This is a genomic window from Nostoc sp. KVJ20 (genome assembly GCF_001712795.1).
GTDB lineage: Bacteria > Cyanobacteriota > Cyanobacteriia > Cyanobacteriales > Nostocaceae > Nostoc.
In genome coordinates this window covers 1,477-54,033 of sequence record NZ_KV757625.1, presented here as the reverse complement: position 1 = coordinate 54,033, position 52,557 = coordinate 1,477, and the positions used below count along the sequence as shown (strand labels likewise).

45 protein-coding genes, 1 tRNA gene and 2 pseudogenes are annotated in these 52,557 nt (G+C 43.1%); 25 read left to right on the top strand and 23 right to left on the bottom strand.

Annotated elements, in window-relative coordinates; all coding sequences use genetic code 11:
• The first annotated feature begins 105 nt into the window (after positions 1 to 105).
• Entirely contained in the window at positions 106 to 714 is a 609-nt protein-coding gene (locus tag A4S05_RS17480; protein WP_069071073.1) for a DUF4129 domain-containing protein, read from the top strand.
• 52 nt (positions 715 to 766) lie between these two features.
• On the opposite strand, the gene A4S05_RS17475 is transcribed toward A4S05_RS17480, so the two are convergent.
• Complete coding sequence (locus tag A4S05_RS17475; RefSeq protein WP_069071072.1) at positions 767 to 2,044, bottom strand: aspartate aminotransferase family protein; 1,278 nt, start codon at positions 2,042 to 2,044, stop codon at positions 767 to 769.
• A 222-nt stretch (positions 2,045 to 2,266) separates the two neighbouring features.
• Positions 2,267 to 4,054: an ABC transporter substrate-binding protein gene (locus A4S05_RS17470; RefSeq protein WP_069071071.1), complete on the bottom strand. Its 1,788-nt coding sequence runs from the start codon at positions 4,052 to 4,054 to the stop codon at positions 2,267 to 2,269.
• Between the two features lie 553 nt (positions 4,055 to 4,607).
• Here A4S05_RS17470 and A4S05_RS17465 point away from each other — a divergent pair.
• The gene (locus A4S05_RS17465) at positions 4,608 to 5,624 is read left to right on the top strand and encodes a potassium channel family protein (RefSeq protein ID WP_069071070.1); all 1,017 of its coding nucleotides are present in this window, start codon (positions 4,608 to 4,610) and stop codon (positions 5,622 to 5,624) included.
• Between the two features lie 57 nt (positions 5,625 to 5,681).
• Here the strand turns inward: A4S05_RS17465 and A4S05_RS17460 are convergent, their stop codons facing one another.
• The 4 genes and pseudogenes from A4S05_RS17460 to A4S05_RS43385 all read right to left on the bottom strand — a co-directional run.
• Positions 5,682 to 6,629 carry a heme-dependent oxidative N-demethylase family protein gene (locus A4S05_RS17460; RefSeq protein WP_084227144.1) on the bottom strand — a complete coding sequence of 316 codons (948 nt, stop codon included), beginning with the start codon at positions 6,627 to 6,629 and terminating at the stop codon, positions 5,682 to 5,684.
• Positions 6,630 to 6,802: 173 nt separating this feature from the next.
• The gene (locus tag A4S05_RS17455) at positions 6,803 to 7,357 is read right to left on the bottom strand and encodes a methylmalonic aciduria and homocystinuria type D protein (protein WP_069071068.1); all 555 of its coding nucleotides are present in this window, start codon (positions 7,355 to 7,357) and stop codon (positions 6,803 to 6,805) included.
• A gap of 455 nt (positions 7,358 to 7,812) precedes the next feature.
• Positions 7,813 to 8,019, bottom strand: coding sequence for a glycogen debranching protein (locus A4S05_RS17450; RefSeq protein ID WP_069071067.1), 207 nt, complete (start codon positions 8,017 to 8,019; stop codon positions 7,813 to 7,815).
• Between the two features lie 266 nt (positions 8,020 to 8,285).
• Positions 8,286 to 8,393: pseudogene (locus A4S05_RS43385) on the bottom strand (MotA/TolQ/ExbB proton channel family protein); the annotation flags it as partial.
• Positions 8,394 to 8,692: 299 nt separating this feature from the next.
• Between A4S05_RS43385 and A4S05_RS38985 the strand changes: the two are divergent.
• The 3 genes from A4S05_RS38985 to A4S05_RS17435 all read left to right on the top strand — a co-directional run bounded on the left by A4S05_RS38985 (position 8,693) and on the right by A4S05_RS17435 (position 9,804).
• Positions 8,693 to 9,046, top strand: a complete 354-nt coding sequence (locus tag A4S05_RS38985; protein ID WP_084227143.1) for a PadR family transcriptional regulator — start codon at positions 8,693 to 8,695, stop codon at positions 9,044 to 9,046.
• Entirely contained in the window at positions 8,931 to 9,518 is a 588-nt protein-coding gene (locus A4S05_RS38980) for a hypothetical protein (RefSeq protein ID WP_176727028.1), read from the top strand. Before A4S05_RS38985 ends, A4S05_RS38980 begins: the two co-directional genes overlap by 116 nt.
• Before the next feature lie 97 nt (positions 9,519 to 9,615).
• Positions 9,616 to 9,804, top strand: a complete 189-nt coding sequence (locus tag A4S05_RS17435) for a DUF6887 family protein (protein WP_069071064.1) — start codon at positions 9,616 to 9,618, stop codon at positions 9,802 to 9,804.
• Positions 9,805 to 9,817: 13 nt separating this feature from the next.
• Here the strand turns inward: A4S05_RS17435 and rsmH are convergent, their stop codons facing one another.
• Positions 9,818 to 10,714 carry a 16S rRNA (cytosine(1402)-N(4))-methyltransferase RsmH gene (rsmH, locus tag A4S05_RS17430; protein ID WP_069071063.1) on the bottom strand — a complete coding sequence of 299 codons (897 nt, stop codon included), beginning with the start codon at positions 10,712 to 10,714 and terminating at the stop codon, positions 9,818 to 9,820.
• Positions 10,715 to 11,328: 614 nt separating this feature from the next.
• On the opposite strand from rsmH, the gene A4S05_RS17425 reads away from it, so the two are divergent.
• The 4 genes from A4S05_RS17425 (at position 11,329) to A4S05_RS17415 (ending at position 15,376) form a co-directional block, all read left to right on the top strand.
• On the top strand, positions 11,329 to 12,513 hold the full coding sequence (locus A4S05_RS17425) for an NAD(P)H-quinone oxidoreductase subunit H (protein WP_069071062.1): 1,185 nt from the start codon (positions 11,329 to 11,331) through the stop codon (positions 12,511 to 12,513).
• A 612-nt stretch (positions 12,514 to 13,125) separates the two neighbouring features.
• Positions 13,126 to 13,257, top strand: coding sequence for a hypothetical protein (locus tag A4S05_RS43380; protein ID WP_256091017.1), 132 nt, complete (start codon positions 13,126 to 13,128; stop codon positions 13,255 to 13,257).
• A 757-nt stretch (positions 13,258 to 14,014) separates the two neighbouring features.
• Positions 14,015 to 14,551, top strand: a complete 537-nt coding sequence (locus tag A4S05_RS17420) for a GAF domain-containing protein (RefSeq protein ID WP_069071061.1) — start codon at positions 14,015 to 14,017, stop codon at positions 14,549 to 14,551.
• A gap of 435 nt (positions 14,552 to 14,986) precedes the next feature.
• Positions 14,987 to 15,376 carry a VOC family protein gene (locus tag A4S05_RS17415; protein ID WP_069071060.1) on the top strand — a complete coding sequence of 130 codons (390 nt, stop codon included), beginning with the start codon at positions 14,987 to 14,989 and terminating at the stop codon, positions 15,374 to 15,376.
• 218 nt (positions 15,377 to 15,594) lie between these two features.
• Here the strand turns inward: A4S05_RS17415 and A4S05_RS17410 are convergent, their stop codons facing one another.
• Positions 15,595 to 16,362 carry a Uma2 family endonuclease gene (locus A4S05_RS17410; protein ID WP_069071059.1) on the bottom strand — a complete coding sequence of 256 codons (768 nt, stop codon included), beginning with the start codon at positions 16,360 to 16,362 and terminating at the stop codon, positions 15,595 to 15,597.
• A 182-nt stretch (positions 16,363 to 16,544) separates the two neighbouring features.
• On the opposite strand from A4S05_RS17410, the gene uvrA reads away from it, so the two are divergent.
• The gene (gene uvrA, locus A4S05_RS17405; RefSeq protein ID WP_069071058.1) at positions 16,545 to 19,436 is read left to right on the top strand and encodes an excinuclease ABC subunit UvrA; all 2,892 of its coding nucleotides are present in this window, start codon (positions 16,545 to 16,547) and stop codon (positions 19,434 to 19,436) included.
• A gap of 305 nt (positions 19,437 to 19,741) precedes the next feature.
• Here the strand turns inward: uvrA and A4S05_RS17400 are convergent.
• From A4S05_RS17400 to hisF, 3 genes are all read right to left on the bottom strand, one after another.
• Positions 19,742 to 19,814, bottom strand: a tRNA-Ala gene (locus A4S05_RS17400).
• Positions 19,815 to 19,911: 97 nt separating this feature from the next.
• On the bottom strand, positions 19,912 to 20,103 hold the full coding sequence (locus A4S05_RS17395) for a hypothetical protein (protein WP_069071057.1): 192 nt from the start codon (positions 20,101 to 20,103) through the stop codon (positions 19,912 to 19,914).
• Between the two features lie 99 nt (positions 20,104 to 20,202).
• Positions 20,203 to 20,976 carry an imidazole glycerol phosphate synthase subunit HisF gene (hisF, locus tag A4S05_RS17390; RefSeq protein WP_069071056.1) on the bottom strand — a complete coding sequence of 258 codons (774 nt, stop codon included), beginning with the start codon at positions 20,974 to 20,976 and terminating at the stop codon, positions 20,203 to 20,205.
• A gap of 281 nt (positions 20,977 to 21,257) precedes the next feature.
• Between hisF and ruvB the strand changes: the two genes are divergently transcribed.
• From ruvB to A4S05_RS17370, 4 genes are all read left to right on the top strand, one after another.
• A complete protein-coding gene (gene ruvB, locus A4S05_RS17385) occupies positions 21,258 to 22,358 on the top strand; it encodes a Holliday junction branch migration DNA helicase RuvB (RefSeq protein ID WP_069071055.1) in 1,101 nt (366 codons plus the stop codon).
• A gap of 137 nt (positions 22,359 to 22,495) precedes the next feature.
• Positions 22,496 to 23,302 (top strand): tetratricopeptide repeat protein, encoded by an 807-nt coding sequence (locus tag A4S05_RS17380; RefSeq protein WP_069071054.1) that lies wholly within the window; start codon positions 22,496 to 22,498, stop codon positions 23,300 to 23,302.
• An 87-nt stretch (positions 23,303 to 23,389) separates the two neighbouring features.
• Positions 23,390 to 24,667 (top strand): glycosyltransferase, encoded by a 1,278-nt coding sequence (locus tag A4S05_RS17375; RefSeq protein WP_069071053.1) that lies wholly within the window; start codon positions 23,390 to 23,392, stop codon positions 24,665 to 24,667.
• A 79-nt stretch (positions 24,668 to 24,746) separates the two neighbouring features.
• Entirely contained in the window at positions 24,747 to 26,072 is a 1,326-nt protein-coding gene (locus A4S05_RS17370; protein WP_069071052.1) for a glycosyltransferase, read from the top strand.
• 283 nt (positions 26,073 to 26,355) lie between these two features.
• Here A4S05_RS17370 and A4S05_RS17365 read toward each other — a convergent pair whose 3' ends face one another.
• From A4S05_RS17365 to A4S05_RS17355, 3 genes are all read right to left on the bottom strand, one after another.
• Complete coding sequence (locus A4S05_RS17365) at positions 26,356 to 27,771, bottom strand: cytochrome P450 (RefSeq protein WP_069071051.1); 1,416 nt, start codon at positions 27,769 to 27,771, stop codon at positions 26,356 to 26,358.
• A 717-nt stretch (positions 27,772 to 28,488) separates the two neighbouring features.
• Positions 28,489 to 29,283 (bottom strand): TIGR01548 family HAD-type hydrolase, encoded by a 795-nt coding sequence (locus tag A4S05_RS17360; RefSeq protein ID WP_069071050.1) that lies wholly within the window; start codon positions 29,281 to 29,283, stop codon positions 28,489 to 28,491.
• A 40-nt stretch (positions 29,284 to 29,323) separates the two neighbouring features.
• A complete protein-coding gene (locus tag A4S05_RS17355; RefSeq protein WP_069071049.1) occupies positions 29,324 to 29,794 on the bottom strand; it encodes a DUF29 domain-containing protein in 471 nt (156 codons plus the stop codon).
• 137 nt (positions 29,795 to 29,931) lie between these two features.
• On the opposite strand from A4S05_RS17355, the gene A4S05_RS17350 reads away from it, so the two are divergent.
• A complete protein-coding gene (locus tag A4S05_RS17350; protein WP_069071048.1) occupies positions 29,932 to 30,231 on the top strand; it encodes a 30S ribosomal protein PSRP-3 in 300 nt (99 codons plus the stop codon).
• A gap of 8 nt (positions 30,232 to 30,239) precedes the next feature.
• Here A4S05_RS17350 and A4S05_RS17345 read toward each other — a convergent pair whose 3' ends face one another.
• The 5 genes from A4S05_RS17345 to A4S05_RS17325 all read right to left on the bottom strand — a co-directional run bounded on the left by A4S05_RS17345 (position 30,240) and on the right by A4S05_RS17325 (position 38,495).
• Positions 30,240 to 32,123 carry a serine/threonine-protein kinase gene (locus A4S05_RS17345; protein WP_069071047.1) on the bottom strand — a complete coding sequence of 628 codons (1,884 nt, stop codon included), beginning with the start codon at positions 32,121 to 32,123 and terminating at the stop codon, positions 30,240 to 30,242.
• A gap of 453 nt (positions 32,124 to 32,576) precedes the next feature.
• Positions 32,577 to 34,733: an SPFH domain-containing protein gene (locus A4S05_RS17340; protein ID WP_069071046.1), complete on the bottom strand. Its 2,157-nt coding sequence runs from the start codon at positions 34,731 to 34,733 to the stop codon at positions 32,577 to 32,579.
• Positions 34,734 to 35,272: 539 nt separating this feature from the next.
• On the bottom strand, positions 35,273 to 35,686 hold the full coding sequence (atpC, locus tag A4S05_RS17335) for an ATP synthase F1 subunit epsilon (protein WP_069071045.1): 414 nt from the start codon (positions 35,684 to 35,686) through the stop codon (positions 35,273 to 35,275).
• A 143-nt stretch (positions 35,687 to 35,829) separates the two neighbouring features.
• Positions 35,830 to 37,278: a F0F1 ATP synthase subunit beta gene (gene atpD / locus A4S05_RS17330; RefSeq protein ID WP_069071044.1), complete on the bottom strand. Its 1,449-nt coding sequence runs from the start codon at positions 37,276 to 37,278 to the stop codon at positions 35,830 to 35,832.
• A gap of 563 nt (positions 37,279 to 37,841) precedes the next feature.
• Complete coding sequence (locus A4S05_RS17325; protein WP_084227140.1) at positions 37,842 to 38,495, bottom strand: PEP-CTERM sorting domain-containing protein; 654 nt, start codon at positions 38,493 to 38,495, stop codon at positions 37,842 to 37,844.
• A 631-nt stretch (positions 38,496 to 39,126) separates the two neighbouring features.
• Here A4S05_RS17325 and A4S05_RS17320 point away from each other — a divergent pair.
• Positions 39,127 to 39,951 carry a SirB1 family protein gene (locus tag A4S05_RS17320; protein WP_069071042.1) on the top strand — a complete coding sequence of 275 codons (825 nt, stop codon included), beginning with the start codon at positions 39,127 to 39,129 and terminating at the stop codon, positions 39,949 to 39,951.
• A 72-nt stretch (positions 39,952 to 40,023) separates the two neighbouring features.
• On the opposite strand, the gene A4S05_RS17315 is transcribed toward A4S05_RS17320, so the two are convergent.
• Positions 40,024 to 40,464 carry an SRPBCC family protein gene (locus A4S05_RS17315; protein WP_069071041.1) on the bottom strand — a complete coding sequence of 147 codons (441 nt, stop codon included), beginning with the start codon at positions 40,462 to 40,464 and terminating at the stop codon, positions 40,024 to 40,026.
• 252 nt (positions 40,465 to 40,716) lie between these two features.
• Here A4S05_RS17315 and A4S05_RS17310 point away from each other — a divergent pair, with 252 nt between their 5' ends.
• A complete protein-coding gene (locus A4S05_RS17310) occupies positions 40,717 to 42,390 on the top strand; it encodes a mechanosensitive ion channel (protein ID WP_069071040.1) in 1,674 nt (557 codons plus the stop codon).
• Positions 42,391 to 42,886: 496 nt separating this feature from the next.
• Positions 42,887 to 43,384, top strand: a complete 498-nt coding sequence (locus A4S05_RS17305; RefSeq protein WP_069071039.1) for a GNAT family N-acetyltransferase — start codon at positions 42,887 to 42,889, stop codon at positions 43,382 to 43,384.
• A gap of 108 nt (positions 43,385 to 43,492) precedes the next feature.
• On the opposite strand, the gene A4S05_RS17300 is transcribed toward A4S05_RS17305, so the two are convergent.
• The gene (locus tag A4S05_RS17300; protein WP_069071075.1) at positions 43,493 to 44,110 is read right to left on the bottom strand and encodes a class I SAM-dependent methyltransferase; all 618 of its coding nucleotides are present in this window, start codon (positions 44,108 to 44,110) and stop codon (positions 43,493 to 43,495) included.
• Between the two features lie 509 nt (positions 44,111 to 44,619).
• Between A4S05_RS17300 and A4S05_RS17295 the strand changes: the two genes are divergently transcribed.
• The gene (locus tag A4S05_RS17295; protein WP_069071038.1) at positions 44,620 to 44,907 is read left to right on the top strand and encodes a Mo-dependent nitrogenase C-terminal domain-containing protein; all 288 of its coding nucleotides are present in this window, start codon (positions 44,620 to 44,622) and stop codon (positions 44,905 to 44,907) included.
• Between the two features lie 190 nt (positions 44,908 to 45,097).
• Positions 45,098 to 45,775 (top strand): response regulator transcription factor, encoded by a 678-nt coding sequence (locus A4S05_RS17290; RefSeq protein WP_069071037.1) that lies wholly within the window; start codon positions 45,098 to 45,100, stop codon positions 45,773 to 45,775.
• On the opposite strand, the gene A4S05_RS17285 is transcribed toward A4S05_RS17290, so the two are convergent.
• A complete protein-coding gene (locus tag A4S05_RS17285) occupies positions 45,764 to 46,012 on the bottom strand; it encodes a hypothetical protein (protein ID WP_069071036.1) in 249 nt (82 codons plus the stop codon). The genes A4S05_RS17290 and A4S05_RS17285 overlap by 12 nt on opposite strands.
• Between A4S05_RS17285 and arsM the strand changes: the two genes are divergently transcribed.
• From arsM to arsS, 3 genes are all read left to right on the top strand, one after another.
• The gene (gene arsM / locus A4S05_RS17280) at positions 46,011 to 46,979 is read left to right on the top strand and encodes an arsenosugar biosynthesis arsenite methyltransferase ArsM (protein WP_069071035.1); all 969 of its coding nucleotides are present in this window, start codon (positions 46,011 to 46,013) and stop codon (positions 46,977 to 46,979) included. The genes A4S05_RS17285 and arsM overlap by 2 nt on opposite strands.
• A gap of 107 nt (positions 46,980 to 47,086) precedes the next feature.
• Entirely contained in the window at positions 47,087 to 48,046 is a 960-nt protein-coding gene (locus A4S05_RS17275) for an inorganic phosphate transporter (protein ID WP_069071034.1), read from the top strand.
• Between the two features lie 168 nt (positions 48,047 to 48,214).
• On the top strand, positions 48,215 to 49,222 hold the full coding sequence (gene arsS, locus A4S05_RS17270) for an arsenosugar biosynthesis radical SAM (seleno)protein ArsS (RefSeq protein ID WP_069071033.1): 1,008 nt from the start codon (positions 48,215 to 48,217) through the stop codon (positions 49,220 to 49,222).
• Between the two features lie 112 nt (positions 49,223 to 49,334).
• On the opposite strand, the gene A4S05_RS17265 is transcribed toward arsS, so the two are convergent.
• The gene (locus A4S05_RS17265; protein WP_176727027.1) at positions 49,335 to 50,255 is read right to left on the bottom strand and encodes an alpha/beta hydrolase; all 921 of its coding nucleotides are present in this window, start codon (positions 50,253 to 50,255) and stop codon (positions 49,335 to 49,337) included.
• 546 nt (positions 50,256 to 50,801) lie between these two features.
• On the opposite strand from A4S05_RS17265, the gene A4S05_RS17260 reads away from it, so the two are divergent.
• Together A4S05_RS17260 and A4S05_RS43375 are read left to right on the top strand one after the other, a co-directional pair.
• Positions 50,802 to 51,863 (top strand): TIGR03032 family protein, encoded by a 1,062-nt coding sequence (locus A4S05_RS17260; RefSeq protein ID WP_069071032.1) that lies wholly within the window; start codon positions 50,802 to 50,804, stop codon positions 51,861 to 51,863.
• Between the two features lie 61 nt (positions 51,864 to 51,924).
• Positions 51,925 to 52,557, top strand: a pseudogene (locus tag A4S05_RS43375) (integrin alpha); the annotation flags it as partial.

The window sequence follows — 52,557 nt, the reverse complement described above, 5'->3', positions numbered from 1 at the left end:
AATAGTTCTTCTTCCCCTGCTTCCCCTGCCTCCCCTGCTCCCCCTGCCTCCCCACTCCCCCCTCCCCACTCCCCACTCCCCACTCCCCACTCCCCACTCCCCACTATGCCTACAGATACTTTTGAAAAAACTAGCTGGAGTTGGCAGTTGTCTCAATTCCAACAACAAGCAGGAGAATGGTGGGAATACCAGTTTTACCGCTTTGGACAGGCTTTGCCAGAATTACCTACTGAATGGTCGATTAGCCCTTGGCTTGGTGAGTTGCTGAAATTCCTGTTTTGGTTGGTACTAGGCTTATTTGTAGCTTGGGTGGGCTGGCGATTGTGGCGAGAATTCAGTCCTTATGTATATTCTTGGCTGAATAGAACTGGCAATTTCACTGATTTTCGCGTAAAAACTCACTCTAATGAGTCATCCATAGCCCTGTTGTTGGAGCGATCGCAACAATTTTACCGTCAAGGTAACTACCGTGAGGCTTGCCGTTGTATTTATTTAGCGATGTTACAGCAGTTAGATCAAAATGCGATCGCACCTCACAAACTCAGCCGCACTGATGGAGAATATCTGCAATTGCTGCGATCGGCTGTGACTCCTATACAGCCTTATGAAACTTTAATTACCACTCACGAGCAATTATGTTTTGGTAATGCTGAGGTTTTGCCAGACAATTATGAGCAGTGTCGGCAAGCTTATCGAGAAATTTCCCCAGAATAAAAAAGAGACGTTGCAATGCAACGTCTCTACACAAAACAAACAAAACAATATTCTAGGTGAGAGTAGCGATCGCCTTTTCCACAGCTTGCAAGGCAGTATTGACTTCCGCTTCTGTGACAATTAGCGGTGGTACAAACCGGACAACTTTTGGGCCAGCTGGTACCAGCAATACACCCTCTTTGATAGCAGCATTGACGACATCGGCTGCGGTTATCTCGATATCGGCTCGCAACTCCAAACCGTTGATTAAACCCCAACCCCGAACTTCGCTAATGTGCTGAGGATATTTAGCTGCGATCGCTCTCAATCCAGATCGCAATTGTTCACCCCTATCTTGCACATTCTGCAAAATATTTTCCCGTTCCAATGTCTGGCAAACACTGAGTGCTACACCACACACAAAAGGATTGCCGCCAAAGGTGCTGGCGTGTTCCCCTGGTTGAAAAACATCGCAGAATTTCTTGCTCATCATTGCGCCTATGGGGATACCACCACCTAAGCCTTTAGCACTGGTGAAAATATCCGGTTCAACGCCGAGATGTTCGTAAGCCCATAATTTGCCACTGCGCCCCATACCAACTTGCACTTCATCGAAAATCAATAAAATGCCAGTTTCATCGCAAATCTGCCGGAGCTTTTTGAAATAGGCAACATCTCCTGGACGCACACCGCCTTCTCCCTGCAATGGCTCGATCAGAATCGCTGCTACTCGATAATCGCCTTCATCCAACTCGCTAATTGCCACTTCCACAGCGTTAATATCGTTGTAATTTACGTAGTGGAAACCAGGAACCAAAGGATCAAAATATTTTTGATACTTCGGTTGTCCCGTAGCGGTAATCGTCGCTAAAGTCCGCCCGTGGAAACTGGCATTGGCGGTTAAAATAATTGGTTTTTCAATGTCTAATACTGTGTGGGCATATTTCCGCGCCAGTTTAATTGCGGCTTCGTTAGCTTCAGCTCCAGAGTTGCAGAAAAATACGCGATCGGCACAGGAATGATCAACGAGCCATTTTGCCAATTCACCTTGCTCAGGAATATAGTACAAATTAGATACATGATGCAGCTTTTGGATTTGGCGTGTCACCGCTTCTACCATCACTGGGTGGGCATGTCCTAAAGTACAAGTGGCAATTCCCGCTACAAAGTCCAGATATTCTTGTCCCTCTGTATCCCAAACCCGGCATCCAGCACCGCGTTCTAGAGCTAAGGGAAACCGGCCGTAGGTAGACATGACAGCTTGATTAAAGCTATCTGCATCAAAGGGACTAGATGCTGACCCTGAATCTGGGGGGATGGTGGCTTGGTCAACGAGAGTTTGTAGGCTCACTACCGCTCCTCCTGAAAGTTTTTCATTATATAGTTATTTACTAGTTTCCTAGAAATCCCTAAAAAATACTTTTTATTTAGCACAACTTGTACTTCTTCTTAGGCTAACGCTTATATAACCTCAAAGGCATGGCGGTGGTGAAAAAAATTTTGTACTCAACGCTTGAGCAAGAGTATGAGCTACAGGTAATTTGCATAGGCGCAGCCCGTCCTCGTTATTTAGTTATTTTTCTGTGATTTTCAGTTCATCAATATTCCAAAAAGTTGGCCCCAAGGCAGAAAACTTGATGGGATTGACACGTTCACGCACCGCCTGAAACGAGATTGGATTCACAAGGCAGAATATCGGCAACTGTTCAGCAACGATTTGCTGAAATCTGTTATAAATCGCCTTCCGCTTGTTTTGGTCTAGTTCTTTGACTCCTGCGCTAAAAAGACTGTCAATTTCTCTCTCCCATTCAGAAACTACCCATCCTTGGAGTGGGGGTTTTCCTGGTGCGGCACCTTGGTTGAACTGATGAAATGAGCCTTGACTAGTCCAAAATAAAGATAGAAGATTAGGTTCAACATCTGCACCGGGAACACCAAACGCACCTACATAACAATCCCAATCTCGACGAGAGAGTAGTTTTTGCAAGACTACATTAAAACTGACCACCTGCATATTTGCTTTGATCCCAATTTGACTGAGGTCTTGTTGGATTTGAACTGCGGCATCGATTCTTGATTGATCTTCCGATTTCACCAACAGATTGAATTGCACACGATTTCCATCTTGGTCTAACAGTTCTTTTTGGGAGTTGTACCTAAAACCAGCCTCTAACAACATCTGCCTGGTTTTCTGGGGATTATAATCATAAACTTTTAACCCTGCTACTGGCGACAAGTAATAGGGACTTTGAACAGCAATTGGCGAATGTTGGATTTCACCTAAACCGCGATAGATATTAGTTTTCATGCGGTTGCGGTCAATGGCATAAGCGACTGCTTGCCTAAAAACTAAGTTATTAAACCATCGAGATTTAATCGGATCTATAAAAGGCTTACCTTTGCGATCGCGAGCTTGGTTGAGATTGAAACCCACAAAGCTAAAACCCGCAGTGGTTCCACCATTGTAAATAATGTATTTGCCTCGCTTTTCCTCTTTCTTGAGTAAGCCAAATACTGCTGGTGTCACATTTAAATTATCCAGTTCCCCTGAGCGAAATCTGAGTAACTGATTTTCGGTAGAAGCAATAATTTGCCAGACAATACGTTCAATATAAGGCTGAGGATTTTTTTGAATATCTTTGCGCCAGTAATAGGGGTTGCGTCGTAAAATCACCCGTTCAGAAGGAGTATAGCTTTCTATTTTGTAAGGCCCATTGGAGATGATTTTTTGCGGATCAGTATTGGTTCCCCACATTGAAAGAAACTGAGGATTACCATTGGCATCATTGGATAATACAGAAGAACGCAAGGCATGAGCGGGCAAAATCGCTAGTCTTTCGGCGTATCTCAAAAAAGGGGCAAAAGGTTCTACAAAAGTAAACTCAACTCGCAAATCATCTAGTTTCTGCACGGATGGGAAAGTTTCTGTGTTGCCAATGCGTAAAAAATCTCTATATAAAGTGGGAATTTTTTTATTAAGATAAATGTCTCGATAGGTAAAGACTACATCATCTGCCGTCAGAGGTTCACCATCTGACCATTTCAACCCGGTTTTTAATGTAAAAACAATTCGCTTTTTATCGGTGGATATCGACCAAGATTCTGCTAGTCCTGGCTCCAATTTGGTAGTGATAACATTCTCATCGATCAATCCCTTGTAAATTAAAGGAAAAACACTATAGGGAGAGTCATTAATGGCATAGTTAAAAGTAGTTGGGTCACTTAGTGAAACTAAAACTAATTGAGCTACCTGAGATGCTTTGCTTTTCATCTGTGTCGGGTGACAGCTTGTGAGCAAGAAACAACAATATAGCAGCAAACCAACTACCAAATTCAGAGGTCGAACAACAGCAGCGATCATCTCTAGTTATCTACCTTACAGCTACTATCTACACAGTACAATATGGTATTGAACAGTTAATAGCTGGGGCGATGCCTGCGGCGGGCAAGGCCTACGCACTGAGTAATGTTTTCAGCTGGTTTTACAAAGGCTGTTTTGGGGCAGGCATAAGGTAGTTTTAGTCTCAATCCTGTTCGGTTAAGGCAAGAGACGCGATGAATCGCCGTCTCTACAATAATCAATCTTTCGTCTTGACGGCGATTTATCGCGTCTTTGTGATGATTTAACGTAACTATTTCATTAATTTTACGTTGCGTAACTTAGTTTGATTTCTTCTTGCCCAGTTATTTAGCTGAAATAGCAATTCATCTCACGCTCCCCTGACGGGTGAGACGTGAGATGAATTGCGCGTGAGTTGACGACAGTACTCTAACTGATGTAGTTCACTTTCAATATACTAAAAAGGACGAATGGTATAAAGTTAGTAGAAAACTAGAAAAATTAGGCTAGAAGTACTATTGTTACGTCATTTTCAACACTTGAGCAAAAATATAAACGTATCCAAAAGGAGTTAATGGCTGGGGCGATCGCTCTTGGCGGTGTTTTCTTCATTGGCACTTTGTGGTACTGCTTAGTGGAGGGTTGGTCATGGGAAGATGCGGCTTACATGACAGTCATCACTCTCGCGACCGTGGGATATAGCGAGACACACCCACTCGGTAGTAGAGGACGGTTGTTTACAATTGCCCTGATTTTGTTGGGTGTAGTGAATATCGGTTACATTGTCAACAGATTTACAGAAGCGATTATTCAAGGCTACTTTCAAGAAGGAATTCGGCTACAACAACAGAGGCGGTTAATGGAATCCCTATCAGAACACTACATCATTTGTGGATTTAGCCGCACTGGTCGTCAAATTGCCAAGGAATTTCGGGCAGAAGACGCACCTTTTGTAGTGATTGATGCTGACATGGAATCTGTACAAAGGGCACAGGCAGAAGGTTATACGGCATATCAAGGTGACGCTACCCTAGATGACACACTTCTGAAAGTTGGTATCGAACGGGCGATTTGTATTGTTGCAGCACTCCCTTCCGATGCTGAGAATTTATATATTGTTTTATCAGCAAAAACTCTGAATACAGGAATTCGGGTGATTGCCCGCGCAAGTACAGAAGAAGCTTTGCAGAAGTTACGACGCGGTGGCGCAGATGAAGTGATATCCCCCTATATTACAGGTGGGAAGCGCATGGCTGCTGCGGCACTCAGACCCCAAGTGTTGGACTTTGTAGACGGGATTTTGACAGGTGCAGACCGTCAGTTGTATATGGAAGAATTTTTACTCGACCCGGCTTTTTGTCCCTTTGTGGGTCAGAGTTTGCAAAAAGCGAGATTGCGATCGCAATCTGGGGCATTAGTTCTGGCAATTCGCCGTCTTGATGGGACTCTAATTGGTGGCCCCACTGGCGATACGGTGTTAATGTCGGGAGATCGGCTAATTGGTATGGGTACAGCAGAGCAATTGCGTAGCCTTAACCAAATTCTTGGCCCAATTGGTTCTCAGAAATTGCGACGACCGAAAAATAGCTAATTTTATGGAAGTCGGCGGGAAACTCCATCTTGGAAGTGGCGTGGGGTTGTTTATACCTTAATTTTCCTGTAACCACTCTAAAATACTAGCTTTGCTCTCCACTAAGCCTTTATAAACCAGTGATTCCGGTGTCATGGACTGAATTGCAGCATATAGCTTAGACCGTAACACGGAGTCTTTTTTCACTACACTACAATCTCTAAAATAAGTACGAATACTAAACAACGCCGTTTCATACTCTGGTAGTCCCCAAATAACTTGGCGCTCAATTCGCAGATAAAGTTTGGGATGCTGTGAATCAAAGCTTCTACCTTGCCATTGGCTAACTGATACACTAGGCGGTGGTTCGGGATGATGGTTAAGGCGAGTGTCGGTACTCAAACCCCAGGCAAAGCGCACCATTGGTTTATGGGTAATCATTGTATGAGCGATCGCACCCCCTCGCTGATTTATTTTTTCCATCCCAGCCACAGGTGCATGGATTGCGGCGAAATCTTTGCCAATTTTCTCCTCAGCTGACCAGTGGTTAGGATAGCAGAGATGAACTGCACTCAGCCAGTTGCTACCATCAGCAGAACGGCAAATAATTGTCAGGTCTTCCTGTACCTGCGTTGCTAAAGCATCAAGGGTAGAGGCGTAAGCTGGAAAAACTGGACTACCCTCGACTTTCTGTAACTGCAACTCTGCATCTAAATAGATGGTTTCTTTGGTGAGTTGGCTGTGAAATACCACAGTGTTATCTATTGACTTTTGGCAGTGAAAATGCTGTGGGTGTTCTTGGGTAAGGCGATTAATTATCAAACGAGCGATCGCACCTGCTACAGTCTGAGAATAATTGCAGGTTTGATAGTATTTGTTCAACCGTTCCGCACGGGCTAAAAGTTTAATCTGACGGTAGTGGGTAAAATCATCATCAATTTGAAATACCTGCTGATCAGTCGGAGTGTTACCAAAACAGGAACCAAAAGCCATCATCCCCGGCTTGACTTCGTAGCGTCCACTCATGAGGGGGAAATAGCAAGCCGCACTACTAGAGGCTTCGACTGTCCTAGCTTCCTGGAAGAAGTTGTTTGGAGACACAGGTGATGCTATGCGTCTTTACATACCCATTTCTAACATACATAAAGGTATGAGGGAGAAATAGCCCATGCAAATGACCAATGACTAATGACTAATGACTAATCAATTTCTTTCCACCCATGCATAGATGCTACGCCTTTTGTAACCCATTCGATCACAATTGGGGGAGCTTCTGATATCAAAATGCTAGGATAAACTGCTGCACCCCAATCGGGATGAATTAATACACGGCATTGATTTTTAATCACTGGATAGTTGAGCAAAGCTTTGACAACTGCTGTGTCATCGTGGGGAATTGCTCCGGGATGGGACAGTAAAGGATAGCCTGTACGAGGGTCGATTAAGTCTGTTAAATAGCCGCGATCGCGCAGATGAAATGCTAAATCACAGCCAAATCGCATAAACTTTTCTCGCAAGCGTTCTTTCTCTGATTCTACTTCTGCTGTTTTTTCGACTAATTGATAACGCGATTGCTGTAAGACAATCACTACTCTTAAAAATGGCTGCCGTTTCCAATCTGGTAATATCCGTTCGCAGTTGGCACAGATATATTGACTGGGAGCATGAATTGAAATTTGAACCGCTTGTCCTGTTTCGCCAACTAAATTAATGGGACAGGCTTGCTCCGAAGTGTAAACTTTGGGATAGTTCACTAAATTGATTCGGCTTATACAAGTTTTTTAATTTAATCTACGGTATAGATGATACCTCTTAAAAGTTCAGAAAAATCATCTAGTTTATATAATAAGTTACTTTTTTTAGAAGTAGTTGCTAATAATTTGAGAATTTTAATCCGAATTTTATCCTTTATTAACCTATTTTAATGGGATTTGCTGCGATCGTTGTAGGCATTGGCATAGATACAGCCTATGCTAGACAAGCAATCGCTCCTGAAATATGTTCGTCAAAATCTCAAAAAATGATCTGCGTCTCAGAGAATTGGCAGTCAAAACCAAAATAGTCTAACTCTCAGCAACATAAGTCTAAACAAACCTCTGGTGAAGCAAAGCGCGTCGAAGTTTCATTCAAAGATGAGCAGAAAAGACCAAGGTAATCTTATCTGCTGGGAAAAAGTTAGAGCTATTAGCCTAGTTTCGATAGCACTCAATTAATTGAGTTTTAAAGAATTAACAGGCACTTCATCCCAAGAATCGACAGTCCGCAATCGCGCTACCCAACCTGCTGCCTTTTGCATTTCAGTCAAATTATTCTGAAAGGAATCATGACAATCTTTAGCTTGAGATTCATTACAAGTGGCAATACAGGCATGAATCATCCCAGACGGATCAATTTGCTCATTTACCCAAATAGTCATGGAATATTCCCTCGAAAAGTGTAGCGAAAAAAGTTATTCGTTATTTTAGAATACTATTAGAGTCAAAAGTTATAGAGTAAAATCGGTAACAAGTAGTGAACTAATCGCAATTACCTGTTACTAATTTACATTACCTATAGGAATCCGCTTTGATTTCTGAACGAATTTGCGTAAGCAGGCAATAGGCAATAGGCAATAGGCAATAGGCAACAGGAAAGAAGGCTTCCTGGTTGTACTGAGTTTTTTCAGAAATCAAATATGAGTCCTATAGTAAAGATGATCCGTTCGATAATCAGCGCCACCCCTAATAAAGAGAATGCCAGCAGAGGCCACATGACCACGCCACCTGCTGTAAACAGATTACTAATTTCCATTTATTATTTTTTAACTCTCCAACAACGCTAGGTTAGCAGATCGTTGTTTGAGCGAAGTTGACATCATTTCCCAAAAGGAATTGCTCTGCAAGTTTTAAAGTGTTAGCAGCAAGTACGGCTTGCCCAAGCTGCATAGATGTTTTGTAGCAATTATCAAATTTATAAGATATGCTGAATTTAAGATAAAAGTCCCTCTGCCCCATAACAGGGGTCGTAACAGCGAGTAGGCTCGTTGCCCCATAACAAGGGTCGTAACAACGAGGAATATCTAAATCCATTTGCAAAGAGATGTGTCAATTATGTCCGCAAATAACAATCAAATACTTAACAAAGGTTCAACCAATGCCCAAGTTTCACCACGAGAAGAAATCGTATTGCTTGCACTCCATAACAAAGAACTCTATGGTCTGCAAATTCCGCAGGCTATGGAAGAGGCTAGCGACGGTAATACTAAGATGGGGATTGGCACCCTTTACCCTGTTCTCCATTCTCTGGAAAAGAAAGGGCTTGTCAAATCCCGTTGGGGAGATGAAGGGCGTGAAGAACGAGGTGGAGCAAGGCGGCGCTATTACAAACTTACAGGTAGCGGCGTTGCGACTCTCGAAGCCGTCCAGTCTTTCCGCTCTAATCTACTTACTTGGCAGCCCAGTTAGTGGAACAGCAGGTATTGAACTCGAAGATAACGATTGGGAATTTACTATAAAAGAAATTCAACTCAAGACACAACACCTGGAGAACATAACATCTTTAAAATCAGAGGAAGTTATCAAAGTTGTGGAAGAGTTGATAGTTCAGAAAGTGGTGAACGATTTAGAAGACTCAGTAGAAAATTTAGAGAAGCTCTCTAAGTTGAAGAAGAAATTACGCAAGTATAAAAAATCTGATCCTGCTGAAACTTGGGCTAGTAGGTGGATAGCTTCCCAAATTGCTTATCTCTTCCCCCCAGAACGACGTGAAGAATGGCTAGGGGATTTGTACGAAGTTAATAGGGAGATGCTGCACAAAGGCTATCCCCGTTGGTTGGTTAATCTTAATAATGTTTTGAAAACTGTCATCCTGGTAATTTCTGCTTTAAAAATCAGGCTATCAGATTTCTTTTCACTAGGTAAGGTCAAAAGCGAGTAAAGGAAAATGTATTCTGAAGGATGGCGTAGAGTAATTTAGCAATACGCCATTTTTCTTTGATAGAAATATACCCTAACGGGAAATTGAGATACATAGGATGAGCAAGCCTAATTTTCATGCAATGAGCCAGAAAGAGTTACACGATTACGTTCTTGCTCATCGGGAAGATCAGGAAGCTTTCTACGCTTATGTGGATAAGCTGCATGTCGAAGGTAATTGGATTGAAATGCCACCGTTCATTGAGCGTGTTCGTAGCAGTTCTGAGCCACAAGATGGAGCAGTTTAACGCTGTATTGTAGTTACAGCAACTTTTCTGCTATCCTCAATTTGGCCGATCGCGATCGCGGATTCTGACTAATTTCCTCTTCTTGTGCAATAATCGGTTTTTTTGTCAAGACTTTTAATAAAAGTGAATTTCTTAAACCATGCTTCACCGGACGGTCTTCTAGGCTGTGAAAACTGATAATCGCAATTCTGCCACCAGGGACAAGGGCATTTGGTGCTTTATCTAAAAAGGTTTCTAGGGATTTTAACTCATCGTTAACGACAATTCGCAGAGCTTGAAAAACGCGAGTTGCGGGGTGAATTCTCCCATAACGGTATTTGGGAGGAACAGAAGAAGCGATCGCATCAGCTAATTCTGTAGTCGTGTGCAACGGTCGCCGTTCTACAATCCGTCTGGCAATGCGCCGCGATAATCTCTCTTCACCGTACTTAAAGAAAATATCAGCTAATTCGGCTTCATCCCAATTATTAATCACATCAGCAGCAGTTAGCGATCGCCCCCGATCCATTCGCATATCCAAATTTGCAGCTTGGCGAAAGCTGAAACCCCTTTCTGCTTGGTCTAAATGGTAAGAACTTACCCCCAAATCGGCTAAAATACCATCGAAAGTGTTGGGGGGAAATTCGTAGTCAGCAAAATTGCTATAAATAAATTGTATGCGATCGCCAAACTCTGCTAATTCTTTCTTTGCAGCAGCTAAAGCATCTTCATCTTGGTCAACTGCCGTTACCCGCACATCTTCAGCAGCTTCTAAAATTAGGCGACTGTGACCACCACCGCCTACTGTTACATCTAAATAATGTCCGCCTGGACGCACCGCCAAACCCTCAACTACCTCCCGTCCCAACACGGAAATATGAGAAAAAGCCAGTTCTTCTAAATCTAGCGGTGTTTGTAAATCTGATTTCATCTTTAATTTTATTTTTATTTCTATTTGGTAAGACTTACACCAAAAACCTCTTAGAGGATGTTTGAAAAGTAATTGTCTGTGATTTTAGGCACTTGTTGATCCCTCCTAACCCCCCTTAAAAAGGGAGAAACCGGAATTAAAGTCCCCCTTGTTAAGGGGAGCCAGTGCGGTCTTGGGGGTTTCCCCCATGAGCAACTGGCGTGGATTTAGGGGGATCTAAAACTTTTGATACCGAGAAGAGGACTTTTCAAACATACTCTTAAACTCCTATTCCTCCGTGTCCTCCGTGTCCTCTGTGGTTCGATTTAAGTCCTATTTAACACTCAATCCCAATCCTTAACATCAAGATTTTAAATGCAAAAAGAGATTACATGAAAAAAAACCTGTGCCTCAATCCCTTGCATATCAAGCTTCCCTATAATAATTGAAGAGGTGCAACGAAATGAAACAATTACAACTCCTGCGCTGCTATCCTCTCTCCAACATAACCCTGTAGAGTCAAAATTATATAGATTGCCCCTACAAACCTCATTTTGGCAGACTAGATAAATCGGCTGTGGTTGGCATCTAGGCGGTTCAATTCAAAATTTTCACGAACGGAGAACACGAAATCTATGACCAGACTAGAAACCCGCACTGAACCAATGGTGCTAAACATGGGGCCACACCACCCCTCAATGCACGGGGTTCTGCGGCTAATCATGACTCTGGATGGCGAGGATGTCGTTGACTGTGAACCAGTTATCGGCTACTTGCACCGGGGAATGGAAAAAATCGCTGAGAACCGTACTAATGTAATGTACGTCCCTTACGTTAGTCGCTGGGACTACGCGGCGGGAATGTTCAACGAAGCCGTCACTGTCAACGCCCCAGAAAAACTTGCAGGTGTCGCTGTCCCCAAACGCGCTAGCTACATCCGCGTCATCATGCTGGAGTTGAACCGCATCGCTAACCACTTGCTATGGTTTGGCCCCTTCTTAGCTGACGTAGGCGCACAAACTCCCTTCTTCTACCAGTTCCGGGAACGGGAGATGATTTATGATTTGTGGGAAGCTGCCACAGGTTATCGGATGGTGAATAATAACTACTTCCGCGTTGGTGGAGTAGCAGCCGATTTACCTTATGGTTGGGTAGATAAGTGTCTGGAATTCTGCGACTATTTATTACCCAAAATTGATGAGTACGAACGTTTAGTAACAGATAACCCCATCTTCCGGCGGCGTGTTGAGGGTATTGGTACTATCACGCGAGAAGAAGCAATTAACTGGGGACTTTCTGGCCCAATGTTACGCGCTTCTGGCGTGCAATGGGATTTGCGGAAAGTTGACCATTACGAATGTTACGACGATTTCGACTGGGATGTACAGTGGGAAACCGCCGGTGATTGCTTTGCCCGTTATGTAGTGCGGATGCGGGAAATGCGCGAATCTGTGAAAATTATTCGCCAAGCAATTAAAGGACTTCCTGGCGGCCCTTACGAAAATCTGGAAGCTAAACGTTTAGCCGCAGGTAAAAAATCTGAGTGGGACGCATTTGATTATCAATTCATCGGTAAAAAAGTTTCTCCCACTTTCAAGATGCCCAAAGGTGAAATTTATGCGCGTGTAGAAAGTGGTAAAGGTGAATTGGGAATTTATTTAGTTGGCGATGATAACGTCTTCCCTGCACGTTGGAAGATTCGCGCCGCAGATTTCAACAACCTCCAAATTGTTCCACATTTACTGCGCGGGATGAAGGTTGCAGATATTGTGGTGATTCTCGGTAGTGTTGATGTGATTATGGGGTCTGTGGATAGGTAGAAAATATCTATCTAAACATTTTTTAGAGCAGTTGTATTATGCAACTGCTCTTTTTTTTATAATTTTTGAAGATGCGATAAATCGCTGTCTTTAGGAAGAAGACGCGATAAATCGCTGTCTGTACAATAATCAATCCTTTGTAGAGACGGCGATTTATCGCGTCTTTGTCTTTGTTATATTGCGGAAAATACCGAAATGAGTAAGCAAATAGGGGTTTGAGAAAGCAATATCTCCTTTTGCTTGCTAAATCTACTGAAATGAGAAAGCATTTAAGCTTTTTGAGTAAGCAATATCTCTTTTTGCTTGCTAAATTTACTGAAATGAGAAAGCATTTAAGCTTTTTGAGTAAGCAATTAGGCATTTTGAGTAAGCATTTCAGTATTTTGAGAAAGTAAACGGGTATTTTTATAAAGCAATTAGGCATTTTGATAAAGTAATCAGCAAATATACCTGACAATTAAAAATGACATTTGTACAAATAAAGCCGCCGCTTAGATAAATCAATAACGTTTCAGTGATATCTCTCAAGCGCAAGAAGTCGGTTTAGGTTCCCATCAACAAGGCGTTACCGACGAAACAGAACGCGCCAAACTCCGCGCCGAACTCGATGGAATGGTAGCACATCTTTACGGCTTAACCGAAGATGAATTTAGCTACATCCTCACTACCTTTCCGATTGTGAATGCAACTGTTAAAGAAGCAGCATTAGAAGCTTTCCGTAACTGTTTAATTCGTAATTCGTAATGACGCTCGCGGACTCGCTACCGCTGCGCTAACGTAATTCGTAGTTATGTTTTGTGACGTTAAACTTGAACACAAAACAAGCCGTTTATAGAAACTGGGGTGTTAATTCCTATTTTATTAGGAATGATGACGAAGTTTTAAACTATATTGGTTGAAAATTTTCTGTAACTATGAATACAAACTAACTTGTCATTTAGTGAAAATTCCCGGTGTCCAGATTCCCGACTTCTTTGAGAAATCGGGAATCTAAATTTTAAGACCTAACGCCCAACCCCTTCCCTACTAGCGTTGGGGAGTAAGATTCAAAGCTTTTCTTCTTTTAGGAGAGAGGTTTGGAAGTGAGATTAAAGTCTGCGATCGCAATAAATAATTTATACTATGAAAAACTCAAGATACATATAGGAATCCGGTTTGATTCCTGAATTTACTTACGTGGGTAGGGAATAGGGAATAGGGAATAGGAAAGAAAGCATAGATCCGTACTGAGTCTTGTTCAGAAATTAAATAGGAGTCCTATATTATCTGTAAAATTCTAATATTTTTAACACTAAATTTATAATTTGGAATCATCCATAGTACAGATTAATCAAAAATTGCAACTTCTTAAGAATTTATTTAAAATTCCCTGTAGAGGTTGACTAGTATTAACTTCCGTTAAAATTGAATTGCTGCTATCAATACAAAAATGTATTTAAATAAAGTGTAATAAATTACTATATAAATCCGGCAGCATTTACTTAGTCGTAATTTTAGAACCGTGCAAATTCATTCTCACTCCGAATTTAACCATAGCCGCGATCGCCGTGAACAGGGTTTGCAAAATTTGCTCGATCGCCTTGTTAGATCAATGCAGCGCGATGAGTTAGTGCGGCAAACGACCAATCAACTCAGAGAGTCGCTTCAGGTTGATCGGGTGGTGTTGTATTATTTTTACGGGCAGTGGCAAGGACAAGTGACTTTTGAATCTTTAAGTTCTAAAGAATTTTCAATACTTGGTTCCACTGGCCCAGATGATTGTTTTAACAGCGAGTATGCTGCTTTATACTTAGCAGGACGGGTAAAGGCGATCCCTGATATTGAATTAGAGCCAATTCAGCCTTGTCACCGAGATTTTCTCCGCAATATGCAGGTTCGCGCCAACTTGGTTGCACCAATTGTCATCCCTAGAAAATTATGGGGATTACTAGTAGCACATCACTGTCAAGGGCCTCATTATTGGTCGGCATCAGATATAGAAATGATGCAAGCAGGGGCACAAACTCTAGCAACGGATCGTAATATTTTGGAGAGCTAAAATAATTCGTAATTCGTAATGGGCTAACGCCCCGCTCCGCCATTGGTGTCAACTTAACGCGAAACCCCACGTCCGCCAGGGATTGTAAANNCCTGTCTCATAGCTAAAGTCATCTGAAGATGACTAGATATCCCCAAAAATATTCAGTCTACTTCAGTAGACTTTAGCTATGAGCCAGAGAATTCATTCTCTGGCGGGTTATGAAGCCCGCAGCGAAGCTATTTCTAGCTTAAGTTGACACCAATGCCCGCTCCGCTAACGTAATTCGTAGTTAGAAGGGCGGTTAGAAACCGCGTCTACACGAGGCTTTACCCACCTCCGTGGGTTTAAAACCCTCAATTTTTTCTTAGTCCGCGGAGGCGGAATTTGCTTGTATAGCCGCAAATTTTATTCGCCCTGGCTCTTACTGATTTTTATACATAAGGAGAAAGAATTATGAAATTTGGTTACACGGTCATCTGGGTAGACGATGTAGTTAAAACAGTTGAGTTTTACGAAAAAGCCTTTGGTCTAGTTCGTCGCACTCTCCAGGATAAAGGACAATCTATGTGGGCGGAAATCGAAACCGGAAACACCACATTAGCTTTCTCTTCTAGTAGCGAAGCACAAAAGTTATTTCCTAGTGGCTGCCATCCCAATGACGCTACACAACCACCGACATTAATTCAAATATCATTTATCACACCTGATGTTGGCAGCGCTTACATGAGAGCAATTGGCGCAGGTGCAAAAGCACTAGATGCTCCTAAAACCCAGCCTGGGGGAAAAACTATTGCTCGTGTCCGCGATCTCAATGGCGTGCTGGTGTCGTTGGTGAGTGGCTGAGTAGCAAGTTGCTTTGAACGCGATTGATTGGGCTGACGATCGCTTGATACAGAAAAAATGCGATCGCAGTTCTGAATCTCCGTTCCGAGTCATTTCCAATTCGCAATTGCGAATTGCGTTAGCGGAGCGGGGCGTTAGCAAGAGTGCGAATTGTTTGGTCAAGGCTCTGGTTCTACTGCCAACGCTGTTAACTGAACTGCTAATCATTGCACACGGCTTTACTCCTGAGCCAGGGTTCGCACTTCTTCCACTGACAATCCCAAAGCTTGGGCAATCTGTTCGATGCTCAAATTCATTTGCAATAATCGGGGTATGGCATCTCTCCTAGCTTGTTCTGCAAGTTCTGCTCGTTGGCGTTCTTGCTCTGCTCGTTGGCGTTCTTGTTCTGCTCGTTGGCGTTCTTGCTCGGCGTTGCGAGAAATTTCTGTATAAGTTAAAAACCGTTCTCCATCAGGGCGATATAACTGTAAGCCCTCTGTTGATAAAGCAAATCGAATTTTTAAACGGGGACTCACCCAATCTTCCATTTGGGGGATGACATCTAAACCGTCTTCGCTACGCAACCATCCACGCAAACTATTCTTCTCAGGATCGTAAATGTAATACTCTTCCACGCCATAGCGATCGTAGAAAAGTAATTTCTTGTCCATTTCAGTTTGGGTGTTGCTGGGAGAAAGAATTTCAAACACCACTTGCGGTGGAATTCCCTCCTCTTTCCATTGTTGGTAGCACAAGCGATCACCCTTTGGTCTACCCAATACCACCAGCACATCTGGGGCGTTAACAATTTTGTTGCGTCCCTCTACCGGATACCAAAATAAATCCCCGGCGACAAATACATTTGGATCGTCAGCAAATAGCCAATCTAAATTCTGCTTAATTTCTACAATCCAGCCAAACTGTATAGTATTATTAGCCACTGGTTGTCCGTCACTATCTGGGTAGATGACCTCTGGCTGGGTCGGCGGTTGGATTTGCAATACCATAGCTTCGCCCTCAGAAGGATATTTAATCGGGATGCTTCCAAATTAGCAGACTCTTAAGGATGTCTGCGGCATAAATCTGGAAGGATAACTAATTAAAACAGTACGATTGTTCTACTATAAACTGATTAAAGATAGTATTATTAAGGACTGTTTCATAAGAAACTCCTTCTTTGCCGCCCAATATGTCAGACCAACAGCTAGCAGCATCCTTGAATGGACATCTTCCCAACCCCAGCCACAACAGCCAGAATACCATTCGGATTCGGGGTGCTAGGCAGCATAATCTGAAAAATATTGACTTGGAATTGCCACGCGATCGCCTAATTGTATTCACTGGCGTTTCTGGGTCTGGTAAGTCTTCCCTAGCCTTTGATACCATTTTCGCTGAAGGGCAACGTCGTTACGTAGAATCCCTCAGCGCCTACGCACGGCAATTTCTCGGACAACTGGATAAGCCGGATGTGGAAGCTATTGAAGGCTTAAGTCCAGCAATTTCTATTGACCAAAAATCAACGTCTCATAACCCCCGTTCCACTGTCGGTACGGTGACGGAGATTTACGACTATTTACGGCTATTGTTTGGTCGGGCTGGCGAACCCCATTGTCCAATATGCGATCGCTGTATTGCACCCCAGACAATCGATGAAATGTGCGATCGCATCATGGAATTACCAGATCGCACCCGCTTCCAAATTCTTGCACCCGTTGTCAGGGGTAAAAAAGGCACACACCGTAAGCTTTTGTCAAGTCTGGCTTCTCAAGGTTTTGTCCGCGTGCGGATCAATGGCGAGATCCGCGAACTGTCGGATTCCATTGAATTGGATAAAAATTTTACCCACACCATCGAAGTGGTAATTGACCGCTTGGTGAAAAAAGCTGATATTCAAGAGCGTTTGGTTGATTCCCTGTCTACATGTCTCAAGCAATCGGGTGGAATTGCAGCCATTCTGGTGAGTCTGCTTGATGACGACGGACAAGAAAAAGAAGAAGAATTAGTATTTTCGGAAAATTTTGCTTGTCCAGAACATGGCGCGGTGATGGAGGAACTATCGCCGCGATTGTTCTCCTTTAACTCGCCTTATGGTGCTTGTCCGCATTGTCACGGAATCGGGACTTTAAGAAGATTTGCACCAGACTTGATCGTACCTGACTGGGAAGCGCCGGTTTATGCTGCGATCGCGCCTTGGTCAGAAAAAGATAATTCTTATTATTTGGAATTACTCTATAGCGTCGGACAGATTTATGGGTTTGAATTACAGACAAATTGGAGCAAGCTGACAGAAGAACAGCAGCAAATTATTTTGTTTGGCGAGAAAGATGAACGAGCCGCAGAAGCACAAAGAAAGCAGAGTTTTAAAGGTGCTATTCCAATTTTGCAACGACAATATGAGGGTGGTTCGGAATTAGTTAAGCAAAAATTAGAGCAGTATTTAATTGATCAACCTTGTGAAGTTTGTCATGGAAAACGGTTAAAACCGGAAGCTTTGGCGGTGAAGTTGGGGCAATATGGAATTTTAGATTTAACTGCGGTATCAATTCGGGACTGTCGGGAGAGAATTGAGCAATTTAAGTTGAGCGATCGCCAGTTACAAATTGCTGATTTAGTCCTGAGAGAAATCAAAGCTAGATTGCAATTTTTGTTAGATGTCGGTTTAGATTATCTTACCCTTGACCGTCCAGCCATGACCCTTTCTGGTGGCGAAGCCCAACGGATTCGTCTAGCAACGCAAATTGGTTCTGGTTTAACGGGAGTTCTCTACGTTTTAGATGAACCGAGTATTGGTTTGCATCAAAGAGATAATGGCAGGTTACTTAAAACCCTAACAAAATTGCGCGATTTGGGTAATACATTAATTGTCGTTGAACACGATGAAGAAACAATTCGTGCCGCTAACTATATAGTTGATATTGGCCCTGGTGCAGGAATCCACGGCGGAAATATTATCGCCCAAGGTGATTTTGAGGCGTTATTAGCAGCAGAAGATTCTTTGACGGGTGCGTATTTATCAGGAAGGCGAGTAATTAACACACCAGCAGAACGCCGAGAAGGAAATGGGCGCAGTTTGGGAATTAAAAATGCCCATCGCAACAATTTACAAAATATAGATGTAGACATTCCGCTAGGTAAACTCGTCTCCATTACTGGTGTGTCTGGTTCTGGCAAATCTACCCTGATTAACGAGTTACTGTACCCATCTCTGCAACACCATTTAACAAAGAAAGTTCCTTTACCAAGACATTTGGATAAAATCCAGGGATTAAACGCGATTGATAAAGCGATCGTTATCGATCAATCTCCCATTGGACGCACACCACGTTCTAACCCTGCAACTTACACAGGAATTTTTGATGCCATTCGGGATGTATTTTCCCAAACAGTAGAAGCCAAAGCTAGGGGTTACAAACCTGGACAATTTTCCTTCAACGTTAAAGGTGGACGTTGCGAAGCTTGTAGCGGACAGGGTGTGAATGTGATTGAAATGAACTTCCTTCCGGATGTTTACGTGCAATGCGAAATTTGTAAAGGTGCTAGATACAACCGCGAAACATTGCAGGTGAAGTACAAAGATAAGTCAATTTCTGATGTCCTGAGAATGACAGTTGAGGAGAGTTTAGACTTTTTCCAGAATATCCCCAAAGCGATCGCACGTCTGCAAACTTTATTTGATGTCGGGTTGGGTTATGTCCAACTAGGACAACCTGCGACTACCTTATCTGGCGGTGAAGCGCAGCGGGTGAAATTGGCAACAGAATTATCTCGACGCGCCACAGGTAAGACGCTTTATTTAATAGATGAACCGACGACAGGGTTATCTTTTTACGATGTCCACAAATTGTTAGATGTGTTGCAACGATTGGTAGATAAAGGCAATTCAATATTAGTCATTGAACATAACTTAGATGTAATTCGTTGTTCTGACTGGGTGATAGATTTGGGACCAGAAGGTGGCGACAAAGGCGGAGAATTGATTGCTGTGGGGACACCGGAGGAAGTTGCAAAAAATCCCAGGTCTTATACTGGGCAATATTTGCAGCAAGTCTTGCAGCAATATCCGGCGATGAAGAAGTCGTAGGATGCTTTGGTGAAAGGTAACGCACCTGATGAGTACATTCAAGGTGTTAAATTTATGTAATATCATGTCCGGTTAATCAAGCTCAATAAAAATGTTCGTAGTAAGGACTTTAGTCCTGGCTTTGGGGACTGAAGTCCCCACTACAAGCTGTTTATTATGGGTGATTTAGCGGAGATCATATAACAAAGTAGTCATGACTTTATGGCATTTTTGTCAAGTCAAAAATTGGAAGCATAAGCTTTCTCTTACAGAAAACTTATGCTTCCACTTTCATCAATTAACGGAGAGGTTTAAGGTGTGAAGAATGGAGCTAAGCGGATTCGAACCGCTGACCCCCTCAATGCCATTGAGGTGCGCTACCAACTGCGCTATAACCCCTTAAAATCCATTATACATAATGGCTTAATTATTAGTACTTTGTCAAGCTTTTTATGGAAACTAAATTTTAAATATCTCATCAAGCACCTAACACTCGCTACGACACTTGCAACAAATAGGTCATACAGTGCCCCATCAAAAAGTAAACGACTAACATGGCAGCAGCAGCCAGAGCAACCAATGTACCAGCCAACATGAGAGAAAATTCTTTACTCTCATAGGCTCTTTCCATTAAGTGCAGCGACCACGCTACCAGGGCTACATCAAAAAGTAAAATAGGAAGCAACATATTTTTTAATATTTGTTAATACTTGTAAAATAATATTAACACCCTTTCAGGGAAGTGTGTCTAACCTCAGATAGATGTCATTAAATGCTAAATGGAGGTTCAGGAGATTAGTCTGACTGGCACATTGCGATCGCGCAAGTAATTCTTAATTTCTGCTACGCTTAATTGTCCGTAATGTAACAGGGATGCGAGTAATGCCGCTTCCGCTTTGCCTTCAGTTAGGGCAGTGTAGATATGTTCACAATTACCTGCACCACCAGAAGCAATGACTGGAATTTCTACAGCATCGGCGATCGCCCGTGTAATCTCGATGTCATACCCGGCTTGGGTTCCATCAGCATCCATACTTGTAACTAATAGTTCTCCGGCCCCCCGTTTTTCAACTTCTTGTGCCCAAAGTAGAGCATCTAAGCCTGTGTTTTCCCTGCCACCCCGCACATACACATCCCAACCTGGATTTTCCGGGTTATTTCTGCGTCTGGCATCAATTGCAACAACTATGCACTGATTACCAAAGCGATCGCTGGCTCGATTAATCAAGTCTGGATCACGCACCGCCGCAGAATTAATACTAACCTTATCTGCGCCCGCTCGTAACAAAGCTTTAACATTTTCTAAGGATTGGATACCACCACCCACAGTCAATGGAATAAAGACCTGTTCAGCAGTTCGGTAGACCACATCTAAAATTGTAGCTCGGTCTTCATGAGTAGCTGTAATATCCAGAAATACTAACTCATCAGCACCGGCTTCGTTGTAAACCTTGGCCAGTTCTACCGGATCGCCTGCATCTTGGAGATTGACAAAGTTAACTCCTTTTACAACCCGTCCCGCCTTCACATCTAAGCACGGTAAGATTCTTTTAGATAACATAATAACTTTTGTACTTCTGGGTAATTGACCGGAATTTAAATTTTAAATTGGCGCGGGTATTTCCAAACGAAAATTTTCACAGAAATGGGGCATTGGGCATGGGGGATTATGAAAAAGGGTAAAGGGTAAAGGGGAAGGGGGAAGGGGTTTGTTTCTTTATCCTTTTCCTTTTAACCTTGTCCCTTTGTCCTCTCATCTCCCCCAGTCCCCAGTCCCCAGTCCCCACTCCCCAATCCCCAGTCCCCACTCCCTAGTCCCTTATAAAGTAGATAGCTGAAATTATGGCGATAATATCCTCGAAAAAACAGCCTCCAGAACCCAACGGAGAACCAAAGCAGCGTCGAGAGTCGGCGAAAGCACCATCCACAGACAATATTTTGCAACCTGAAGCTGCTATTGATGAACAAGATAAACAAGAAGAGGGTATTCGACCGCAGCGATTTGCCGATTACATTGGGCAAAAAGATTTAAAGGATGTGCTAGATATTGCCATCAAAGCAGCTAAGTCTCGTGGTGAGGTACTGGATCACTTGCTGCTGTATGGGCCGCCGGGATTGGGTAAAACCACAATGGCAATGATTTTAGCATCGGAAATGGGGGTAAATTACAAAATTACCAGTGCGCCAGCCCTAGAACGTCCACGAGATATTGTTGGGCTACTGGTAAATCTTAAGCCAGGAGATATCTTATTTGTGGATGAAATTCATCGCCTCTCGCGGATGACAGAAGAAATTCTCTATCCGGCGATGGAAGATTATCGCTTAGATATTACTATTGGGAAGGGTTCCAGCGCTCGTATTAGAAGTTTGCCGCTGTCAAAGTTTACCCTAGTAGGGGCTACAACCCGTGTAGGCGCTTTAACTTCACCACTGCGCGATCGCTTCGGTTTGATTCAAAAACTCCGATTTTACGAAGTTGACGAACTGACTAAAATTGTACTGCGAACTGCTCAATTACTCAAAACTCCTGTTACAGAAGATGGTGCCGCAGAAATTGCTCGTCGGTCACGCGGAACCCCACGGATTGCCAATAGGCTACTAAAAAGAGTACGTGATTATGCGGAAGTAAAAATATTTGGTGAGATTACTGAAAATATTGCATCTGAGGCATTGCAACTATTTCAAGTAGATCCCTGCGGTTTAGATTGGACAGATCGCCAAATGCTGAGTGTGATAATTGAACAATTTAACGGTGGGCCAGTGGGGTTAGAAACAATGGCAGCAACGACGGGTGAAGATACCCAAACCATTGAAGAGGTATACGAACCTTACCTCATGCAAATTGGGTATTTAACTCGGACTCATCGTGGCAGAATGGCGACTAAGGCAGCATACAAGCATTTGGGATTCACGCCGCCTAATGAACAGTTGTCATTATTGTAATTATGGGTATGGGGCAATTCAATTTTGGATTTTAGATTTACAATTTTGGATTGAATTCCAATCTAAAATCCAAAATCTAAAATCTAAAATTTTTACTCCCCACTCCCCATCTTCAAGATAAACACAGGTAAACCTAGATGATTAAGTTGATTGGTATTTTTCTCAGTCTGTTACTTGTGTTTGGCTGGGGTGCACCAGTCATGGCACAATCTCAAACGTCCAACATTACTGAAGAACAGTTAAAACAAGGTGATGAGTGGGCAAATCAAGCATTTACAGCGACGAATCAAGGTGATTTTGCGACGGCTGAAACTTACTGGACAAAAATTATTGACGAATTTCCGACAAATGCAGGGGCGTGGAGTAACCGGGGAAATTCGCGGGTGAGTCAGAATAAGTTACAAGAGGCGATCGCAGATTATAACAAAGCGATAGAACTAGCACCAAATGTCACCGATCCATATTTAAATCGGGGGGCGGCGTTGGAAGGGATGGGAAAATGGGACGATGCGATCGCAGATTATAATCATGTCTTAGAACTCGATCCTAACGATGCAATGGCGTATAACAATCGCGGCAATGCCAAAACAGGTTTAGGAAAATGGGAAGATGCGATCGCAGACTACAAAAAATCTAATGAGATAGCGCCAAATTTTGCCTTCGCCCGTGCTAACTATGCCCTCGCTCTTTATGAAACAGGTCAAAAAGAGCAAGCAATCCGCGAAATGCGAAATATCGCCCGTAAATACTCCAAATTTGCTGATGTGCGTGCCGCCCTCACAGCTGCATATTGGGTGAATGGAGAACAAGGTGAAGCCGAAAGTAACTGGGTAGCAGCTTATGGACTTGATAGCCGCTACAAGGATATCGACTGGGTAAAAAATATCCGCCGTTGGCCACCTAGCCTAGTTACAGCTTTGGATAAGTTCTTAAAAATCCAGTAGGCATTTGTAACTCAGCAAAAATTTTTTTCTTTGCCTATATACCTGTTTTCTGGTATACATCATTGTAAATCTACAGAAACAGTAGTTATGACTCATTTTGGGCTGATCTGTCCAGCAACAACTGGTCATCTAAATACTATGCTCCCCTTGGGTAAAGAACTTCAAAAGCGGGGTCATCGCGTCACCTTATTCGGTATACTTGATGCAAAATCCAAGACACTAGCGGCAGAGTTAGAATTCCAAGCCGTTGGTGAATCTGAATTTCCCACTGGAGCGATCGCTGAATCGATAACTCAGTTAGGTAAACTGAGTGGACTCGCTGCACTGCAATATACCGTCAACTTCCTCAAAGATCAGGCGGCTGCTATGCTCAGAGATGCACCAACAGCAGTGAAGCAAGCAGGTGTGGAAGCACTTTTAGTAGATCAAGTTTCACCAGAGGGAGGTTCTGTTGCAGAATTTCTGGGCATTCCTTTTATTACAGTTTGCAGTGCTGTGGTACTGAATCGAGAACCGAGCGTCCCACCTTATTTTAAAACCTGGGGCTACAATCCAGCCTGGTGGGCGCGATTACGTAACCGAGCCGGCTATGCATTGCTGAGTCGCACCGTGAAACCCATTACAGAGGTGATCAATCAGTATCGCCAAGAGTGGAAATTGCCTCCACAGTTTAGCTCTAACGATCGCTATTCCCAACTAGCTCAGATTAGTCAACAGCCTGCACAATTGGAATTCCCAAGGGAAAATTTGCCCCAGTGCTTCCATTTCACAGGGCCTTATCATAGTCCAACAGGTCGGGAACTTCCTGATTTTCCTTATGAAAAATTGACCGGACAACCATTGATTTACGCCTCAATGGGGACTGTACAAAATCGCCTATTGGGAATTTTCAAGTCTATTGCCGAAGCTTGTAATGATTTGGATGCCCAAGTAGTGATTTCGTTAGGTGGTTCTGTAACCCCAGAGGCTTTGGGAAGTTTGCCGGGAAATCCGCTGGTAGTTGGTTATGCACCCCAATTAGAATTGCTGCAAAAAGCATCTCTCACCATTACCCACGCAGGTATGAATACTACTTTAGAGTCTCTAAACAATGGGGTACCAATGGTAGCAATACCAATTGCTAATGACCAGCCAGGTGTAGCAGCACGTATAGTTTGGGCTGGTGCTGGTGAATTGGTGCCGCTTGCTAGCTTAACTGTTCCCAAATTGCGAAATGCTGTACAAAAGGTGTTGACAGAAGATTTTTATAAGAAGAATGCCTTAAGACTGCAAGAGGCGATTCAGCGAACCGGTGGCGTGAGTCGAGCCATTGATATTGTGGAACAGGCTGTGTCTACAGAAAAGCCTGTTTTGGCTCGACAATAACGAGATTTTTCGGTACTGGCTAACTAGGCAGTTTTTAACTCAAATTTGGTGTCATAAATTTGAATGTAAATTAATCAAAATGAGAAAACATATCTTGTTTATTTCTCTTCCTCTACTTGGTCATGCTAATCAAATGATTGCATTAGCCGAAGAGTTAGCGTCTAGAGGATACCAAGTAAGCTTTGCCATTGCTGAAAAGTCTAGAGAATGGATCACTAATACCGACGTTCATTTTATCCCTTGGGAACCAACTCTAGAAACACCTGATGGAGGTACTGGTAACAAAAATCATAAAAATGAAGATATTTGGCAAAGGGTTTCTCAAGAACCGAGTATTTGGCGTGGTGAGAAAATGATGTTGTATGGGCTAATTCGTATATATGTTTCAATGTACAAAACATTGGCATCTATTTTTCACCGGGAAAAACCCGATCTTTTAGTGATTGATCGAGCTGTTATTCCGGCGATGGACTTAGCCCAGCAAATGAATCTACCCTATATTATTCAAACTCGATTTTTAGGTAATTTTGTCCCAGCTAGTTCTAAATATCCTCGCTTTGGTACATCCTATTCCATAAACATGAATCTACGGGAACGCTGTCTGAATTTTATTAGACCTTATTGCCTGCTGCCTCACTTCTTGCCTGCAATGAGAAAACTCAATCAAATTCGTAAGCAGTGTGCTGCTGGTAAAAAATTGAATGATCCTTTTAAGCAACTTCCTATGATAGTAGGGACAGCTTTTGGGATTGAAATTCCACGTCCGTTACCTTTGTTTGTGCAAATGGTCGGCCCGATTTTCCCTAAAAAAGTTGAGCCTCTCAGTCCTTCTTTGAGCCAATGGTTAGAAGACGGCAAAGAAGGTACTGGAGTCGTCTATATTTCTTTTGGGACTCTTGTTAATATTGAACCTTGGCAAGCAAAAGCATTAGTCGAAGGACTTACGGATAGTCGATTTAGGATACTGTGGTCGTTGCCTAAGAACCAGCAGCGCAGTCTTCCTGCTTTACCTGCCTGTTTCCGTATTGAAGACTTTGTTCCACAACGAACAGTTCTCTCTCATCCAGCTGTTAGTGCATTTGTCAGTCATTGTGGTATGAACAGCATTAACGAAGCTTTGTATTGGGAAAAACCGATCCTGGCATTACCTTTCTTTGGAGATCAGCACTATTTTGCAGCCCGTGCTTTAGACTTAGGGGTCGCCTTAAAACTCAACAAAAACCATTTTGACAGTACTGAGGTGCGCCATAAAATAAATGACCTACTCGGTAACTCAAGCTATGTTGATGCGGCACGTCGGATGTCGATGGTACTGAAAAGCACCGGGGGAGTGGACAAAGCTGCTGATATTGTAGAGACGAGACTTACTGAAGGAATCAGCTATTTAATACCCAATGCTGGATAAATTTTATGCTAGGTGGTCAATGTTCAGATAGATGGTTTTTGAGCGTATTTGACAATTTCAACGAAGACGCTAAAGGCAAATCTGCATAGACAGACAAAGTTATCAGAATTTAACAGGTTATATAGGAATACGCTTGGGTTAACGGTTGTTTGTGGATATCTGATGTGTGTACAGAGAAGTTATAGCTCGTGCAAATTTCTTAACCCAAGCGTATTGAGTTATATAGAAGGGCTAGTTTTAAGTTTATACATTGCGTTGCGAGGATTGAGTAAAAATCTTTATTTCACAATAAACTAGAGCTAGTCTCTCGAACTACCTGATTTTGCTGGCGTTTCCCAGTCACCACCATCTTTACGCCACCTGCTGGGCTAAATAGCAAACCCTTACGTACTGGCTGCACTGGTTTGCTATCAGCCAGTTCCATCTCCCAGTGAGACAGCACTTTTGCCAACACCAGTTTCATCTCAAACAAAGCAAATGCCATACCAATACAGCGACGGTTCCCGCCACCAAAGGGTAAATACTCATAAGGAGAAAATTGCCGTTCCAGAAAACGCTCTGGCTTAAATTGCTTCGACTCAGGATATAAATCTTCTCGATGATGGGTCAAATAAATAGAGGGAATGATCAAAGTCCCAGGTTCAAAGTTATATTCCCCAATTTGTAGGGGTGATTTGACCAATCGATTTAGTCCCGATACCGCTACTGGGTAAAGGCGTAGGGTTTCAGAACAGACAGCATTCAAATAAGGCAATCGGAAAATGGCATTTGGGTCTGGTTGTTCACCCAACTTATCTAGTTCTTGCAGCAGTTTTTCCCGCACCTGGGGCTGATGATGAATCCAATAAAGTGCCCATGATAAGGAAGTTGCAGTAGTTTCGTGACCCGCTACTAATAGGGTCATCAGTTCATCACGTAATTCCAAGTCTGTCATCGGCTCTCCCGCCTCATCACGAGCAGCCATCATCAAAGATAGAATATCAGTCCGAGATGGATCGGGTTGTGTTTTGCGTAGGCGTAGCCCGCCGGAGGCATCGCGAATCTGGGCGTAGATGAGTTCATCAATTTGCTGCCGTAAACGCAAGTATTTCCCCCAAGGACTCCATGCTCCTAAATCCTGCCGCAGTGATGGGAAAAGAAGTAGAACTGTTCTTAAAATCGGGATTTTGGGATTCAGAATTGCAATCAGGAGTTCATGGATTTTGTCGTAACGTGGCCCATCTTCTAGACCAAATACAGCTTTCAAAATTACTTGGAAAGAGATTGCTTGCATTGATGACAGAACTGCAAAGGTTTCTCCAACCTGCCACTGATTAGTTACTTGCTCAGTGATGTCGCAGATTAATTCACCATAAGCTAGCATTCGTTCCCCATGTAAGGGTGGTGTCAATAACTTTCGTTGTCGCTGATGAGGCTTTCCTTCCAGCGCTAGTAGTGATTGACGTCCTAATAAAGGCGCTTGAATCCCTGCTGACTTACCAGAGTCTAACTGTTTTGGATCTGTAGTAAAAATCTGCCCAATCGCTTGGGGATTGCTAATGAAAACTTGAGGAGCAACATTTTGTCCTAGCTGAAGGGTGAAGATATCACCATAGCGTTTAGCACAGTCTTCGATGTATTCTAAGGGATTAGTAACCCAATGATACATCTGTACCCAAGGGTGAGTTTGAGGGCCGTTAGGCAGTTTAAGTGCAGACATTCCTATTAATCTCCCAATGATTAAAGCAAGATTGTTATCAGTCAGTCATCCATGCACCCGTAGCTTGATTAATCTTAGAACACAGATCAGGTAGATGAACTCATCAAAAACTTGGGTCTGTTCGCGAAGCGTCTCGTAGAGAAGCCCCGTCCTTTGAGGACGGCTTTTTATCATCGGTGACAGGACTTTAAATGAGTAATGAGTAATGAGTAATGAGTGGATGAGTAATGAGTAATGAGTAATGAGTAATGAGTAATGAGTAATGAGTAATGAGTAATGAGTAATGGGTATTTACTTATTACTTATAGGACTTACGCACTGTACAACCTAATCATGGTATGCATATACGAAAATGGGTCGTTTTAGCCTTTTATTAATCGTTCTTCGATGGTCATCGGTCATCTGTAGGGGTTTAGCAATGTGCTCATTGGTATCAACTTAACGCGAAACCGCACNNATATCCCCAAAAATATTCAGTCTACTTCAGTAGACTTTAGCTATGAGCCAGAGAATGAATTCTCTGGCGGGTTATGAAGCCCGCAGCGAAGCTATTTCTAGCTTAAGTTGACACCAATGGCAATGTGCTTTACCCCTACGACAGACGTGCTTTTTCAAAGAACCCATATTTGGTATTTTCTGTCAATGCGTAAGTTTTAACTTATTACTTATTACTTATTACTCATTACTCCAGAATCACCGACCCTTCTTTCTCGGTGATTATGTCAACAACTTTTGAATCTGCTTTGGAGTCAACTCTTGCACATTAGGCAAAACTACTGCTGCTCCGGCTGCTATTAGTGTCTCGCTATATGCATCACTACGCGCTGCTGTCTCCTGGACGTGAGGGGGTAAAACGCCTACACCAAGCCAAGTGCGAGAAGAATCTAGACCCCGCGCTTTCTCTACAGTATACATATCTGCTACCGTATCTCCCACATACACGATCGCTAATTTTTCCTCAATTCCATTTTCTAACTCACGAACTGTAGCGAAAAGTCCCGTAGGGTCAGGTTTCCCCGGTGCATCTTCCATCGCAATCAACACTGGAGATTCCAAACCCAGCCGTTTTTCTAAGACATAGTTCGCAGAAGCACGAGTTGCACCACTAAAAAATCCCCAAGCAATCCCCGCTTCGGTAAGTTGCTCTAAATAGCTAGGTTGCAATAACAAAGGTTCATTACAGATATACCCAGTAAAATTATTTGGGTCAGGGCCGCGGTAACGGGATTGAAAAAAAGCAACGATCGCAGTGTAATCTAGTTGCAGTTGTTCTCGGCTCTGTTTTTGGGTTTCAAAGTAGCGGTAAATTAATTCCTGCGATGCTTCCCAATCGTTATTCCACACGCCTTCAGACTTCAGTTGGTCAATATCCAGTGGGGTTGGCCGATATGCTTGGGTAGTAAAATATTCTACGGTATCTGCGATCGCCCGACGATAGGAACCGCTAACATCGCGCACAACACCATCAATATCGAAAATAGCGATCGCCTTTACAGAAGTTTTTTGAGTCATGGAGTAGGAAGCAAAAGAGTTTTACATCATCATAATGCGCTCATGGCTCAGGTAAAAAATCGAGGTCGAGGACTTGCTCTGGCGTGAAGAGAGATTTTTCTGGGAAGGTAGCGATGGCTAATCCAGTTTCAATTACAGCCAGCCGTCTAGCTGTTTGATAGCTTTCATCGAAAACCTGATCAAAGTGAGGCTTCAAACTGGGACTTTCCTTAAGTGCCTTTTGAACTCGCCTGCGGTGTTCCAAAATTGTGTACTGCCAACTTTTCGAGCGCCTTTCAGTTTGAATTTGGTATTTGAGCAGATGCATCAGCAACACTTCCAGATTGCTCTCCAATGCCCGCTTTTCACTTCTCCCCATCGTTTCAATTTCTTCAATCAGGTTGTCTAAGTCCAGTTGTGTGAAATTTTTTTGTTTGAGCAGTTCTGCCGTGGTTTGAATCCACAGGTAAAAGTCTTGCTCGTACAAATCTGAACCAGATGTTGTTTGAGATTCGGGCAGTTGGGTAGTCATAAGCATCTTTAGTTAGCGCCGACTACACCTTATGCTAGCCCAATCCAATCACTGTTTGGTCATTTGATAGAGTATTGCGTTAAAATAAGCGATCGCTATCCTAGTTAAGTAATGCCCGGAAATTCCCGGAGGTGTGATTGACCAAGTTTATTTTGAAAATTTTGTGGTTAGACGAAAACGTTGCTCTAGCAGTCGATCAAATTGTCGGCAAAGGCACCAGTCCCTTGACTAAGTACTTTTTTTGGCCCAGAAATGATGCCTGGGAAGAGTTAAAAAAGGAATTAGAGTCCAAACATTGGATTACTGATGTAGATCGTGTCGAGTTGCTTAATAAAGCAACAGAAGTGATTAACTACTGGCAAGAGGAAGGCAGAAACCGTCCAATGGCAGAAGCTCAGTTGAAATTTCCAGAAGTTGCCTTCACAGGTAGCGCCTGATATTACAACTAGCTGTTGTCCTGTTCTACAAGCTGCCACAGTTTGATAGTCTTGTCCCGGCTGCCACTTGCAATTAATTGTGTAACTTTGTTCACAGCAACAGCAGATACTGAGTCTACATGACCAGAGAGAGTAACAATCTCTTCTGCTGTGCTTACCCTCCAAAGTTTAACTGTTTTGTCGCAACTTGCACTTAGGAGCGTTTCGCCATCGGCAGTAAAAGCCACAGCCACCACAGACCAAGAATGGCCTACAAGTGTGCAAATTAGCTGACCTGTGTTTACGTCCCACAATTTAATAGTGTTATCATCACTACCCGTCGCCAAAATTTTCCCATCGGGACTAAAAGCGACTGTCAAAACCGCCCATGCATGACCCGAAAGGGTGCCTAAAAAGCTATAGCATGGGCGGTTTTCAACAGGCCAGGGGGCAGGGGGCAGGGAGAAAAGGGAAATGTTTTCTGCCCCTTGTGGATAGTTTTTTAACTCAACATTCATATCCCCCTGCTCCCTGCTCCCTGCTCCCCTGCCTCTTCCTAATGCAGATATCTGCCACAGGCGAATTGTTCTGTCATAACTAGCGCTGGCTAAAAGCTGTCCTTGGGGACTAAATGCTACTGAATTTACCTGTAATTGGTGTCCAGTTATGGTGCAAATTTCTGTGCCAGTATTGACATCCCAGAGTTTGATTGTCTTATCCCAGCTACCACTAGCGAGAATCTGCCCATCTGGACTGAAAGCAACTGATTTGACAACGTGTGAGTGTCCCAATAAGGTGCAGATTTCCTCTAATGTTTCAACCTGCCACAATTTGATCGTTTTATCGTCGCTAGCAGTTGCCAGAATTTTCCCATCAGGACTGAAGGTAACTGATTTTACGGCTTGGGAATGTCCTGATAAGTTAGCTAGGACTTTTTTAGTATTTAAATCCCACAATTTGATGTTTTTGTCATCGCTAGCACTGGCTAAAGTGTAACAGTCGGGACTGATGGCAAGGGCATTCACACTACTCAATGTCCCAGAATGCCCCGTTAAGGTATGCAAGCATCGCCAAGGAGGATTTGGAAATTTCAAATTTTGAGTTTTATATTCGACCCCCATTGCTTGCAAAACTTCATCAGCCGATTGAAAGCGCTGGTTAAGAGCATTTTGCAGCAGCTTGTCAAGGATTTGCGCCAAGCGATTGCTTATTCCACTTGTAAGATAATCTCGCCAAACCCAGCAATCATTGGCAATATCAAATAAATCAAAGGGAGGAATCTGGGTAAGTAAGTAAATACAAGTTACACCCAAGCTATATAAGTCACTAGCAAAAACGGCTTTTCCCTTTGTTTGTTCTGGTGCAGCGTATTCTGGACTGCCAATACTGGTTTCGGATGTTAGCCGATCAATTTCTGTGACGATTTTAGCACTGCGAAAATCGACTATGAAAAAGTTTCCCTTCTTGGTAATTGGGGATCTACGGATGATATTTTGGGGTTTAATATCGCGGTGGATGATGTTACGTAGGCGTAGCCCGCCGCAGGCATCGCTAATAAACTGCAAAACTGGCAACACATCTTCTAACAATTGCCAAATTTGAGTTTCATTAAAAGCGCCTTCCTCTTCAACCACCTGAGCTAAATTAGTGCCTGTAATAAACTCCTGCACTAAATAAAAATGCCCTTTCTGTTGAAAATAAGCCAATAAAGCAGGAATTTGCGGGTGCTTTCCTAATTCTTCTAGCTGTTGCGCCTTTTGCTGAAAAGTTTCAAATGTTTCGTATTCCAGCGATAATTCTTGAACAACGCAAGGAACTGGCGGAAACTGACCTTCATCAACAGCAAGGAAAGTTTTACAGAATCCTCTTTTACCAATCTGCTTGAGTAAACGATAACGTTCTTGTAAAAGCAAAATTTATCCGTCAGAGTTACAGGCAGCCAGAGCGAATAGAATTCGCGGCTATACAAACTAACTAATACCATTTCACTTTAATAATGATACAAATACGTGGGTAGGGGTTTAGCAGTGCTAAACCCCTACGAAAAATCTATATGTATCAAGATTTTCGTGAAATGGTATTAGTCCGCAGAGGCGGACTAAGGAAAATTGAGGGTTTGAAACCCACGGAGGTGGATTTTGCTTGTATAGACGCAGTTTATCAAAAAAGTAAAGGTTCAAAACCGTACTTTGTCCCGCTACGCTAACGTCCGTTGTGGGCGAAAAAATCCTTGTATCTCAAGGTAGGGAAAAACCCCACCCCTAGTGTCGGGCTGAGTTTAATTGCGTTAGCGGAGCGGGGCGTTAGCAAGAGTGCGAATTGCGAATTGCGAATTGCGAATTGGATTTATAACCGCCCTTTTAACGTTAAGTTGACTTATCCGCCGGAAAATTCACAACTATCGGTGGAATACCGTTTTCTGTGGTTGGTTGTGCTTTGTTAACTACTGGTTGTGGATGCAAAGGTGTTGGTGTCAATTCCCCCTTACCAGTTTGATTCCATAAAATCATGGATAGTAACCCATCCACTAAGCCGTTATTGCTACCGTTGCTGCCAACTAAGACATCTGGTATCAAGCGGACATGGCGATCGCCGATAATCTGCATCAGTTGCATTGCTGTATAACCTTGTGGCCCCAAGGCTTCCACACCAGCGCGGTAAGTTTCGGCTTTGGCGTTACCTGTAGCACGAATACCTTCAGCCTCAGCAATTGTCCGGAGTTTTGTCCCCTCGGCTTCACCATTTGCCTCTTTGATTTGGGCTTGGGCTTTTAGATCGGCAATATGTACACTCTGCTCCGATTTCACCATTTCTTGCTGGATATTAGCCAGTGCCGTTTCCCGAACAAGTTGCTGCCGTTGGGTTTGCGCCATCTGCTGGACTTCATAAGTCTTGCGTTCTTCTTCGGCAATTTTCCGGTCTGTCTGTGTCTGCATTAACGACGCTGGTGGCTGAATATCACCAATGAGGGTGTCGATCGCTTGCACGTCATAAGCCCGCAATGCTGTTTTAATATACTCAGCAGCCTCAGTTTGTCGCTCACTTCGAGCAGTCAGAAAGTCTAGTACAGTACAGTTTTGGGCTGAGTTGCGGAAATAATTACCGATAGTAGGTTCCAATACATGGTCTACCAGATTTTGCATTGCACCAACGCGAGAAATTACCTTCGGCGCATCTAAAGCACCCACATGGATAATTTGCGCTACTTCTAAATCAAAAGCAAACCCATCACGCGATCGCACTGTCAAGGAAGCTAGTTGAGCATCATAGCTGTGACGTTCTGTGCGACCTGACCAGTTTAAGACAATGTTGGTCGTTGGCACTAGTTCCATCTTCATGATCCGGGAATTAATCGGGTGCTTACCAGGATATAGCGGTTCGACCCATACGCCCTTATGTCCCTGATTAACCAAGTTACCGTGGGTGAAAGCTGCACCACTGACATCTTGATGTGCCTTACCCACAAAAGAAATCACCACACCCACATACCCAATGGGAATTTCCGTCATCGGCACTTGTTCAACCTGGACAAACCAAGGGTTCAAGTTCCAAGAACCAGAAAGCAACGTTTGCTCTTGTAAACCTCGCCGTCCACCGCCATTAATAAATTTCTGACCATTTTGGAAGTTGTCGTGTCCGTCAATTGTGGGGCCTGCGAGTTCACCAGCAGAAATTGGCAAACCATCTAAGGTAGTGACAATGCCAACTTTGTCCGATGCCAGACTGTACACCCGCAACTGTTCTGGAGTCATGCCATGAGCGCTGGCATTTGATGCCATGATGACTTTAAATAGGGCAGTATTTATCCGGTACGTACCTGCGGTGAGAAAACCCATTTGTCGCCCTTTTTCCCCGCCTTCGGTGAGGAATTTTCGAGCATCTTGAAAGTTGTCACAACTGACGATTTTACCCAAAATCCGCTCTGGGGGGTTGGATGCGCCATCTGCTGCCACAATCAAAGCGATTTCCCCTTGGGGAACGACAATTACCGTCTCTTTCTTTACAGAATACTGCCAAGGCCAATAGCCCCAGTGCCAACCAGGAGCTAAAGTATCTGCCTGTAAGCCCGCTTCCCCGTTGAGGGCAATCAAACTTCCGGCGGGGAGTCCACGCCCGGAAAGGGTAAATTTCCTAACTACAATGCCTACTTCGCGTTCACCTATAACCACGAGTCCGCCAAAGAACAGAGGGACAAATATGATGAAACCGCCCACAAGGACGATGGGAATTAGTACAACAGGATCAATTCCAGCAGCTTGATATTGAGTACTGCTAGTTTGTAATTGGGCAATATTTGGTTTAGTCTGATTTCGCTGGACTGATGCCGAAGTAATTTCTTTTGCAGTAGTTATTTTGACGGTAGTAGCATTAGCAGAATGAATACTACTAGCGTTTGTCATTCGCGTAGCGTCTCTTAGAGAAGACGTTGGCGCAGCGATCGCTAATGTTGCTACGATAGATGCTGCAAAAAGAGCTACCTTATTTTGTTTACGAGTACCAAGCAAAGATGAAAAGCTTTTCATAATTTGTGCCCATTTGGGCAACTAATTAGTTAAGTTAACACTTCACCAAGGCTGGCCTCGATTTCTTAAACTTGACGTAATTTTTTTAAAAGTTTAGGACTAGCCCTTTCAAGGTGACCAACGAAGATACGTTGTTTCAGTGCTAGCATCTTGAATCCTCCGCTCAGATTTTGAGCTTTTTGAAGGTTGAAATCACCAATCTTCGTTCCAAATTTCATCACCTTGAAAGGGCTAAAGTTTAGGACTTACGCACTGTACAACTTAATCATGGTATGCATATACGAAAATGGGTCGTTTCAGCCTTTTATTAATCGTTCTTCGATGGTCATCTGTAGGGGTTTAGCAATGCTAAACCCCTACGACAGACGTGCTTTTTCAAAGAACCCATATTTGGTATTTTCTGTCAATGCGTAAGTCCTAAAGTTAATAGATCAGGAGTCAGAATTCAGAATTCTGACTTCTGAATTCTGAGTTCTCTTTAATAAATATTTTGTAGGTTGGGCAATATCCAACCTACAAAGTGGAAATATAAAGTTAAATTAGACCAAACCGCCAGCTGCTTGAAACCGAGCGCGGGCACGTTTGAAGGCTTGGTTTGCCTGGATTTGGGCTTGGCGATCGTCTCCTGCAACTTGATTCAGACGCGCTTCTGCTTGGTTGTAAGCAGTACGGGCTTCATCAAGGTTAATTTTGTCGCCACGTTCAGCGCCATTAACCAGAATTGTCACTTCATTTTCTTCGACTTCGGCAAAACCGCCCAAAAGAGCGATCGCTTGCCAATTCTGATTTTTAGCGGCGCGGACTCGCATTACACCAGTATCCAGGGCGGTCAAAAGTGGTGCGTGTCCAGTTAAAATGCCTAGTTGACCAGTAGTGCTAGGCAAAACTACTTCTTCAGCGGGGGCATCCCATACTGTTTTGTCTGGGGAAATTACACGAACGGTTAATGTCATTTGTCTTTTGTCCTTTGTCTGTTGTCTTTTGTCCTTTGTCTTTTGTCTTTTGTCATTTGTAATTGCCATTAGTCATTAGCACTTGAACTAATGACTAATGACTAATGACCAATGACCAATGACCAATGACCAACGACTAATGACTAACCTTTGATTTTTGCAGCTTTAGCGATCGCTTCGTTGATGTCACCAACCAAGTAGAAAGCCTGTTCTGGCAGATCATCCAACTCACCAGACAGAATCTTTTGGAACCCTTTGATGGTGTCTTCCAACTTCACGTACTTACCAGGAGAACCGGTGAATACTTCTGCGACAAAGAACGGCTGAGACAAGAAACGCTCAACTTTCCGGGCCCGCGCTACGATGAGACGGTCATCTTCAGACAATTCATCTAGACCAAGAATGGCGATAATGTCTTGGAGTTCTTTATAACGTTGCAGAGTTGATTGCACCGCCCGCGCAGTATTGTAGTGTTCGTCACCTACAATGTTGGGCTGGAGCATGGTGGAAGTTGAATTCAGCGGGTCAACTGCGGGATAAATTCCCTTAGCTGCCAAACCGCGAGACAGTACTGTTGTACCGTCCAAGTGGGCGAAGGTGGTAGCAGGTGCGGGGTCGGTGAGGTCATCCGCAGGTACGTACACTGCCTGAATGGAGGTAATAGAACCCTCTGTAGTTGAGGTAATCCGCTCTTGCAGTTCACCCACGTCAGTTCCCAATGTGGGCTGATATCCTACCGCTGAAGGCATCCGACCCAGTAGCGCCGATACTTCCGAACCTGCTTGTACAAACCGGAAAATATTGTCGATAAACAACAGCACATCCTGCTTGTTCACATCGCGGAAGTACTCTGCTACTGTCAATCCCGAAAGACCAACCCGCATTCTGGCTCCGGGTGGCTCGTTCATTTGACCGTAAACTAGAGCAATTTTTGATTCGTTGAGGTTGTCATTGTTGATAACCCCAGACTCAATCATTTCGTTGTAAAGGTCATTCCCTTCACGGGTGCGCTCACCCACGCCAGCAAAAACGGATACTCCACCGTGCTGGGTAGCGATGTTGTTGATCAACTCCATCATGATCACGGTCTTACCAACACCAGCCCCGCCGAATAGACCAATCTTACCGCCGCGTCGATAGGGAGTCAGAAGGTCAACAACTTTAATCCCAGTCTCAAACACCGAAGGTTTGGTTTCCAGGTCAGTAAATTTGGGAGCAGAACGGTGGATGGGTAGAGTCGCCTCAGCATTTACTGGGCCTCTGTTGTCCACAGGTTCGCCAAGGACGTTGAAAATTCGACCCAAGGTGGCTTTACCAACTGGTACGGTAATGGGAGCGCCTGTATCGGTGACTTCAAAACCGCGCACTAAGCCTTCGGTGGAACTCATCGCAACAGTTCTCACCTGGTTGTCGCCCAGCAATTGCTGTACTTCAACGGTGATGTTGATTTCCTGTCCAGCTTCGTTGGTGCCTTTGATTTTCAAAGCGTTGTAGATTTGTGGCAATTTCCCGCCGGGAAATTTAACGTCTACAACTGGGCCAATGATTTGGGTAATGTAGCCAATGTTTGTTTTTTCTGCGGTTGTGACCATGCTGCGCCTAATGAGTGAAGCTAGATTTCAGATAAGGTCGTAGAAGACATTAAGAATAAGGAATGTCACCTTTCACTCTAGCACCGGACGGGGACATAACTCTCTTAGTAATTCCTTAAAAAGGAGTTTGGCGGCTGTGGTTGTAGTCCTCATCCTGGACTTGATCCCTAATCTCATTTTTCAGATGCGATCGCCATAGCTATAAGACTTTGTAGCGAAAAATGCCGCTCTGTTAAATTCCCGATTTGCACAGGAGTCAGGAATCAAGAGTCAGAATTCATTGAAAGCGACGGGAAACTCCATCCTGCAAGTGGCGTGGAGAGGGATGTCGCCCCGTCGCTTGGGGCACTGGGCATGGGCCAAACAGGTAACATCTTCCCTATACCCTATGCCCGATTCCCCATGCCCAAAAACTCCATCCCGTAAGTGGCGTAGAGTTTTTCATTTGAGTATTCTGACCGAAAAAGCGGATATCTTCTCTGTAAAAGCTATGTATTATTACGTAGAAAATAGCAAGATCGTCTCATAGAGAGCATCCAGATTGCTGAATTCTGTATTCTTCTTCAAGCTTTAGTAGCCGCATTCTGTGGCTGTTTACGCTTCACAAAAGAAGTAGCACTAAAAGCTCCTAATGCGAAGAAACCCAACATGGAAGTTGGTTCGGGAACAGATTGACTACTAAATGTAAAATTATCTACTGTATAAGTATTTCCACTATCTTGAAATGTGATATATGAAATATCTGGAGCAGTAAGAGATAGAAATATATTAGGCAATAAACCTGTGCCGGCATCTTGAAAGTTAGCCCCACCCGTTGATACTGCACCTAAAATAGAATTATCAGAAGCATAAGCTGTCAAAGTAACATTTGTAGTTCCAGTTACAAAACCACCCACAGATGACCAAAGCGAATTTACAGCATCAACACGGATAATCCCATTACCAAGAGAAGGATTATCATAAATTAAGTTATTCGCAGAGACGGGTGGAAACAAAGAATTTAAGCTTGAACCTAATTGGAGAATTGATGCTGTACCGTTAAAGTCTACACCTTGATTCAGGAATTGGTTATCAACAATCTCAAGATCCAACAAGCTATCAAAGTCAATCACAGTGTCTACTGCTTGTGCCTTTCCTGATCCTAGTGTCGCCAGAGTGAGACAAGTTACTCCAGCAGTAGCTAGGTATAACTTTTTCATAACGGTGGATATTGTCATAAAACAAATGTCCTTAAGTATTGAGGATGTTAAGAGTAAAATTGCTATACATTACCAGTTGACAGAAACTTGCCAGCGAAATTAGGCAAAAATCTCCCACTGATTCAGCCTTTGGCAGCGATCGCACACACAAGCAGTAATTGGTATGACATTGACATAGCATTAGCTTGATTTCAGCCACATATATAACCATTGTTATTATTGTTAAATTGAATTTAAAAAACAAGTATTATTACTGATATTCACTAAAAATTTACACGAATAATTTATTGTTTTCTAAAATAGAAAAACTGTCAAAAACATGGTGTATAAGGTTTTTATAGCGATTATTTGCTATTGCTCAATTAATAACTATATAAAAATTGTATAAATTTATAGGATTTCACGTGTAAAAATACATGCTTACGCTAAGTAATATGCTATACAAACTCAGCACTTTTCATCTGAGTGCAGCCCGTCCTAAAAGTTAGTTGGCAATAGGTACATATCCAGCTATCTACAAACGACATTTCCAAAACCTCTGAATATCCATAAGATAAAGATAGATCCAAAAAACTGTTTTTAGCCAAGCCGTTATGCCTGAGTTAGGCGTAGCTGCGGTCATCCTCACACTTCCACCGAGCAACAGCTTATGAATTTCTCGTCAGCACGACAATATTTTTACCAGGAGATTCAGCAGTCTGACGAGGACATTGACTTAGCAAAAGCAGCTTTGTATATTGCACAAGAAGAATATCCCAAGCTAGACCAAGAAGAATACCTCAATGCCCTTGATACAATGGCATGGGAGTTACAAGAACGCCTACCTGATTCACGATATCCTCTGCGGATAGTTCAAAGTATTAATCAGTATCTTTACGAGGATTTAAAGTTTTCTGGTAATAAAATTGACTATTATGACCCGCGCAACAGCTTTTTGAATGATGTAATTGACCGCCGACTGGGAATTCCCATTACCTTAGCGCTAGTTTACCTAGAGGTTGCTCGACGGATTGATTTTCCGATGGTGGGTGTGGGAATGCCAGGACATTTCCTCATTCGCCCAGATATTCCAGATATAGAGATTTTCGTCGATGCTTTCAATGGTGGTGAAATAATATTTGCCCAAGATTGCGAAGAACGGCTATCTCAACTTTATCAGCAGCCGGTGACGCTACAACCAGAATTTTTAGCCGTAGTCAGTAATCGGCAATTTTTGGCAAGGATGCTGACAAATTTAAAATTTATTTACCTCAAACAGCAAGAGTTAGAAAAAACACTGGCAGCGGTTGAACGAATTTTATTGTTGTTTCCTGGTTTAACTTTAGAATTGCGCGATCGCGGTTTGATCTACTATCAACTAGGTTACTACCCCCAAGCCGTAGACGACTTACAAAATTATTTAGCAAAAGTTCCCGATGCCGAGGATGCATCTGTGATTCGGCGGCTACTTACGGAATTGGGTAAAGAGAAGTAGGGAGGGGGGAGTGGCGAGGAGGGGGAGTAGGGGGAGTAGGGGGAGAAATAAGAACCAATGCCCAATGCCCAATTACGAATTTTCTGCGACTCGTTTGAGGCGGCGCAACTGGGCTTGCATATCAGCTTTTGTCCAAGATGCGGCGAAGGTGTTGAAACCCCAACTTACTAATGGGTTAGGGATATCGTACTCAAAGCGGTTGAGTAGGAGCGTTCCCTTTTCTGTGGGTTGACATTCCCAGCGATCGCGTCCTTGAAAAAATCCCTGAAATTCCCAGACTACTAAACCCGGTTGTCGTTCGACAACTACGCTATTCAAGGTGGGTTTTAGTAGAGGAATTTGAATAATAAAACGACTTTCACTGCCGATATCCGTACTCCAAGCTTCGCCCACAGGTTCGCAACGCAAGACGGGGTTGAGCCAACGGTGCATGAGGGTTAAATCACTAATACAGCGCTCCACCACCGTAGCTGTAGCATTAATTTGAATCGATTGTTCCAAAACTTGGGACATTCTACTTTTTTATGCTGTTGCTCCACTTAGAATAACCCAAAATCAAGCACTTTCAGCATATTAATTGAGTATTGAGCATTTATCCAAATCATAAATAAAATGAGTTTACAGGTAATTTGCTGGTAAATTGATAGGCAAAACACTAGTAAACTTACTGGGGTGCAACATTATTCATTCAAACACCCTCTAGGCATCTCATAAGTATCTCCAGTGTTTTTGGTAAACACCTAAAAACCTTAATACCGGAAAACCATGAACACAACTTGGCAGGGAATAACCCAGTTGATAGATATTGGTTTATCGATGAGGGGACAGCAATTTTTGGCACAGTCGCCCAGCCTACAACCGGTGCAACCAGCAGTGAATCAAGGAATCGCTGATGTGCAAGGTATTGTTCAGCAGTTGATTCTGTTTACACCCCGTCTACTGGGGGCGGTAGCAATTTTACTAGTAGGTTGGCTAATTGCTGCGATCGCAGCAGCGGTGACGCGAGGAATCCTCAATCGGACAAACATAGATAACCGTATTGCCTCTGGGATAACGGGTCGTCAAGATGTTCCACAGGTGGAGAAAATCATCTCCACTTTAGTTTTTTGGAGCATTATCCTGTTGACGGCGGTAGCTGTTTTACAGACATTGGATCTGGAGATAGCTTCTCGACCCCTGAATAATTTTCTCAATCAACTTATTGGCTTTTTGCCAAAGTTGGTTGGTGCGGGAATCCTTTTGGGAGCCGCCTGGTTTTTAGCGACCATTGTGAAGATTATCACTGTCCGTTCATTACAGGCGTTCAATCTGGATGAGCGTTTGAATCCAGAACCAGAAGACAGGACACCCAGCCTTAATCAGCTGTCTCTAAGTGAGACAATTGGCAATGCTCTGTATTGGTTTATATTTTTACTGTTTCTCGCACCAGTTTTAGATACTCTCGGACTCAGGGAGGCTCTACAACCAGTACAAGCTCTAATTACAGAAGTTCTGCTAATTCTGCCGAACATTTTAGCGGCAATATTAATTGCTGTAGTTGGCTGGTTCATAGCTAATGTAGTCCGGCGGATTGTAACGAACTTGCTGGCGACAACTGGCATCGATCATTTAGGTAGTCGGTTGGGATTATCTGCAAGTGCGGGAGTGCAACCTCTATCGAATATTCTCGGCACAGTTGTCTATGTTTTGATTTTGATTCCTGTGGCGATCGCAGCTCTCAATGCTTTGGGAATTGCTGCGATATCCGTACCCGCGATCGCAATGCTGCAACAGGTTCTCAATGCCCTACCTGCCATCTTCACAGCCATCGCAATTTGGATTGTTGCCTATTTTGTCGGGCGATTTGTCGCGGATTTGGTGACAAGTATCCTCACTAATTTAGGCTTTAATAACATTTTCACGATTTTGGGTCTGACAACACCCACAAGACGAATCGTCATTTCAACAGAACCAACAGTTGAACCTACTCCAACTCGCACTCCATCGGAAATAGCAGGTATTGTTGCCTTAGTGGGTATCATGCTGTTTGCAACGGTTGCGGCGGTGAATATCTTGAATATTCCAGCCCTGACAGCATTAGTGTCTGGAATTGTGATTATATTCGGGCGGATTTTGGCAGGATTGGTGATCTTTGCCATTGGTTTATTTCTGGCAAATCTGGCTTTTAACATCATTACCAGTTCTGGCGATGCCTTCGGCGGGCAAGGCCTACGTCAGGCACAAATTTTAGGTCAAGTGGCGCGGATTGCCATCATTACCTTAGTCTCTGCAATGGCACTGCAACAGATTGGAGTTGCCAGTGATATTGTGAATTTAGCCTTTGGACTTTTACTCGGTGCGATCGCAGTTGCGATCGCCCTAGCCTTTGGTCTGGGAGGACGCGATATTGCACGAGAGCAAGTTCAAGAATGGCTAAACTCTTTCAAAGGTAGAAATTAAAAATTGATGAAGGCGCAACTTCATCTGTAAATCTCGGAAAGTGTAGCCGTAAGCATCAATAATAGTGCAGAACATCTATCGGCAATTTTAACTAAGAGCTTGAAAGTTAGAGCTAAATACGGTTCGGATAAGACTCGATCCCCCCAACCCCCTTCCCCCTTAAAAAGGGGGCTAAGAATGGCTCTATTTCCCCCTTTTTAAGGGGGAATAAGGGGGATCTTTAAGAACTATGTACCTTAACTGAACCGTATTGAGTTGGAGCAAGGAGACAGGACAATACTTGTCGGGTTTTGGGGAATTGGGTAAGGGGTAAGGGGAAAGAAAAAACCTTTAACCTTTATCCTTTAACCTTTTCCCAAAACCCAATTTCGTGTTCAAAATGCTTTACCCAAGCAGTATTGGGAGACAGGAGGCAGAAAGCCTGACGCGCACGGACTCACTAAGGCTGCGCTATCTGCCTTCTGCCTTACTCGATAAATCATCAAAGTGTAATTTAATGAACCAGAGCAATCTATCGTTACCATCTGGGTGTGTCCTTCGCAAAGCAATCTCTGCGGATCAGTGGTCGATTCGATTGCTGGTATTCTCAGCGAAACTCGACCCAACCCAATTAAATTGGCAGCAATTTTGGGTAATTGAATGCGATGGAAATCTCGTAGCTTGCGGACAGCTACGTAATTTCTCAGGGGCACAAGAACTTGGTAGTTTGGTCGTTGCATCAGCTTGGAGAGGTCGCGGTTTGGGTACTTTGCTAACGCAGCATTTGATCAATACAGCAACGCAACCACTTTATCTAGAATGTTTAGGTCAACGACTGGCGCAGTTTTACGGTCGCTTTGACTTTGTGCCAATATCTTTTGAAGACTTGCCAAAATTTCCCAGTACAAGAGGCTTGTCTACACTCAAGGGTAAATATAGATTCTCGCAATTAGCTAAAAGGCTGCTCAAAGTTCCTGTGGTGCTTATGGAATATCGAGGTCAGACTAATTCGTAATTAAAATATGATATGCAAAATTAAGCTTGAAAAAAGCTATTTGCAACCCTTTACTTTCCCCCATTCCCCATTCCCCACTCCCCACTCCCCATCCCCTATTACCTATTTTCAAATCGCAGGTTTAGCAAAAATCGTTAGTAAGACAGGCCCTAGTAAATAATGGTGATTCAAACACAATAAGCCAGCGGAGGAACCAAGAAGTTGACGTTGATTAGGGCTGTAGAGTCGAATTCCACGAGGAGAGATGGGCAATAATTGGGGTTCTGTCTCTTTTGTGGAAGTAATGTCAACCAAATAAAAGCGTCCACCGGGAGAAAGTACCCGTGCTATCTCACTAAGCACTTGTTTAGGTTCTAAATAATGTAAGAAGCTGATAGTGCTGAAAACAGCATTAAATTGACCATCAGCAAAGGGAAGAGACTCAGCTTTTCCCTCGATATAAATTAAACGTGGGCGGTGGCGGTTGCTCTGTCTTGCTACCCGCAACATATTAGCAGATAAATCCAATCCGGTGGCTCGCAGATCGGGAAACTGAGTAGCAAGGCGCTCAAGTAAGCGTCCAGTACCACAACCTATATCAAGTACATTTGCTGACTCTGGTAAATCGACGTATTCCAGCAACCGTTTGTGAACAGCTCGATAAAATATTGAAGGAAAGAGCCAGTCATAACTTGGTGCCCATAGATCAAAAAGTAGCTTTTTATTACTGAAAAAGTCATCACTCATTAGTTTTCGCAGCTTCTTTAAAGCTTGATGCTTTTTTAGCTGCGCCTCCAAGAAGTTGGTTAACAACACAAATTAACTATAGCGGTTCTGAATTGGTTATAATATCTGGCTTTTGTCGGGTTAGTTAAGATAGTCGGTGCGTTAGCCTACCGCATAAAACAACGCATCGACTATCTTACGACAATGCAGTTTGGCACAAAAGATATGTTCGCTTTGACAAATTATCGGGAACTGTAGCACTTGAATTTGTAGTTAATAGTGTGCCTAGAAACTCATTTTATCTCTGTAGAGAACTAAAGAACGAGCAATCAGTGCATAAAACTATAGAACCTAACCGTATCTATTTATATAGGACTCATATTTGATTTGGTAAAAAAACTCAGTACCACTAAGAAGCCTTCTTGACTATTGCCTGTCTACGCAAATTCGTTCAGAAATCAAAGCGCATTCCTATAGAGGTTCAAATACAAAAAACTCAATCTAGTTTGAATTTATCAAGGTGAAAAATTATGACAAGCTTTATTCAAATTCGGTTACATAATAATCTACTGCACCCAGTCCGCGAGTGGTTGGAAACGATAGAAATTCATAACTCCAAATTGGCTCATTTTCTGTGCAAAGTTATTCCTGCTCAGTGTCCCTTTGAGCGAGACATCACGCTATTTGGTCGGAAGTTATTTCACATTCCACCGATGTGTAAATTAAATCCCCTATACGAGGAAGTGGTTGGTTTGCGTTTTAAAGCGCTCTGTTATCTTGCCGATGAATGCGGTGAAGATGTCACGGCTTATTGCTGATAGCCAGTTGAATAGTTCTTTGATCAAGGAGCTATCGGTAATTGCAGACTTACGGTTGTTACCTACTCAGGTTTATACTAAGCTAACGTACACCTAATTAGATGTTTAGCTATTAATTAGCTGGCACCTCGAAGACAGTGTTTCCAGACAGTATTTTTGCTTACCGTATCCTGCTGAAATCATTAACATCATCAGGACGCACATCTTACTGGTTGAAGATGAAGTCAAACTGGCACGATTTGTCGAATTGGAATTGAATTATGAAGGCTATCAAGTCAGTATTGCCTACGATGGATTGACTGCACTCACCGCAGCGCGGGAGTTGCATCTGGATTTAGTAATTTTAGACTGGATGTTGCCAGGTGTGTCGGGGTTGGAAATTTGTCGCCGTCTGCGAAGTATAGCTGATAAAGTGCCGATAATTTTATTAACCGTTAAAGATGAAGTGAGCGATCGCATTGCAGGCTTAGACGCTGGTGCTGATGATTACCTCGTTAAACCCTTCAGCGTTGATGAATTATTAGCCAGAGTCCGCAACCACTTGCGAAGAAACCACCAACTAGACACAGCAGATATTTTAGAATTTGAAGACCTGAGTTTAAATCGTCGCACGCGGGAAGTGTACCGAGATCAACGGTTAATTGAGCTAACTGCTAAGGAATTTGATTTACTAGAATATCTACTGGCTCATCCGCGAGAGGTAATTACGTGCGATCGCATTTTAGAGGAAGTCTGGGGTTATGACTTCATGGGCGATACCAACATCATTGAAGCTTACATTCGCTACCTGCGCCTGAAACTTGAAGCCAATAACGAAAAATGCCTTATTCAGACTGTGAGCGGTGTTGGTTACACATTACGTGATTGACTTTGGGCATTGGGCATTGGGCATGGGGCATTGGGCATTGGGCATTATGGTGCATTTTCCCTCATCTCCTCCTACCTTCGTTGTCCCCCTTCCAGTATCAAATAACGGTAAAACCCCAAAGCTTTCTATCTTAGGAATATTTGGGGTTTTTGGCAACCTCAGCAAAAACTCATCCAACTCGGAGTTAATTATATTAGGATGCACAAAGCTGTGATAATCCAAAATCCAAAATTGCATGACCTATTTAGAAACAGCAGCGCAATTCTATAGCGAAGTTGCCCAAACCCCGCAAGTTGGACTTTGTTGCGTGCAAAGTACGCCCCTGCAACTACCAGGATTAAAAATTCCTTTGCCAATGCAGGAAATGAACTATGGTTGTGGCACTACTGTTCACCCCACCGAACTAGGAAACCAGCCTACTGTGCTTTATGTCGGCGTTGGTGGCGGCTTAGAAGCGTTGCAATTTGCTTATTTTTCCCGTCATGCAAGTGCTGTAGTTGCCGTTGAACCGGTTGGGGCTATGCGGGAAGCAGCCAAACGTAATTTGGAAATTGCTGCTCAAGAAAACCCCTGGTTTGACCCCAGCTTTGTAGAAATCTGCGAAGGCGATGCTTTTAACTTACCTGTTGCTGATGGTAGCGTTGATATCGTGGCACAGAATTGCCTTTTCAACATCTTTGAGCCAGAAGATTTAACCCGCGCTTTAAAAGAAGCATATCGGGTATTAAAACCAGGTGGACGTTTGCAAATGAGCGATCCAATTGCTACTCGTCCAATTCCAGCACATCTTCAACAAGATGAGCGACTGAGAGCCATGTGTTTATCAGGTGCACTCACATATCAAGAGTATACTGAACGGATTATAAATGCTGGGTTTGGTCAAATTGAAATTCGCGCCCGTCGTCCTTACCGTCTCCTAGATTCTCAGACTTATAATTTAGAAGAAAACCTACTTTTAGAAAGTCTGGATTCTGTCTCTTTTAAAGTCGATATTCCAGAAGATGGTGCTTGCATTTTTACTGGTAAAACAGCAATTTATGCTGGTTCTGAACCCTTCTTTGATGATTCAGCAGGTCATCTACTTCAGCTAGGTATTCCCTCAGGCGTATGTGATAAAACTGCTGCTAAACTTGCTGCCATTAAGCCACTAGAAATAATTGTTACCAATTCAACGTGGCACTATAGCGGTGGTGGTTGCTGTTAATTTTTTAATAATAAATTCAGGTGTCAGAATTCAAAATAATTCTGTGCAAATGGGTAATGAATGGAAAATTGAATTCTGGATTATGACTTTTTCTTTATAACCCCAAAATGTTGTTAATTAGTCTGTTTTTAGCTACGCTTTTTTTAGCATATTCAAATGGTGCAAATGATAATTTCAAAGGTGTAGCAACGCTGTTTGGTAGCCGAACAAGCAGCTATCAAACAGCAATTTTGTGGGCAACTTTTACAACCTTTGCTGGTGCAATAACTGCGACTTTTTTCGCAGGGGCATTAATTAAAAAGTTCTCAGGGAAAGGACTATTACCTGATGCGATCGCTAACGCCCCAGAGTTTCATATAGCAGTAGCGATCGCTGCTGGTTTAACTGTACTCATCGCCACTCTGATGGGGTTTCCCATTTCTACTACTCACAGTTTGACAGGTGCTATTCTTGGTGCTGGATTAGTAGCATTTGGACTTCAAGTTAATTTTGCACTTTTGGGAACTTACTTTATTTTACCTCTATTACTCAGTCCAATTATTGCTATTTCCTTGGGAGCAGGAATTTACAGTTTATCTAACTATATTAATTCAAAATGGCATCTACCAGTCAATCAAAAAATGATTGATACTTGCCATTTTATCAGCGCTGGAATTGTCAGTTTTACGAGAGGATTAAATGACACTCCTAAAATTGTTTCACTCATCCTGATTATTGAGTATTTCTCAATTCAGGGAGGAATGATCACAATAGCGATCGCAATGGCACTTGGCGGTTTACTCAACTCCCAAAAAGTTGCAGTAACTATGAGTGAAAAGATTACCTCAATGAATCATACTCAAGGCTTATCAGCAAACATAGTAACTGGAGTTCTGGTCATTTTTGCTAGTCGGTTTGGGCTTCCAGTTTCCACTACTCACATTTCAGTTGGTTCTATTTTTGGAGTAGGATTAATTAGCAAAAAAGCCAATACGCGTGTTTTTTATCAGATCCTACTATCGTGGATTTTAACTTTACCTACTGCTGCAATTATTAGTGGGATAACCTACAGATTATTGCAAGGTTAGAAAAATTGTAAGAATTCAGCACCCAGGAGTCAGAAGTCAGAATTTATAAGGAATTTAGAATAATTAGTATATTTATTCATCAAATGTTATTCTGACTCCTGAATTCTGACTCCTGAATTCTTACGAAAAATTGAATATAGTTGTGCGATTTTTAAGGAATAGTAAATAATGCAAACTCAATCAATAATTACACTAGATACAGCGGTCACACCGTTTAACCACAAACTCAGTTCACCTTTGACAAAAAAAGGAATCACTGTTTTACAAATTAATCTAGGTAAGCGTTGTAACCTCGCCTGTACACACTGTCATGTGGAAGCCGGGCCAAAACGTACAGAAGAACTTTCTCCTGAAATTTGCGAACAATTGATTTCAGTAATCCATAAATTTCCCGAAATTAAAATTGTGGATTTGACTGGTGGCGCACCAGAAATGAATTATGGATTTAAGCCACTAGTAGAAGCAGCAAGAGCAACTGGTAAACAAGTGATTGTCCGGTCTAATTTGACCATTTATTTTGAAGATACATTTGGTGATTTACCAGAATACTTTGCTAAACACCAAGTAAGAATTGTGGCTTCTCTACCCTGTTATCTAGTCGATAATGTTGATAAAATGCGCGGTGCTGGTGTTTTTGATAGTTCAGTCAAAGCTTTACAGTGGCTTAATCAACTCGGCTATGGTAAAGACGAAAATTTAATTTTGGACTTGGTTTTTAATCCCCAGTTGCCCAATGGTGAAAAATTTTCCTTAGCTCCCGAACAGAGTAACCTAGAACAAGATTACAAAATGTTCTTACAAGAACATTTTGATATTGTGTTTAACAACCTCTTCACCATTACCAATCTACCAGTTGGTAGAACTAAAATGCATTTAGAACGGAGAAAACTGTACACCAGCTATTTGCAGTTTTTAGAGTTGCATTTTAATCCCAGCACAGTTGAACATTTAATGTGTCGCGATGAACTTTCAATTGACTATCTGGGTAATGTATATGATTGCGACTTTAACCAAATGATGAATTTGCCAGCAAAAACTCGCAATGGTGAAACCTTGACAGTTGGTCGCTTGTTAGAAGCTGGGAGTTTAGACTTGATTAGTGAGATACAAACTGCTGCTTATTGCTATGGTTGCACTGCTGGGTCTGGTTCTAGTTGTAGTGGTGCTTTGCTGTGAAGGAGGCAGGAGGCAGGAGGCAGAAGGCAGGAGGTAGGAGGTTGATCTTGCACTTTTGCTCCCAAGTCAGCACTCAGAACTGTTTCGGTAATCAAGCCTCACCTGCTGAAAGCTAAGAATTAGGAAACTCTAACTCAGCGTTTCCCCGTGCCAACTGCGCCACTTCAGATGGTAGGTGTTGCTCCAACCAATCTTCCAAATCAGCCATTACCTCGCGGTAATTTATGTCACTCTGAATTTCGTGATAAGCTCCTGGATACTCAATTCTCAGCTTATCTTGGCAATTTACGCGTTGGTAAAAGATGTCACTTCCCGCTGGTAAAGCTACTCGGTCTGCGCCACCGTGAAGAATCAAGAATGGTAATTGCCAATCACCTGCGTGAGCATTAATCCAATCAACTGTTGCAAAAAATTCTGTAGCTAGACGGGCAGTAGCACGGGTATGTCGCAGTGTATCTTGGGCATAGGCGGCTAAGACCTGCGGATCTCGTGAACCAGCGCTGATGTCAATGCCTGTATTCAGGGTGAAACGCGGCCACACCCGTGAGAGCATTTTTCCTAAAAGTACCCGAATTGGTGAAACCCCAACTTTGCCCAAGGTTGGCGCCAGAGCGATCGCACCCTGTAATAATGATGCTTGTTGGGGATAGCGCAGAATGTAATCTAAGACAATCACTGCGCCTAAACTGTGACCCAAGAGAAAAACTGGGCATCCAGGATTCTGAGTCTGAATTAACTGTAAAAAAGCTCCTAGGTCGTCGCGAAATTCACTCCAAGCGTTGATATAGCCTTGCTGACCTGGTGAGTTTCCATGACCACGTAAATCAAAACTATAGACAGCATATTGCTTAGGTATCAAATGCTGAATTACATTGCCGTAGCGATCGCTGTGTGCTCCAAGTCCATGCAAAATGGCTAAGATTGCCCGGACTTTACCCTGTGGATGCCAGCTTTGATAATACAGGTGAAGTCCTCCAACACCTGGGAATGTACCTTCTCTATGAGAGAGTATGCGATCGCTATGGTCAATCATAGGGTTAATTTTTTACGTATTTTCCCAACAAGCTAATAAAAAGTCAAGATTTATCTGATGTACAGGAATTCAAATTATGAAGATTAGGTAAAGAAGGTTACATGACTTTGCTTAAGTGGTAAAAAAAGAACGGACAAGAAACGATGACCAACATTCTATTCTTATTCACAGAAAGCAGTTTTTGCTGGAGGAAATAAGTATTAACAACAACTTTAGTTCTCAGTAGAAAACCCAGTTTAAAAAGAAGATATTGATACGAGCGTCAAGTGCAGCAAGATACAATGCGAAGCCACTGCACTGGAAGGATTTTACTGGCTACAGAAAGTAGCGATCCCAATACGGTTCGGTTAAAGGGGAAAGGGAAAAGGGGAAAGGTTTTGAATACATCCTTTACCCTTTACCCCTTACCCTTTCCCCAGACCACAAGGAAAATGAAAAATGCTTATCCGAACCGTATTGGTAGCAATCCTTACTTCAATCCCACATTTTGAAGCGTCAGTTCTTTCTGCCTCGTGAATATCTTTCATCTTCCTTGCTAGGAGAAAAATGAATCAAAATCCTGTAGCTCCTGCCTTCGAGGTGAACGCTTCCCGCCAGTTTACTCCCTGGCTATTCGAGCAAAATCTGAGTCTGGCGTTTACCACTTATCAAGCAGGGAAATTATTTTTCATCGGCTTGCAATCTAGCGGCAAACTATCCGTTTTCGAGCGCACCTTTCAACGTTGCATGGGTTTGTATGCTCAAGGTAGCAGCTTATACATGAGTTCGCTATATCAACTGTGGCGCTTTGAAAACATCCTACAACCGGGACAAGTTCACCACAACTACGATGCCGTCTATTTGCCCCAAGTGAGTTATGTGACTGGAGACTTAGATATCCATGATATCGCCCTAAGTAATTCTCAAGCAAATAATGATTCAGAGAATCTAATATTTGTCAATACTTTATTTAGCTGTTTAGCAAAAGTCAGTCAAACCCACAGTTTCATTCCTCTGTGGCAACCGCCGTTTATTAGTAAATTGGCAGCAGAAGACAGATGTCATCTCAACGGATTAGCAATGCGAGATGGTCAACCCAGATACGTCACTGCTGTGAGTCAGTCGGATGTGGCAGAAGGATGGCGGGACAGGCGGGCCGATGGTGGTTGCGTCATTGATGTGGAAAGTAACGAGATAGTCACCACGGGACTTTCCATGCCCCATTCGCCTCGGTGGTATAAAGATAAGCTGTGGTTACTCAACTCTGGGACAGGAGATTTTGGCTACCTAGACTTGAAACGGGGCAGCTTTGAACCTGTAGCATTTTGTCCGGGATATATGCGTGGTTGTGCATTTCATGGCGACTTTGCGATCGTCGGAGTTTCTCAGCCCAGGCACAACAAGACTTTTAGTGGTTTGCCTCTAGACGAGAAATTATTGCAAAAAAATGCTGAACCTCGCTGTGGGCTATTAGTAATTGAACTGAAAAGCGGGGATATTGTGCATTCCCTGCGAATGGAGGGGGCGGTACTGGAATTATACGACGTGGTGGCACTACCAGAGGTGCGTCATCCAATGGCGATCGGTTTTAAGAGTGATGAAATTCGGCGAATAGTGACGATGGGATGAGAGACCTGAAATTTCACGTTTCTAGAGCCGACAAAAAAAATCATAAGGAGAATCAACAACAATGGCTAATGCAGTTTTAAATCTATCTGAGCTTAACGGTAGCAACGGCTTTGTGATTAACGGCATTGCTGAGTCTGACAGATCAGGCTTTTCTGTCAGCAGTGCAGGAGACATCAACGGCGACGGCTTTGATGACCTGATTATCGGAGCAATCTTTGCCTCCCCCAACGGTCAGTCTGGGGCAGGGTCAAGCTATGTGGTGTTTGGCAGCAATAGTGGCTTTGATGCCCAATTCAACCTCTCGTCCCTAGATGGCAGCAACGGCTTTGTGATTAACGGCATTGCTGAGTCTGACTTATCAGGCTTTTCTGTCAGCAGTGCGGGGGATATTAACGGCGACGGCTTTGATGACCTGATTATCGGAGCACCAAATGCCGACCCCAACGGTCAGTCTGGGGCAGGGTCAAGCTACGTGGTGTTTGGCAGCAATAGTGGCTTTGATGCCCAACTCAACCTCTCGTCCCTAGATGGTAGCAACGGCTTTGTGATTAACGGTATTGATGCGGGTGACTCCTCAGGCAGGTCTGTCAGCAGTGCGGGGGACATCAACGGCGACGGCTTTGATGACCTGATTATCGGAGCAATCTTTGCCTCCCCCAACGGTCAGTCTGAGGCAGGGTCAAGCTACGTGGTG

Excerpts from the sequence above, each read along its gene's own strand:
- rsmH (WP_069071063.1), bottom strand. The coding sequence starts at position 10,714 with ATGAAATCAGATTTACAAACACCGCTAGATTTAGAAGAACTGGCTTTT.
- A4S05_RS17275 (WP_069071034.1), top strand. The coding sequence starts at position 47,087 with ATGTTGTTAATTAGTCTGTTTTTAGCTACGCTTTTTTTAGCATATTCA.
- A4S05_RS43380 (WP_256091017.1), top strand. The coding sequence starts at position 13,126 with ATGGTAGCACATCTTTACGGCTTAACCGAAGATGAATTTAGCTACATC.
- A4S05_RS17460 (WP_084227144.1), bottom strand. The coding sequence starts at position 6,629 with ATGAGTGGACGCTACGAAGTCAAGCCGGGGATGATGGCTTTTGGTTCC.
- A4S05_RS17375 (WP_069071053.1), top strand. The coding sequence starts at position 23,390 with ATGACTCATTTTGGGCTGATCTGTCCAGCAACAACTGGTCATCTAAAT.
- A4S05_RS17295 (WP_069071038.1), top strand. The coding sequence starts at position 44,620 with ATGACAAGCTTTATTCAAATTCGGTTACATAATAATCTACTGCACCCA.
- A4S05_RS17465 (WP_069071070.1), top strand. The coding sequence starts at position 4,608 with ATGGCTGGGGCGATCGCTCTTGGCGGTGTTTTCTTCATTGGCACTTTG.
- A4S05_RS17370 (WP_069071052.1), top strand. The coding sequence starts at position 24,747 with ATGAGAAAACATATCTTGTTTATTTCTCTTCCTCTACTTGGTCATGCT.
- A4S05_RS17415 (WP_069071060.1), top strand. The coding sequence starts at position 14,987 with ATGAAATTTGGTTACACGGTCATCTGGGTAGACGATGTAGTTAAAACA.
- A4S05_RS17310 (WP_069071040.1), top strand. The coding sequence starts at position 40,717 with ATGAACACAACTTGGCAGGGAATAACCCAGTTGATAGATATTGGTTTA.
- A4S05_RS17410 (WP_069071059.1), bottom strand. The coding sequence starts at position 16,362 with ATGGTATTGCAAATCCAACCGCCGACCCAGCCAGAGGTCATCTACCCA.
- A4S05_RS17315 (WP_069071041.1), bottom strand. The coding sequence starts at position 40,464 with ATGTCCCAAGTTTTGGAACAATCGATTCAAATTAATGCTACAGCTACG.
- A4S05_RS38985 (WP_084227143.1), top strand. The coding sequence starts at position 8,693 with ATGTCCGCAAATAACAATCAAATACTTAACAAAGGTTCAACCAATGCC.
- A4S05_RS17450 (WP_069071067.1), bottom strand. The coding sequence starts at position 8,019 with ATGACTATTTGGGTAAATGAGCAAATTGATCCGTCTGGGATGATTCAT.
- A4S05_RS17365 (WP_069071051.1), bottom strand. The coding sequence starts at position 27,771 with ATGTCTGCACTTAAACTGCCTAACGGCCCTCAAACTCACCCTTGGGTA.
- A4S05_RS17300 (WP_069071075.1), bottom strand. The coding sequence starts at position 44,110 with ATGAGTGATGACTTTTTCAGTAATAAAAAGCTACTTTTTGATCTATGG.
- A4S05_RS17325 (WP_084227140.1), bottom strand. The coding sequence starts at position 38,495 with ATGACAATATCCACCGTTATGAAAAAGTTATACCTAGCTACTGCTGGA.
- A4S05_RS17260 (WP_069071032.1), top strand. The coding sequence starts at position 50,802 with ATGAATCAAAATCCTGTAGCTCCTGCCTTCGAGGTGAACGCTTCCCGC.
- hisF (WP_069071056.1), bottom strand. The coding sequence starts at position 20,976 with ATGTTATCTAAAAGAATCTTACCGTGCTTAGATGTGAAGGCGGGACGG.
- arsM (WP_069071035.1), top strand. The coding sequence starts at position 46,011 with ATGACCTATTTAGAAACAGCAGCGCAATTCTATAGCGAAGTTGCCCAA.
- A4S05_RS17320 (WP_069071042.1), top strand. The coding sequence starts at position 39,127 with ATGAATTTCTCGTCAGCACGACAATATTTTTACCAGGAGATTCAGCAG.
- atpC (WP_069071045.1), bottom strand. The coding sequence starts at position 35,686 with ATGACATTAACCGTTCGTGTAATTTCCCCAGACAAAACAGTATGGGAT.
- A4S05_RS17480 (WP_069071073.1), top strand. The coding sequence starts at position 106 with ATGCCTACAGATACTTTTGAAAAAACTAGCTGGAGTTGGCAGTTGTCT.
- A4S05_RS17435 (WP_069071064.1), top strand. The coding sequence starts at position 9,616 with ATGAGCAAGCCTAATTTTCATGCAATGAGCCAGAAAGAGTTACACGAT.
- ruvB (WP_069071055.1), top strand. The coding sequence starts at position 21,258 with ATGGCGATAATATCCTCGAAAAAACAGCCTCCAGAACCCAACGGAGAA.
- A4S05_RS17285 (WP_069071036.1), bottom strand. The coding sequence starts at position 46,012 with ATGCAATTTTGGATTTTGGATTATCACAGCTTTGTGCATCCTAATATA.
- A4S05_RS17305 (WP_069071039.1), top strand. The coding sequence starts at position 42,887 with ATGAACCAGAGCAATCTATCGTTACCATCTGGGTGTGTCCTTCGCAAA.
- A4S05_RS17395 (WP_069071057.1), bottom strand. The coding sequence starts at position 20,103 with ATGTTGCTTCCTATTTTACTTTTTGATGTAGCCCTGGTAGCGTGGTCG.
- A4S05_RS17360 (WP_069071050.1), bottom strand. The coding sequence starts at position 29,283 with ATGACTCAAAAAACTTCTGTAAAGGCGATCGCTATTTTCGATATTGAT.
- arsS (WP_069071033.1), top strand. The coding sequence starts at position 48,215 with ATGCAAACTCAATCAATAATTACACTAGATACAGCGGTCACACCGTTT.
- A4S05_RS17380 (WP_069071054.1), top strand. The coding sequence starts at position 22,496 with ATGATTAAGTTGATTGGTATTTTTCTCAGTCTGTTACTTGTGTTTGGC.
- atpD (WP_069071044.1), bottom strand. The coding sequence starts at position 37,278 with ATGGTCACAACCGCAGAAAAAACAAACATTGGCTACATTACCCAAATC.
- uvrA (WP_069071058.1), top strand. The coding sequence starts at position 16,545 with ATGTCAGACCAACAGCTAGCAGCATCCTTGAATGGACATCTTCCCAAC.
- A4S05_RS17425 (WP_069071062.1), top strand. The coding sequence starts at position 11,329 with ATGACCAGACTAGAAACCCGCACTGAACCAATGGTGCTAAACATGGGG.
- A4S05_RS17470 (WP_069071071.1), bottom strand. The coding sequence starts at position 4,054 with ATGATCGCTGCTGTTGTTCGACCTCTGAATTTGGTAGTTGGTTTGCTG.
- A4S05_RS17340 (WP_069071046.1), bottom strand. The coding sequence starts at position 34,733 with ATGAAAAGCTTTTCATCTTTGCTTGGTACTCGTAAACAAAATAAGGTA.
- A4S05_RS17265 (WP_176727027.1), bottom strand. The coding sequence starts at position 50,255 with ATGATTGACCATAGCGATCGCATACTCTCTCATAGAGAAGGTACATTC.
- A4S05_RS17355 (WP_069071049.1), bottom strand. The coding sequence starts at position 29,794 with ATGACTACCCAACTGCCCGAATCTCAAACAACATCTGGTTCAGATTTG.